The following is a 48,149-nucleotide window of genomic DNA, read 5'->3' as shown; positions in this document are numbered from 1 at the left end:
AGGGGGAGCATCGTCTCGAAAGATCCTCCCCCCTTGGGGGAGGTCCGACGGCGCAGCGCGCCGGCGGGGAGGGGGTGGCCGGCAGGGCCCCTGCCGCAACACGCCGCCTCGCGACCTAAAACCCGTTTCACTTCCCCAGCGGCGCCGGGGTATCGTCCTTCGCAGAACATGTGATGCGGGAGGACGGCCATGCGGGATCTGATCATCCGTAACGGGACCATCGTGGACGGGACCGGCGCGCCGGCCTTCCAGGGGGACATCGCCATCCAGGGCGACCGCATCGTCGAGGTCGGCAAGGTCGAGGGCGCCGCGAAGCGCGAGATCGACGCCACGGGCCTGACCGTCACCCCCGGCTGGGTCGACATCCACACCCACTACGACGGCCAGGCCACCTGGGACCCGGTGATGGCGCCGTCGTCCTGGCACGGCGTGACCACCGCCATCATGGGCAACTGCGGCGTGGGCTTCGCGCCCGTCCGGCCCGGCCAGGAGAACTTCCTGATCGAGCTGATGGAAGGCGTCGAGGACATCCCCGGCTCGGCCCTGGCCGAGGGGATCGACTGGAAGTGGGAGAGCTTCCCCGAATACCTCGACGCGCTTGAGGCCAAGCCGCGCGCGATCGACGTGGGCACGCACGTGCCCCACGCGTCCGTCCGGGCCTACGTCCTGGGCGAGCGCTGCAACACCGACTACCAGCCGAACGCCGACGAGATCGCCCAGATGGCGGCCATCGTGCGCGAGGGGGTCGAGGCCGGCGCGCTGGGCTTCTCCACCAGCCGGACCCTGCTGCACAAGGACCTCAAGGGCGTGCACATGCCCGGCACCTTCGCCGGCTCGGACGAGATGCTGGCGCTCGGCATGTCCATGAAGGGCCTGCGCCACGGCGTCTTCGAGATGGTCTCGGACCACCTGGGTGACGACGATGAGTGGATGTGGGTCAAGGGCTTCGCGGCCGAGACCAAGCTGCCCGTCACCCTCGTGGCCACCTCGGCCGGCGCCTACGAAGGCGACAAGATGTACAACATCGCCGAGGAGAGCCGGAAGCACGGCATGGACATTCGGCCGCAGATCGCCGGCCGCCCCACGGGCATCCTGCACGGCCTGACCTCCAGCTTCCACGTGTTCATGGCTTCGCCGACCTGGAAGGCGAAGCTGGCCGACGCCTCGCTCGAAGAGCGCCTGGCGCTGATGCGGACGCCCGAGATCCGCGCCGCGCTGCTCTCCGAGGACAGCCCGCTGATCCGCGCCGCCATCGGCGACGGCCAGGCCGGCGACCTCGCGGTGGCCTTCGGCGGCAGCCTCCTGTGGCGGATCTTCCCGCTGGGCGAGCGGCCCAACTACGAACCCGACCGCGAGCAGTCGGTGGCGGGCCTGGCCCAGGCCGCCGGCGTGCCCCCGCTCCACATGATGTACGACCTGCTGCTCCGCGACGGCGGGCGCGAGCTCTTCTACCAGCCGCTCGGCGGCTACGTGACCTACAACTTCGACTTCTTCCGCAAGAACATGCAGCACCCGAACGTGCTGTTCGGGCTCTCCGACGGCGGCGCACACTGCGGCGTCATCGCCGACGCCGGCATGCCCACCTTCATCCTCAGCTACTGGGCCCGCGACCGGGTGAAGGGCGACCGCTTCCCGCTGGAGTTCCTCGTGCGGAAACTCACCAGCGACACGGCGCGCGCCTACGGCCTCAACGACCGCGGGCAGCTCAAGCCCGGCCTGCTGGCGGACCTGAACATTATCGACTTCGAGGCGCTCAACCTCGACCGGCCGGTCGCCGTCCACGACCTGCCGGCGGGCGGCCGCCGCCTGGTCCAGAAGGCCGAAGGCTACCGCTATACGATCAAGTCGGGCCAGGTGACCTTCCAGGACGGCGAGCACACCGGCGCGCTGCCCGGCGGCCTCGTCCGCGGCGGGCGCGAGGCGGTGATCCTGCCCATGGCGGCGGAATAGCGGCTCTGCGTTTTCGCAGGCTCCCAGGCCGCATCCTGACGTTGCGTCCTGCGTACCTATAGGCGAGGGTCGCCTCCGAGGCCCTCGAGGAGCCCGCCCGCATGAAGCTGATCGTCATCATCCTGGCCGCAGCCGCAGCCATGGCCGTCGCCGCCGCGACGGACGCCGACGCCGAGACCCTGTCCCCGCAGGCCGGCGCCCTGATCGCCGCGACCCGCGCCGCGCCCCCCGGCCAGCTCCAGTCCCAACCGGCCTTCGCGCCGCGCTATGCCGGCGAGCGGCCCGTCCGCATCCCCGGCGTGGCGCAGACAGCCGTCGACGCGAAGCTCTCGGCCGACGACGACGTGATGGGGTCCCTGGGTTTCCTCTGCGGCCTGAAGCCCGGCGCCGAGAAGTACGGCATCGCCGGCGCCCGCGGCTACGACGACACCGGCCGCTTCCTCGGCGCCAAGCTCCGCGTGGCGTTCCGGTAGCCGCGCGGACCCCTGCCCTCGCCTACTTCTCGGTCAGGTTCCAGACCCCGTCCCAGTCCTTCGGCGGCGGCGCCGTCGCCAGCAGGCGGCAGCGGTCCAGATAGACCCGCGCCGGGCCATCGTCCGGATAGACCTTGAGCGCCGCCTTGAACGCCGCCTCGGCCGCACGCCAGTCCCGCGTCCGGTAGGCCTTCAGGCCCACCGCATGCAACTCGAGAAGCTCGCCCAGCTTGGGCTCGCCTGACCGGTAGCCCAGGGACTCGTAGACCGCTACGGGCCGGTCCTTGCCCTTCACCCGGATCAGGTCCAGCTCGCGCAGCGTCGCCGGCTTCTGCAGGTCGCGGACGGTGAACTCGGACAGCAGGATCCCGGCGCCGTACTGCTTGGTCGTCCCTTCCAGGCGCGAGGCCAGGTTCACCGTGTCGCCGATCACCGTGTAGTCCAGGCGCCGCGAAGAGCCGATGTTGCCCACCACCGTGGGGCCGCTGGAGAAGCCGATCCCGATGGCCAGGGCCTCCTGCCCCGCCGCCGCCCGCCGCCGGTTCAGCTCGGCCAGCCGCGCCATCATGTCGTCGGCGGCGGCCACGGCGTTGTCGGCGTCGTTGGGCCCGACGATCGGGGCGCCGAACAGGGCCATGATCCCGTCGCCCATGTATTTGTCGAGGATGCCGCCGTGCTGGAAGATCACGTCGACCATCTCGGTGAAGTACTCGTTCAGCAGGCTCACCGTGTCCCGCGGGCCGAGCGCCTCGGCGATCGAGGTGAAGCGGCGGATGTCCGAGAACATCACCGTCACCTTCTGCTCGGTGCCGCCCAATTCCAGCTCGCCGGCCGACAGCAGCTGGTCGGCCACCTCCTTCGACATGTAGCGGCTCATGGTCGAGCGGACGCGCTTCTCCTCGGTGATGTCCTCCAGCACGATCATCGAGCCGATCTGGTCCTGGCTGGAATCCAGCAGCGGCAGGGTGGTCAGGTTCACCGAGGCCTTGCCGCCGCCGGCGCCCCGCGTCAGCTCGGCGTCCACCGCCAGGTGCGTCTCGCCTGTCGCCAGGGTCTTGGCCAGGTTCTCCGAGATCCAGTGGTTGTCGCCGGTGAACAGTTCCCAGGACGGCCGCTCCAGCACGGCCTCCCGCGCCAGGCCCAGGAGGGCCAGGGCCGCCTCGTTGGCGGTGACCACCTTGGCCTCCGAATCGACCGTCACGATCCCGTTCGACGTGCTCTGCAGGATGCTTTCGTTGTAGTTCTTGATCGACAGGACGTCGTCGAAGAGCTTGGCGTTCTCCAGGCTCACCGCGATCTGCGCCGCGAACGCCTTCATCCGCGACTCGTCCTTGCTGGTGAACGTCCCGCCCTTCTTGTTCAGCGCCTGGGCCACGCCGATGCGGGCGCCGGCCTTGTTGGTGATCGGGACGCACAGGATCGAGCGCGTGCGGAAGCCCGTCCGCCGGTCCACGTCCTGGTTGAACCGGGGGTCGGCGTACGGGTCGGTGATGTTCTCGGTCTTGCCGGTCGTGAACACCGCGCCCGCGATCCCGGCGCTGGTGGGCACCCGGATCTGCACCTTCTCGAGCCCGTCCGCGTACAGGCTGAACAGCTCGTCGCTCTTCTCGTCGTAGACGAACAGCGAGGCCCGCTCGGCGTTCAGCAGTTCGGTCGTCGCCGTCATGATCCGGCCGATCAGCGCCTCCAGCAGGAGCTCGCCGGCCAGGTCCTGGGTCACCTCCAGCAGCCGCTGCTCTTCCCGCAGGCTGTCCAGCATCAGGCCGAAGCCGCGGTTGATGTCGGCGTACTCGTCCGTGGTCAGCACCTCGAGCTCGGCCTCGTCCAGCCGGCCGCTCTCCACCTGGCGCATCGCCTCCACGAGCCGCGCCGCCGAGTTCGACACCTCACGCGCCGTCAGGATCGCCATCGAGATGGCGCCGGTGATGGAGACCAGCACGACGCCGAACGCCCAGATGTAGCTGGCCAGCACCTCGTCCGCCGGCACGACGAAGCCGTGGGCCTGCAGGACCCGGTCGAACTTGAACTGGAACGACACCGCGCTGAACACGAGGGGCAGCGACGACACGAAGATCGCCAGGAACAGCACCTTGTTGCGCAGCGGCACCGAGATGAGGTCCTTCGCCTGCTCGGGCGGGATCGGGCCGTCGAGGAGCCGGGACAGCCGGATGGCGATCGGCTCGATCGCCTTGGAAACGGCGAAGAACTCGAAGATCGCATGCGCCGGCGAGGCGAAGACGAAGATCATGGTGGCGAGCGCGATCAGCTGCCAGATGTCGATGCCGGCGTCGAAGAAGGTGTTGAGGGTGAAGATCACCCCGATCAGCGACAGCGTCGCGGCCGGTCCGTGCAGCGTGATCACCCGCACCGCCGAGAGCTGCGGCATGTTGAGCGCCCGCACCAGCGCGCCCGCGATCTGCTGCTCCGACGGCTTCTCGCCGCGGTCCAGCGCGCTCAGGACCGGCGACAGAGGCCGCACCTGGCGGCCGATCACCCAGAAGTCCAGCGACGTGAAGAAGACGACTCCGAACGGCACCGCCATCCAGAAGATCAGCCACTGGCGGAGGGTGAACTCCAGGCCGAGCAGGCCCAGGAGCAGCGTCACCGACACCGCGATCAGGGTGGCGACCGAATAGATCCAGATCAGCCGCCAGAACAGCGCGCGGCCGGTGTCGACCGCCGGCTTGGCCGAGATCGCGGGCCGAATGGACTTGAGCGGCGGCGACGCGTTCACCGCGTCGTCACCCATGCGATGGCTGCGATCCAGCCCATCTCCGCCCCTCTTTCCCCCGACATACCGAGCTTACGGCGCCATTCCGCGCGCCGCCAGCCGACGCAGCGTCAAGACGGCGTCCCTTCGAGCGCCGCCAGCAGGTTGCCCACCGTGTTCCAGTTGCGCATCGTGCCGCGCACCTTCAGCCGCCGCTCGATGACGGCGTTGGCGAGCTTCGAGGTCCCCGCCCCCGCCGGGAAGAAGATGTAGAGGCAGCCGGGCCCTGGCCGCACCGATTCGCCGGCCACGCAGGCCGACTCCAGCGTCTCCAGGCCGGCCTGCGGCTCGCCCGAGAGGAACATGGCCATCAGGCGGTTGGGCTCCGTCTTCGCCTCGGCCGGGAACGGATTCGCGGCCGCCACCGCCTCCAGGTCGGCGAGGTCGCGCACCAGGACGTCGGAGAACAGCTTGAAGGCCCCCTCGATCTCGGCCTCCAGGCGCTTCTCCGCGGCGGCCTTGGGGAGGTCCGTCCCGAAGATGAGGTTGCCGGAGGCGAGCAGCGTCTGGGGCCTCTCGAAGCCCGCTGCTTCCGCCACGCGCCGCAGCTCGGCCATGGCGACCTTGCGGCCGCCCACGTTCACCGCGCGCAGCAGCGCCGCATAGCGTTTCATCGCGCGCGCTGCGCGTCGGCCAGCGCGTCGCGCTCCCACTCCAGGAACTCCGGGGTCTGCAGCAGCCGCGCCACGTACTGGCCGCAGCGCCCGTCGTCGCCGTAGTCCGACAACCGGATCCCGTAGGTGCGCACCCGCGTCGCCACGGGCGTGTAGAAGGCGTCCGCGATCGACCAGTCCCCCGCCAGGAAGGGCCCGCCGAACCGTCCGAGCATGTCGCCCCACATCGCGACCAGCCGGCGCAGGTTGTCGCCGGTCGCGGGCGAGAGGGCGACCTCGCGCACGGGCTCGTCCAGAGCCATGGGGCACTCGCCGCGCAGCGAGGCGAACCCCGAGTGCATCTCGGCCGCCGCCGCCCGCGCCAGCGCGCGCGCCGCCGGGTCCCGCGGCCACAGGTCGGGGGCCTTCTCGGCCGCATACTCGCAGATCGCCAGGGAATCCCAGATCACGAGGTCGCCGTCCTTGAGGACCGGCACGAGGCCAGATGGCGAGTGCGCCCGGATGCGGTCGGCCGAGACGTTATTCTCCTGCCGCAGCTCCACCAGGGTCTCGCGGAACGGCAGCCCGGCCCGCCTGAGCGCCAACCACGGCCGCATCGACCACGTCGACCACCGCTTCGTTCCGATCACCAGCTCCATGCGCGCTCCATACTGCTGTTCTGAAACACTCTAACTGTTGCGGCCCGCGGCCGGGCGCCATCTAACTCGCCGCAACGCATAAGAGTCCGAGGAAAGCGCCTTCAGATGACCGAAGCCGTCAACACCGACGCGCCGGCCCCCACCACCACCCCTGCCGCGCCCGCGACGTTCTCCGCGGGCTACACGCGCTACGTCATGTGGCTGCTGCTCGGCATCTACATCGTCAACTTCCTCGATCGGCAGGTGATCAACATCCTGGCCGAGCCCATCAAGAACGAACTGCACCTCGCCGACTGGCAGCTCGGCCTGATGAGCGGCCTGGCGTTCGCGGTCTTCTACACCGTGCTGGGCATCCCCATCGCGCGGCTCGCCGAGCGAAAGAACCGTGCCTACATCATCGGCAGCGCCGTCGCGGTCTGGAGCGGGTTCACCGCGCTCTGCGCCACGGCCACCAACTTCGCGCAGCTCATCTTCTACCGGATCGGCGTGGGCGTCGGCGAAGCCGGCTGCACGCCGCCCGCCCACTCGCTCATCGTCGACTACGTGGCCAAGGAGAAGCGCGCCTCGGCCCTCGCCTTCTACTCCATGGGGACGCCGATCGGCGGCCTCATCGGCCTCGTCATGGGCGGCCTCGTCGCCGACGCCTACGGCTGGCGCGCCGCCTTCCTGATCGCCGGCGCCCCGGGCCTGATCTTCGCCGCCCTCGCCTTCTTCACGCTGAAGGAGCCGCGCCGGCTCATGGCGCAGCACGCCGCCCAGGTCTCGGCGGCGTCGGCCACCTTCGGCCAGACCATGGCCTACCTGGGCAAGCGGCCGACCTTCTGGTTCATCGCCTTCGCCGCCGCGATCAAGGCCTTCATCGGCTACGGCCACGCGCCCTTCACCGCGTCGTTCTTCCTGCGCAACCACACCGCCGAGGTGGCCGCCCTGGCCGACGGCTTCGGGCTCAAGTCCGTGGGCTTCCTCGGCCTCGCGCTCGGCCTCATCAGCGGGATTTCCGGCGCCATCGGCAGCTATGTGGGCGGCATGATCGCCGACAAGTTCGGCAAAAACGACCTGCGCGCCTACATGGTCGCGCCCGCCATCGCCAGCCTGATCACCATCCCGGTCTACATCTTCGCGGTGACCGTGGACTCCGCGGTGATCGGCCTGCTCACCCTCGCCATCAACGGCTTCCTCGGCACCCTCTGGTACGGCCCGGTCTACGGCACCGGCCAGTCCGTCGTGCCGCCGCACATGCGCGCCACCGCGGCCGCCATCCTGCTCTTCACGATCAACCTGATCGGCCTGGGCCTGGGCCCGCTGGGCGTGGGCCTCCTCTCCGACTACTTCAACAAGGGCCTGGGCATGGGCCCGGCCGAGGGCGTCCGCTGGGCGCTGATCGCCTCGGCCACCATCGGCGTCATCGCCTTCGTCTGCTTCTGGATGGCCCGCCGCACGATCCGCGAGGACACCGTCAGCTAGGGGAGAACCTCGCGGATGATGCTCCCCCTCTGGGGGAGCTCGCGAAGCGAGAGGGCGCGACCGGGCCTCAGAACCAGGCGTAGAGCGAGGCGAAGCCTCGCCAGTCCTTGTCGCCCTCTTCGAAGGGCGTGCGCGTCAGCGGCCGCGCCGCCTCGACCCGCACGGTGAAGCGCCCGCGCAGCGTCACGCGCATGCCCGCGCCTGCGGAGGAGAACGCCGCGGACCGGCCGCCGAAGGGCGTCCGGTGATTCCACACCTTGGCCCCGTCCACGAAGGCGTAGGTCTGGAAGAAGCTGACCGCGGATTTCTCCGGGGCGAAGCCGTAGCGCAGCTCCGCCAGCCCCGCGAGGCCGCTGTCGCCCGAGATCTCGGCGTAGTTGTAGGCCCGTCCGTAAGGCAGGCCGCCCGGCGCGAACTCCTCCGAGAGCAGCAGCCGGTCGGGGCTCCACTGCCCGTCGGCGGCGAGGTAGAGGCCCGCGCGCCGGCCGATGTCGCGGTAATGGCTCGCGCCCACGTTCAGCTTCCAGAACGACCCATCGGCGTCGAACCTGGAGTTGTCGCGGCTTGGCCTGACGGTGGCGCCGAGGATCTCCAGTCCGTGGGACGTCTGCGCGAAGACGCTGGTCGAGCTCGCGCCCGTGCCGCGATCGCCCTGCAGCGAGGCGCGGACCACCCGCAGGTCGTCCGAGTAGCGGCCGCCGTTGCGGTAGGCCTGCTCCACGTGCCGGCCGTCGAGGGTGACGGCGGCCCAGAGCGATTCGCGTCGGCCGCGCACCAGGGGATGGGCGAGCCGCAGGCTCGCCGCCTGGCTCTCGGTGCCGACGTTGTTGTTCAGCGGCGTCGAGCCCTGCCGCGACCGCGAGGCCGAGAACGCCCCGCGCAGGCGGGAGCCGGCCGGCAGGGCCACGCCGTAGGACAGCTCGCCCTGCACGAACTCGCCGGGGTCGTCCGGCACGGTGAGCACCGACAGCGCCAGCTGGTCGCCCGGGCGCGCCAGGCTGTTGCGGGCGAGCCGGCCGGTGGCCTGCACGGGTCCGACGGAATCCGTGCCGCGATTGTCGAGATAGACGCTGCCGCTCCACTTCCGCAGGCCCGCCGCGACCACCAGCCTGTGGCGCGCCGGATCGTCGATGACGGGCTCGATCCGGGAACGCGGCTGCACGCCCGGCAGGTCCGACGCCAGCGTGAGGCGCCGCTCGAGGTCGGTCAGGCGCAGCGGCCGCCGCTCGGTCAGGCCGGACAGCAGCGCCTCGAGAGCCGGCGCGGCGTCGCCGCTCACCTCCACGTCGCCGATGTAGCCTTCGTAGACACGAAGCCGCGCGTGGCCGCCGGGGCCCTGCGGCGGCACCACGGCGCGGGTGAGGAAGTAGCCGTCGGCGCGATACTTGTCGGTGATCGCCTGGGCGATCTTCACCAGGTCCTCGGTGGTGACCTCGCGGGCCAGGTAATCATCGTAGAGCGGCGCGAGGTCCTTCAGCGGGTAGGCGGTGACGCCATCGACGGTGAGGCCCGTGAGCACGAAGCGGCCGCCGGCGGGGGCGGCGCCCGGCCCCGTCGTGGCGGGCTCAGGCCCTGCAGCGCCCAGCGAGACCGCCAAGAGCGCCAGAGCGACCGTCCGTAGAGGGGGGGAAAGACGATGTCGCACTTTGGGGGGGATGACTTCTGAGAATGAATGCAGCGTAATTACACTAGGCAGGTATGAATAAACCGCGCCTTAACGAAGAATAGAAACCAACGATATTAGCGGTCGATTCAGTTCAATCGTTTAGTCAGCGGCAATCTACACCGGGCCCTTCGGCCAGGGGGAACATGCCATGACCTTCACACGCACTGCTCTCGCGGCTTCGTTTACGGCGTTCGTGACGTTCGGCTTCAATGCGGCGCAGGCCGCGGACTGGAAGCTCGTGGAGGTGACTGGCGTCGTTCGCGTGGCGGCGCCCGGCAAGGCGCCCATCCAGGCCGCCGCCAACCAGGTGCTGCCGGTGGGCAGCATCGTCACCACCGCTGCAGGCGGACGCGCGGCGCTCTTCAACGGCGCCCAGCGGATCACGCTGGCCCCGAACAGCCGCATGACCGTCGCGCCCGAGTCCAACGCGGGCATGACGCGGGTCATGCAGGACCTGGGTTCCATCCTGTTCCAGGTGGACAAGAAGCCCTCGCAGCACTTCCGCGTGGAAACGCCGCTGCTGGCCGCCGTGGTGAAGGGCACCACCTTCACCGTCAACGTGGAGATCGGCGTCCACTCGGTGCACGTGGCCGAGGGGCTCGTCGAGGTGCGCGCGAACCAGGGCGGCGCGTCCCGCGACGTGGGCGCAGGCGCCACCGGCAGCATCGCGCGGGAGACGCCGGCGGACCTGAAGGTCGAGACGCCCCGCGCCTCGCTCGACGATGCGCCGCCGGTCCAGGTGGCCGCGCTGGATTACAGCGTCGTTTCGGGCGGCCTCGTGGAGGGCCCGGGCGCCCCCGCGGGCGTGACGCCGGCGTTCACCGGCGCGACCTCGCCGCCCGCCCAGGCCGGCGCGTCCAGGGAATCCGCGGCCTCGGCCTCCGTCCGTACGGAATCCGCTGCGAGCAGCGACGCGAGGTCTTTCCAGGTCGCCGACAGCGGCGGAGCGCCGGGCGGCGGAGCGGCGCAGGTCGACGGTCCGAGCGCGGGTACCGGCGGCGGAAGCGCCGGGGCCGAGAACGGGTCAGCCGGCGGCGGCGCGAACCCGGGTCCGGGCAACGGCGGGCCTGCGAACGGCGGCGGCAGTGACACTGGCAACGCCGGCGGCAACGGAAACGGAAACTCCGGCGGCAGCAACGCCGGTGGCAATGGCAATGGCGGCGGCGGGGACAACGGCAACGCCGGCGGCAACGGAAACGGCAATTCCGGCGGCAGCAACGCCGGTGGCAACGGCAACGGCGGCGGCGGTGACAACGGCAACGCCGGAGGCAACGGAAACGGCAATTCCGGCGGCAGCAACGCCGGCGGCAATAGCAACGGCGGCGGCGGTGACAACGGCAACGCCGGCGGCAACGGAAACGGAAACTCCGGCGGCAGCAACGCCGGTGGCAACGGCAACGGCGCCTCAGGCGGCAGCAACGCCGGTGGCAACGGCAATGGCGCCGGCGGTGACACTGGCAACGCCGGCGGCAACGGAAACGGCAACGACGGCGGCAATGGCAATGGCGGCGGCAATGCTGGCGGCGGTGACAACGGCAACGCCGGCGCTGGTAACGGCAACGGCAACGGCAACGCCGGAGGCGGTGACAGCGGCAATGCGGGTGGCAACGCCGGCGCCGGCGCCGGCAATGCGGGAGGCGGCGACAGCGGCGGCAACGGCAACGCTGGCGCTGGCAACGGCAACGGCAACGCCGGCAACGGCAACGCAGGCGCTGGCGACGGCAACGCCGGGGGCAACGGCAACGCCGGCGGCAACGGCAATGGCAACGGCAACGGCAACGGCGGGAACGGCAAGTCTTGACGGCGACGTCCGCCCAGCCTGAGCGGCCTACGCTCGCCGCACGTCTCCGGACCGCGGCGGGCGTTCTGCTCATCACCATCGCCGTCGGCCTGCTGTACGGCCTGGGCGCGCTGCGGCCCCTGGACGACGGCCTCGCCCAGCTGCGGTTTCGACTTCTTCAGCGTCCGGCCAGCGACACGCTCACGGTGGTGGAGATCGACGTCGACAGCCTGCGGGCCGCCGGCGCCTGGCCCTGGAGCCGCGAGCGCTTCGCCCGCGCCATCGACAACCTCACGGGCGCCGGCGCTCAGGTGGTGGGTCTCGACGTCGACTTCAGCGCCCGCTCGACGCCCGAGGCGGACGCCGCTTTCGCGGCGGCGATCGCGCGACGGCCGGGTCAGGTGGTCCTGCCCACCTTCGTCCAGACGACGGGCCGCGGCGACGCGCGGCGCGAGGCCCAGGCGGAACCCATCCGGGATCTGGCCGAGCAGGCCGTGCTGGCCAGCGTCAATGTCCCGGTGGACAGCGACGGGCGCGTGCGCCGGTATCGCAACGCCTTCGGCGCGGGCGGCGAGGAACGGGCCGCCATGGCGTCCACCCTCGCCGGGCGCCCCCCGGGCGGCGGCGCGTTCCTGATCGACTACGGCATCCGCGTTGGCGAGATCGATCATCTGTCCTTCGAGGCGGTCTATTCCGGCCGCTTCGATCCGGCCCTGGTGCGCGGGCGGAACGTGCTGATCGGCGCCACGGCCCTCGAGCTCGGCGACGAGTTCGCCACCCCCATGCGGGGCGTCCTGCAGGGCGTCTACATCCACGCTCTGGCCTACGAGAGCCTGCATGCGGGACGGGCGCTGCGCGAACTGTCCCTGCCCCTGGTGGTGGCCCTCGCCGGGCTCGCCGCCTATGTGCTGCGGCCACGGGGACGGCGTGACTACGCGCGCACGCTCCGCCGTCAGGCGCTGGTGTCCGCCGCCGCGATCGGGGGTCCGATGGCGCTGCAGGCCTGGGCGCCCATCAGCGTCGAGACCGCCCCGGTCCTCGTCGCGCAGGCCTGTTGCCTGATCTGGGTGGTGCGCGAGGAGCTCCAGCGGCGCGCCCGCGCCGTGGTGGAACAGCGCGAGGCCCATCTGGTCCAGCTCGCCGATCACATGCGGGAGAGCCGCGACAGCATCCGGGCCGCCCACGACGAGCTCAAGGTCGTCAACCAGGCGCTCGACCAGGCCCTCAAGGCCCGCACCGACTTCCTGGCCATGACCAGCCACGAGATCCGCACGCCGCTCAACGGCATCATGGGCATGACGCAGGTCATCCTGGCCGACCGCGGGCTGCCCGAGCCGGTCCGCGAGAAGGTGCGCCTGGTCCACACCAGCGGCGAAACCATGCTGGCGCTGGTCGACGACCTGCTGGACGTGGCCAAGATGGAGAGCGGCGCCCTCACCATCTCGCCCGTGCAGATGGACCTGCACCGGCTCTTCGACGAGACCGCCCGCCTCTGGACGGACCGGGCGGAGAGCAAGGGCCTGATGCTCGTCGCCCGTCGGGATGGCGTCCCCGACCTCGTCACCGAGGACACGGGCCGCCTGCGCCAGATCCTGTTCAACCTGCTGGCCAACGCCATCAAGTTCACGGACGCCGGCCACGTGGCGCTCACCGCCCGCGTGGAAGCCGGGTCCGACGGCGAGATCCTCGCGCTCGAGGTGTCGGACACCGGCATCGGCATTCCGCGCGACAAGCTCGAGGAGATCTTCGAGGCCTTCTCCCAGGTCGACGACAGCACGACGCGCAAGTACGGCGGCACGGGCCTGGGCCTCGCCATCTGCCGGCGGCTTTCCCGCGCCATGGGCGGCGACCTGACCGTGGAGAGCGAACTGGGCGCAGGCTCGCGGTTCACCGTCCGGCTGCCGCTCCGCCGCGTCCACGCCGAGACCGCCGCGCCCGTGGGCGAGAGCCTCGCGGCGGCGGCCCTCCTGCTCGTCGAGGGCAATCCGCTCGCCCAGGGCCTGATGCGCGCCGCGCTGGGCTCCGAGGTCGCGGCGCTCGAGATGGCCGCGACGCTGGACGAGGCCCGGGCCGCCCTGGCCGTGCGCCGCTTCGACATCGTGCTCGTGGAAGGCAAGGCCCTGGCTGCGACGGACTCCCCGGCCGCCGACGCCCTGCCCAGCCTCGTCGACGCGTCGGCCGGCGCCCGCGTCGCCGTGCTGTGGGCCGGCTCGCCCGACGACGCCGGATCGCTCGAAGCCGCCGGAGCCGATATCGTCGTGCAGAAGCCCGTCGGCGCCGCCGACCTGGCCGCCGCGCTCAAGGGCCTCTGCGGCGCGGCTTCGGCGCCGGCCGAGACGCCGGCCGTCGCCGTCAACGACGCTTAGACTTTTGTAACCGCTCCGGAACTAGTGTGGCATGCGCCCACCTCAAGGGCGGGAGGCTGCAACGTGCGGGTGCTCTTCGTCGACGACAACGCGATGAACCGTGAGGTCGTCAAGGGCATGCTCCTGGCGGCCGAAGTGCCCATGGTCGAAGCCGAGAACGCTCTCATGGGCCTGGACCTCATCGAGACCGACCAGTTCGACCTCGTGCTCATGGACCTCCGGATGCCCGGGATGGACGGCCTCGCCGCCATCCGCGCGATCCGGGCCCGGGGCGACGAGAAGGCGGACGTTCCGATCGTGGTGGTCACCGCCGACAACGGCCACGACATCCGCGCCCAGGCCCTCGCGGCGGGCGCCGACGACCTGCTTCACAAGCCGGTGCAGATGCAGGCGCTGTTCGACGCCATCGGCCGCGCCCTGACGCGGGACGGCAGCGCGAGCGCCATGCTCGCCTGATCGGCGGCGTTCTCTGGAAGCCGCCGTCCGGCGCCGCTAGTTTCAGGCGATGTTCGACGTCCATGTCGCGTACAAGGCGCGCCTGACCCCACGCGCGATCGCCGTGTCCCTGCCCAGCGGGGCGGTCAGCTACGCCGACCTCGACGCCGACGTGAACCGCTTCGCGGCGGCGATGGTGGACCTGGGGCTGGGTCGACGCGAGATGGTCGTCTCGCTGCGCTTCGACAGCGCCTACCTCAGGCTGCTGGCGCTGCTGGCGTTCGCGCGGCTCGGCGTGCCCACATCGCCGCCCGGCGATCCCCGGGCCATGGTCCGCCTCGTCGACGGTCCCGACGACCATCCCGGACCTGTCCGGCTGCGTCTCGATAAGGCGCAGGTGGAGGACATCCTCGCCGCCGAACCGCGTCCACCGCCGCCGCTCGACCTGCCGCTGGACGGCGTGGGGCGCATCCTGCTGTCTTCCGGCACCACCGGCGCGCCGCGCCGCATCGCCTTCTCGTGGCGTCGCATCGACCGGGTGCTGCGCTCGATGCTGACCACCTACGCGGCCGGCGGCTTCCGCGCCTTCGTGCCCTGGACCGGCGTGGATTCCGCCATGGGCCTCGCCAACGTCATCGCCGCCTGGGCCACCGGCGGCCAGGCCGCGCTGGGTTTCCCCACCGACGCCTTGCCCGGCTGGCTCGAGGAACTGCCCCCCACGCTCGTCGGGCTCACGCCCATCCAGCTTCGCCACCTGCTGGACGCGCTGCCGCCCGGCTTCCGGCCGCGGGCCGACCATCGGCTGATCGTCGCCGGCTCGCTCCTGCCCACGGCCCTGGCGCAGGAGGCGCGCCTGCGCCTCACGCCGGACATCCACATCATCTACGGCTCCACCGAGACCGGCCTCATCGCCCACGCCCACGCCGCCGACCTTCCCGCCCACCCCGGGCTCGTGGGGTTCATCCCCCCCGGCACGCGCGTGCGGCTCGTCGGCGACGACGGCGCGGACGCCCGGGCCGGGGCCGTGATGGTGTCCGGCGAGCGCGTGGCGGACGGTTACGTCGACGACCCCGCCGCCACCGCCGAGCGCTTCCAGGACGGCTGGTTCGACACGGGCGACCTGGGGCGTTTCACCGACGACGGGCGCCTGATCCTCGAAGGCCGCGCGGACGAGCGCCTCAACCTCGGCGGCCGCAAGTTCATGCCCGCGGTGCTGGAGAACGCGGCGCTGGCCTGCGAGGGGGTTCTCGACGCCGCCTGCTTCGCCGTGCCCGACGCCAGGGGCCTGGACCAGGCCTGGCTCGCCGTGGTGGCCGCGCCGGGCTTCGACCGCGAGCGCCTGGCGCCGCATCTGGCGGCCTATCCGGACATGCCGCCGCCCCGCTTCGCCTGGATCGACGAGATCCCCCGCAACGACATGGGCAAGACGGACCGCACGCGCCTGCGCGAAGCGGTCCTTTCGGCCCTGGCCGGCGCGCCGTAGGGTCCCGCGCATGTTCGACGCCTACGTCCGCGACTACGCCCGCTGGACCCCGCGCGCGCCCGCGGTGATCATCCCCGGCCGCGCCGTGACCTACGCCGAGTTCGACGCCGACATCGACCGCTGCGGCGCCGCCCTGGGCGAGCTCGACGTCACGCCGGAGGTCGGCGTCGTGTCGGTGCTGGTCGACCACCCCTACCTGCTGCTCGTGGTGCTCTGTGCGCTGTCACGGTTGGGCGTCGCCTCCTCGCCCCACAACGACGACGCCGCCGACCTTCGCCTGACCGACGCCGGAGGCGCCGCGCCGCAGCCGCCCGCGCGGTTCCTGACCCGCGCCTGGCAGGCGGCGATGTTCGCCCGCGAGCCTGTCCCGCTGCCCGAACTGGCGCGCGATCCCGACGGCCTCGGCCGCGTCATGCTCTCGTCGGGCACCACGCGCAGTCCCCGCCGGGTCGGCCTCTCCTGGCGCAACCTCGAACTGCGCAACCTCGCCACCCTTCGCGTCTACAGCCCGGGCCGCGCCGGGACATGGATCCCGCTCGTCGGCGTCGACGCCATGATGGGCCTTTCGCTGGCCATGGGCGCCTGGAGCCTGGGCGCCGCGCTCACCGGCGGCCTGCCGATCCGCGACCTCCCCGGCTGGCTCGAGGCCCTGCCGCCCGGCGTGATCGCGCTCACCCCGATGCAGCTGCGCCAGTTGCTGGCCGTCCTCCCGGACGGCTTCCAGCCGCAGGCCGGCTGGCGCGTGCTCTGCACCGGCTCGCTGCTGCCCGGCGCGCTCGCCCGCGAGGCCCGCACGCGCCTCTCGCCCGACCTTCGCGTGGTCTACGGCGCGACCGAAGCCGGCCTGTCGGCCATCACGCACGCCGCCGACCTCGACCGCCATCCCGGCGCCATCGGCTTTCCCGTGGCGGGAGGCCGCGTCTCCATCGTGGACGACGACGGCGTGCCGGTCCCGGACGGCCATTCGGGCCACATCCGCATCGCGGGCGATCGTATCGTGGACGGCTACCTCGGCGACCCGGCCGCCACCGCCGAACGCTTCCGTGACGGCGGCTTCCTCACCGGCGACATCGGTCACCGCCTTCCCGACGGTCGCCTCGTGCTCGAGGGCCGGGCCGACGACCGCATGAACCTGGGCGGGCGCAAGTTCATGCCGGCGCTGCTCGAGGAGGCCGCCCTGGAATGCCCCGGCGTCCTCGACGCCGCCTGCTTCGCCGTGCCCGACGACAAGGGCTTCGACAAGGCCTGGCTCGCCGTGGTCGCCGCGCCGGGCTTCGACCGCGACAGCCTGGCCGCCCACCTCGCGCGCCGGCCCGGCCTGCCCGCCCCCGGCTACGCCTGGACCGAGGAGATCCCGCGCAACGCCATGGGCAAGATCGATCGCGCCCAGCTCCGCGCCGCGGTCCAGGGGGTCCTGGCCCAGGGCCGGCCGCCCGCCTGACGGCCCGCTGCCCCGGGTCCCGCACCCCTCATCGCAGCCATCACGTTTTCTCATCCTGCGCGCCGTTGCCGACGGGCGGCCCGGCGCCAACGTCAAGCTCCGGCCCGGGCCCCTCTGGCGACCGGATCCGGTCGTGATGTCGGGCCGCTTCACGCGGGGCCTCGACGTGCGCCCCGTCAGGAAAACGGAGGACGCCATGACCACCAAGTTCAACCCCTGGAGCCTGACCAGCGCGTGGCTGCTGGCCGCGAGCCTCATCGCCGTCTGGGTGTGGCCCAAGTTCATCGGCCTGGAGATCCACCCCATCTTCGGCTGGGCCGAGGCCCGTTCGGGCGTCGGCTGGCTCGAGCCGAACGGCCGCTACGCCGTGGGCGTGCTGGCCGGCGCCCTGGCCGTGATGCTCTTGATCCGGCGCACGCGGCTCGTCGCCGGCTGGGCCGCGCTCGGCCTCTCGCTCGTCTTCACGCTGCTGCACCTGACGCCCTGGCTGGGGATCAACATCCCCGACTACGGCCCGCTCATGGAGTCGCTCGCCGCCGGCCGCTCGGTGGCCGAGATCGAGGCGCTGGGCCTGAAGGGCGACCGCGGCGCCCACTTCACCTTCGCCATCATCAACGCCGGCCTCGCCGCCATGGTGGTGGGCGCCGAGATGGTGAAGCCCGCCGCCGGCCGTCGCCAGCGCGAGTACACGCCCATGCAGCTCGGCGCCTCGTAGCGCCCCCGGCCCCCAGGCCGGCGCCGCCGCCCTCAGCGGTCCCCCCGCGCTCCGCGGCGCCGGCCCGTCCCCCTCCCACCCCCACGGGAGGGGGACACCCGGGCCTCCGAACGACCCCTGGCGCGGCGCCGGTCGCCCAGCTCCGCCCGAGGGCCGCCCCAGCGCCGCCAGGGCGCTTCCGGCGAACCGCCGCCGTCCCCTTCCCTCCCCACGTCGCCACAGCGTAGCCTCGCTGCAGACTGGGGACTCCGCACATGCCCATCCGCGCCACCCTCGCCGCCGTCCTCGCGCTCGCCCTCGCCGCACCCGCCGCCGCCGAGCCACGCGCCCGCGACCTCGGCGTGCCCTTCGACGGCGTCCCCGGCCCGCTGAACGCCATCACCGACGTCGCCGGCGTGGAGGTGGGGATGAAGACACTGATCGCCGGCGAGGGCGCGCTCGCCCGCGGCAAGGGCCCTGTACGCACCGGCGTCACGGCCATTCACCCGCGCGGCAAGGCCGACGGGCGGGCTGTGTTCGCGGGGTTCTTCGCGGGCAACGGCAACGGCGACATGACGGGCACGCATTGGGTCGACGAGAGCGGCGTGCTGGAGACGCCGATCCTGATCACGGGCACCGGCAGCGTGGGCGTTGTGCGCGACGCCGCCTTCCAATGGCTGGCCGACCACCGCGAGGGCCTCTTCTGGTACCCGGTTGTGGGAGAGACGGCCGACGTGCCCTTGCACGACATGGCCGGCCGCCATGTGACGGCGAAGGACGCAGTCGACGCCCTCGACGGCGCGCGCGCGGGCACCGTGCCCGAAGGCAACGTCGGCGGCGGCGTGGGCATGGTCTGCAACGGCTTCAAGGGCGGCACGGGCACGGCCTCGCGGCGCCTGCCGGCGGAGATGGGCGGCTACACCGTGGGCGTGCTCGTCCAGTGCAACTACGGCTCGGCGCGGGCCTTGCGGATCGCCGGCGTGCCGGTCGCCCGGGAAATGAAACTGCAGCCGCACTGCGTGGCGAAGCTGACCTCGCCGCCGCAGCAGATCTTCGGCCAGACCGCCGCCATCTGCGATCCCTCGCGCCTGGCGATCGCCGACCTGCCCGACCAGGAGCACCGCGGCTCGATCATCATCGTCATCGCCACCGACGCCCCGCTCACGCCCGAGCAGCTCAAGCGCGTGGCGCGCCGCGGCTCGGTGGGGCTGGGCCGGCTCGGGACCTACGAGGCCGACGGCTCGGGCGACATCTTCATCGCGTTCTCCACCGCCAATCCTGGCGCCGACGACGGCAACTGGGCCTCAGACGCCAGCAAGCCCGCCTCGGTCGCGCGCCTGCGGAGCGCCGCGCTCAACCCCGTGCTGGAGGCGACCGTGCAGGGCGTCGAGGAGGCCGTGGTCAACTCCATGGTGGCCGCCCGCACCATGACGGGCGCCGACTACTGGACCGTCTCGGCGCTCCCTCACGACCAGCTGCAGCAGGTGCTGCGCGCCCACGGTCTGCTTGTGACGCCGCAGAGGTAGCGTGCCCGCGCCGCGAGAAGCTCGCCGCAAGGAGCCGTTGCGGTATTCTGCCGGCCGGAGCGAACGTCGGAGCGCCCCATGCCCGCCCTGTGGATGAGCCTCGCGATGCTGGCGGCGCCGGCCGCCGCGCCACCGCCGCTGATGGGGCCTCGCGAGTTCCAGGCCCTGCCGTTCAAGCCCGCCGACGTTCGCATCGCTTACGGCGAAAGCCCGAGCCACTTCGGCGAGCTACGGGTCCCCGCCGGGCCCGGCCCGCATCCGGTGGTCGTGCTGATCCACGGCGGGTGCTTCCGGGCCGACTACGCCCGGTTGGCCGAGCTCGGTCCGATGGCCGATGCGCTGAAGGCCGACGGCGTCGCCACATGGAACATCGAGTACCGGCGGCTGGGCGAGCCTGGCGCCGGGTGGCCGGGCACGTACCAGGACGTCGGCCGCGGCGTCGATCATCTGCGCAGGATCGCCGCGGAACGCCGGCTCGACCTCTCACGCGTGGTGATCGTCGGGCACTCCGCCGGCGGGCACCTCGCCATTTGGGCGGCCTCGCGCGCCGGCCTGCCCGCCTCCAGCGAGATCGCCACGCCCGGCGCGCTGAAGCCACGGGGCGTTGTCGATCTGGCCGGACTGCCGGACCTGAGGGAGAATGTGGCCCCCTATGAGGCGCTCTGCGGGCGGCTGGTGATCCGTGAAATGCTGGGCGGCGACCCGACGGCCCGTCGGGACCAGGGACGGGACGCCGCCGCGGGCGAACGGCTTCCCCTGGGTGTCGCCCAGGTCATCGTGCTGGGCGAGCACGAGGACTTCGTGCCGCGGCCGGTCGCCGAGGCCTACATCGCGAAGGCGCGGGCGGCCGGCGATGACGCGAGCCTCGTCGTCGTCCCCGCCGCCGGCCATTTCGAGATCGCCGCCCCTACGCCCCAGGCCTGGCCCCAGGTTCGCGCGGCCATCCTCCGGCTCCCGGGGGCGCTGAACCTAGCCCTTGGCGGCGGGGCGGGCCGGCGCTGCGGCCTGAGCCTGGCGGGCCGGCGCGGCGGGCGCCTTGGCCTGGCCGGTGGGCGCGGGCCGCGTCTTGAAGCGGCCTTTCATCTTGGCCACCCAGCCGGCGAACACCTCGTTGTCGGCCGAGACGCGTCCGAAGTCGGCCACGGACAGGCGCCCGCTGGGCACGCCCGACAGGGCGATCCTCAGCGCCTCGGGGTTGTTCGCCTTCTCGTAGAAGCCCTGGTAGCGGCTCTCGAGCCGCGCAAGCGCGCCCTCGTCCCCGGCCAGGCTGTAGGCGACGCCCGCGCGCAGCAGCCGGCCTTCCTCCTCCGAGCTGAGCGGCGTGGCGGTCTTCCAGCGATCGCCGAGGCTCTTCTCGAACAGCGGCGCGGCGACGGCCCAGTTCTTCTGCTTCCAGGTGATCTCGGCGCGCAGGTCCTGCGCCTCGCGGCCGGAGTCGCGCTCGATGATCTCCAGGGCGCTGTCGAAGCGGCCGAGCGCCGTCCACGCCCGGGCCTCGACCAAGCGGCGCTCCGCGTTCAGCGCCGTCGGCAGCACCGTCGTCCGCGAGGCGTTGATCGCCTCCAGCGCCGCCTCGGGCTTGCGGTCCATGAGGTAGATGACCGCCAGGTCGGTGGAGACCTGGGCCTTGGCCACGCCGTCTAGGCGCTCGGTGGCCTGGTACTTCAGGAGATCGGCCGCCTGCGGCAGCAGGTCGACGTCGACGAGCCGGCGCACGATCTTGCGCACCATCAGGTCGCCGTCCGCGCCCAGCGGCGCCAGCTCCTTGAAGTCGAAGAACAGCGCCAGCGCCTGCGTGGGCTCCAGGCCGTCGGCCAGGCCGTCCAGGAAGAGGCTCCGGAAGGCCGTGTTGAGGTCCGCCTGCAGCTGCAGCGCCTCGGGCAGGTCCGGCATGCGCACGCCCGCCGACCGCAGCGCCTCCAGCGCCTCGCGATACCGCCCCTGGCCCAGATAGAGCTGCCCGAGCGCGCGGATGGTCTCCAGCTCGGTTCCGTCGCCGCGCCAGCGATAGCGCAGGCCGTCGAAGACGTTGGCCGCCTGGGCCGCGTTGATCTGGCCGAGCTCGAGCCGGATCTGCGTCGCCCGCAGCTCCGCGGGCGCCGAAATGGAGTCGATCGGCGCCGTGGCGATAGCGGCGAAGATCTTCAGCGCCCTGGCCTTGGAGCCCTGGAGCTCGATGACCCGCGCCTGGATGAGCCGGGCCCGCAGCTGCTCCTCGGGGTCGACCTTCTCCTCCAGCGCCATGCGCACGCGCAGATCGGCCGCCGCCAGGTCGCCCTGGGCCAGGGCCGCCTGCGCATCGGCGCGGGCGAAGCGCGCCTTCCAGAGCGGCGGAACCAGGCCGTAGGCCTCGACGCCCTTGGCGAAGAAGCCCCGCGCCTCGGCGTAGTGCGCGAGCTGGGTGTTGACGTAGCTGCGCCACAGGGCGGCCGAGGGGTCGTCGGCGAGGCTCGGCGCGGAGAAATCGGTGTCCGCCTCGGCGTAGCGCCGGGCCAGGGTGCGGGCGATGCCGCGCAGGCCGCGGAACTCCGGGTCGTCGAGCATCTCGGGATGCTCGCGGGCCAGGTTGTTGAGCAGGCCGATCGCCTCGTAGCTCAGCTCGGATCCGACCAGGAAGCGCGCCAGGGCCATGCGGGCGCCGACGGGCGCCGAACGGTCCTTGTTCGCCGACTCGGCCGTCGCCGCGGCGAACAGGGCGTCGTACCGGCGCAGGAAGCCGCCCTCGCCGGTCTTGGCCCAGTCGGGATTGACCAGCGCCGGCATGATCGCCGGCTGCGGCGCGCCCAGGCGCAGGTCCTCCTTGTCGCGCGACGCCCAGGCCGGCGACAGCGTCAGGCCCTCGCCCCGGCTGATCCGGACGATCTCGCCCTCGCGCGCCACGGTCAGGTCGTCCGCCAGCGACTCGATGGCGAGGCCCTGGATCGAGGGCAGCAGGGCCGCCTCGACGAAGTCGCGGCGGCTGGGAACACCCTTCGGCGGGCCGAGCGCCGTGACCACCTTGAGGGTGTCGCCCACCACCGGATCGGGCAGGTTGATCACGCGCGTGGCCCCGGCGACGGGCGCCTTGAGGGCCGCCGGGCCGCCCGCGGGGTCGCGCGCTATGCGCACGATGGACGGTTGCGCCTGCGAGCCCGGTCCCAGCGCGATCGTCCAGGTGGGACCGACGGACGAGACGAACACCGGGGCGTCGGCGTCGGCCTCGATCCGCAGCGCCGCGTGATCGGCGCCCTTGAACGCCTGCACGCCGCGCAGCGGCCGCACGCCCTGCGGCGCGGCCGAGACGTCGAGGGTGGCCGGGGCGTCGAAGACGACCCAGATCGCGTCGCCGCGGCGGAAGACGGCGGCGCCGGCGGGGTTGGCCCAGGTGAACGACAGCTGCGCCTGCCCGTTGGCCACGTTCGCCGCCATCCTGACGACGCCGCCCGGGGGGAGCGGATCGGGCCGGGGCGGCTCGGCCTCGGCGACGGCGACCGGTTCGGCCTCGGGGGCCTCGGCCGGCTCGGGCTCGGCCTTCTCGAACACGTTGACGTAGGTGGCGCCGTCGGCCTGGCCGACCTTGGCGTCGGCGTTGTCGGCGAGGGTCAGGACCAGCTGGACACCTCCGCCGGTCCGGGTGCGGGTCGCCGACTTGATCCACTTGGGCGGCGAGGTCAGCAGACGCGCCACGTCGGGATCGCCCGGCATCGACAGCGTGAGGGTCTGCCCTTCGCGCCGGGCAGCGACCCGGCCGCCGATCTCGAGCCGGGTGAAGGTCTCCGCCTGCGCCACGCGCACGACCGGGCCGCCACGCTGGGTGGCGGCCTTGACCGCGGGTGCGGCGACCCCGGCGGGCGCGGCGACGCTGGCGATGCAGGCCGCGGCGACCCCGGATCGGAGGGCCTTCTTCAGCGTCATCGCCTATCCGGTCTTGGCCGCGGGCTCGGCCGCGGGCGCGGTCGGCGGCGCCGCCGCCGGGGCCGACGCAGCGGGGGTCTTCGCGGCGGCCTGCTGGGCCGGCGGGGCGCGCGGCGCCCTCGGCGCCGGCTTGGCGGCGGCCTGGCGCTTCGGCGCGGCCTTGGGCTCGGGCGCGGTCGGGTCGACGCTGGCCTTCGCGGGCGCGGCCTGGGCCTGGGCTGCGGCGGCGCTCGCCCTCGCGGCCGCGGCCTGGGCGTCCGAGTAGCGGCGGGCCAGGGCCTCGGTGAGCTTCTTGGCCTCGGCGGCCGGCATCTGCGCCACGATCGCAGAGAGCGCGCGCTCCTTCATCTTGGCGGCGATCGGAATACGGACGCTGTCGTCCAGCGCCGCCAGCCGGGGCGCGGCGTCCTTCGCCTTCATGCCCTCGAACACCTTCACCAGGCGGTCGATCTCGGCCTGCTCCTTGGCGTTGGACTGGTTGAGAAGTCCGTTCACCTCGGACTTCAGGCCGTTGAGCGCCTTGATCTTCGCGTCCAGCTTGGCCTCGGCGGCCGCCATCAGGGCGAGCTGGGTGTTGAGGTCGTTCTCGCGCGCGTCGAGCGCGCCGCGGCGGGCGCCAAGGCTCTGCAGCACCTGCAGCTCGGCCGGCGACAGCCCGGCCTGCTTCGCCAGCTCGGCGGCGGTGGGCGCGCACACCGGCTTGGGCGTGATCGACGCCGCCGGCAGGCCCGCGGAGGCCGCGTCCTTGGCGGCCTCGGGCTTCTCGCCCGCCTTGTCCTTGGCGTCGGGCTTGGCGTCCTTGCCGGCCTTCTCACCACCCTTGGCGGCCTCCTCGGCCCAGGCCTGCGCGCCGGAGACGAGGCTCGGCAGGTCGCGCGCGCCGGCCAGGGCGTTCACGGCCAGGACGCCGCCGATGGCGACGCCCACGAGCGGAAGGATGCGCGGAACGGACTTCAACGGCGGACTCCGGCCAGGCGGTCGAGGGCGAGCGGCGCGTCCTCGAACAGGTCATCGTCGATGCTGGGCTGCACGCGGCGGCCCGGCAGGGGCGCACGGCCGACCAGGGGTTCGGCGTCCAGGTCCGGCCTCGTCTGGGCGGCTTCCTGCGCGGCCAGCCTCTGGCGGGCCATGGTCAGCAGCGACTGCAGCCGATCCTCGCTGGCGGCGGCGCGCGGCGGCGGCGCGACGGCGGGCATGGCGCGGACGCTCCGCTCCGGCGTCGCCGAGGCCCGCGGCAGCTCGGGCGCGGCCGAGACCAGCTTCTCGAGCTTCTGGGCGAGCGCCCGGCCCTTTTCGATGCGGTCGGACAGGATGTCGGTGGCCTCGTCGGTGGCCGCGCGCAGGTCCGCGAGTCCCTGCTCCGCGCGGACCGCCGCGAGGTTCAGTTCCCGGACCGCGGCCTCGAAGCCTTCGTGGCTGTCCCGCAGCGCCTTGAGCCTGCGGTTCAGCCGCAGGCCCACAGCCATGGCGGCGATCAGCAGGCCGGCGAGAAGCAGGTTCATGCCGATGGCGATCAGGCTCATTGCGACCTCGTGACGGCTTGCTTGGCGGCTGGGGAAAGCGGCGCTTCGACGCGCACGGCGATGTGGGCGTTGCGGCGGCCCATCCGGCCGCGGGTGAGCGGGATCTGGCCGGCCCGCAGCTCGATCAGGCTGTCGGGCGTGGCGTTCAGCATCAGGGTGTCGCCGACCTTCAGCTCCAGCACCTTCTTGAGGCTGATCTGCTGCTCGTCGAGGACGGCGCGCACGTCCATCTGGGTCGTCCAGAGCTCGGTGGCGAGGTGGCTTTCCCAGATGTTGTCGCGGCCGAACTTCTCGCCCATGAACTGCTGGAGCAGCATCTTCCGGATGGGCTCGAGCGTGGCGTACGGCAGGAGGAGCTCGATGCGCCCCCCGCGGTCCTCCATGTCGATCCGCAACTTCACCAGGATGGCGGCGTTGGCCGGCCGGGCGATGGCGGCGAAGCGCGGGTTGGTTTCCAGCCGGTCCAGGGTGAAGTGCACGGGCGTCAGGGGCTCGAACGCCTCCTTGGCGTCGGCCAGCACCACCTCGACCATCCGCTGGACGAGCACGCGCTCGATGGTGGTGTACGGCCGCCCCTCGATCCGCATCGCCGCCGTGCCCCGGCGGCCGCCGAGCAGCACGTCGACGATGGAGTAGATCAGGTTCGAGTCGACCGTCAGCAGGCCGTAGTTGTTCAGCTCCTCGGCGCGGAACACCGACAGGATGGCCGGCAGCGGGATCGAGTTCAGGTAGTCGCCGAACCGGATCGAGGAGATGTTGTCGAGGCTGACCTCGACGTTGTCGGACGTGAAGTTGCGCAGGCTGGTGGTCATCAACCGCACGAGGCGGTCGAAGACGATCTCCAGCATCGGCAGGCGCTCGTAGCTGACCAGCGCCGAGTTGATGATGGCGCGGATGCCCGTCCGCTCGGCGATCTCGTCCTCGGAGAGGTCGAAGCCCAGCAGGCTGTCGATCTCGTCCTGGTTGAGGATGCGCTCGGCCGCCTGGCCCTCGTCGGTCTGGGCCGCGGACCAGTCCGGCTCGGCGCTCGCCGGGGCGCCCTCTTCGGTCGGTGTCTCGTTCTCTTCCGCCATGGCTCTCGGACGCAACAGGCGCGGGACGCGCGCTAGTTGATCAGCATCTCCTCGATGAGCACCGCATTGGCCCGCGACGGGGCGATGGCCAGGTTCACGCGGCGCAGGATCTCCATGCGCAGCTGGTAGCTGCCCTGGGATCCCGAGAGATCCTCCGGACGCAGCTCGCGCAGGAAGGTCTGGAACATGTCCTGGAGCCGGGGCATCGCCGGATCCAGCTCCTCGACGGCGCCCTCGTCGGGCAGCTCGAGCGTGAGCTTCAGCTTCAGGAAGGTGGGCTTGCCGTCGGCGGTCTGCATGTTCACGACCACGTCCGGCAGGGTGTAGAAGACGACGCCGTCAGGGCCTTCGCGGACCACGGCCGCGCCCTTCTCGCCTTCCTTGCCCTTCTCGTCCTTCTTCTTGTCCTTCTTTTCCTTCTTCTCCTTGCCCTTCTCGGCGTGGGCCTCGTCCGGCTTGGGCTTCAGGAAGATGAAGGCGGCCGTCCCGCCGCCCCCGAGGACGACGAGCGCCGCCGCGCCCGCGATGATGAGCATCTTGAGCGGGAGTTTCTTCTTGGCGGGGGCCTCGCCCTCCGCGCCTTCGGCGGCCTCCGGGGCTTCGCCCTCGGCCTCCTTCGGCTTCTTCTCCTTCTTCGCCACGCGTGCGCCCCCGTTGTCGGCGCGACCAGCAATGGCCCCGTTTAGTTAAGAAGCAGTTTTTAACAGGTCTTAACGGGCGCGAATCCTGCCCGGCAGAATCCGCCGCTCGGCCGCCGTTAACTTTCTTAGCTGTTGTTTTTTCGCGGCTTTTCAGTTGGCCCGAAGCTTGCACGCCAAACCGGCGAAACGTCGCACGCTTTCGGGGTCCTGATGGACAACGCCATCTACATCGGTCTCTCGCGCCAGATGCTCCTGCGTCGGGAGATGGACATCATCGCCAACAACATCGCCAACGTGGACACCACGGGGTTCAAGGTCGAGTCGCTGCTGCACAAGACCACCCCCGCCCCGCCGGCGATGACCCAGGGCGGCCCGCGGCCCATCAAGTTCGTCTCCGCCGACGGCGTGGCGCGCAACTTCGGCCAGGGCGCGCTGACCAAGACCGGCGGCGAGCTCGACATGGCCATCGAGGGCCAGGGCTTCTTCCAGGTGCAGACGCCGAACGGCCCGCGCTTCACCCGCGACGGCCGCTTCACGACCGACACCAACGGCCGGCTGGTCACCCAGGCGGGCTATCCCGTGGCGGACGAGAGCGGCGGCGAGATCGTGATCGATCCCGAGAAGGGGCAGGTCTCCATCGGCGCCGACGGATCGATGAGCCAGGGCGCCGAGCGCGTCGGCAAGGTGGGCATGTTCAAGTTCGCCAACGCCGGGGCGCTCGAGAAGGCCGGCGACAACCTCTACCGCAACGCCTCCAACCTCCAGCCCGAGCCGGCCGCCGACGTGGCGAAGCTGCGGCAGGGCCACCTGGAAGGCTCCAACGTCAAACCGGTCCTGGAGATCACCCGCATGGTCGAGGTGAGCCGGGCCTACGAAAGCACAGCCCGGATGATGGACTCTCAGGGCGACCTCACCCGTCGCGCGGTCGATCGCCTCGGCAAGCTGCAGTGAAGGACTGAAGACTGATGCAAGCGCTCCGCACCGCGGCCACCGGCATGGCCGCCCAGCAGATGAACGTCGAGGTCATCTCGAACAACATCGCCAACATGAACACGGTGGCGTTCAAGCGTCAGCGCGCCGAGTTCCAGGACCTGCTCTACCAGACCTTCGAGGCGGCCGGGACGCAGTCCTCCGACCAGGGCACGATCGTGCCGACCGGGGTCCAGGTGGGCGCGGGCGTGAAGGCGGGCGCGGTCTACCGCGTGGGCACCCAGGGCTCGCTGACCCGCACGGACAACCAGTACGACCTCGCGATCGACGGCCGCGGCTACTTCCAGGTGCTGCTGCCCTCCGGCGAGACCGCGTACACGCGGGCCGGCAACTTCTCGGTCAACGACCAGGGCCAGCTCGTCACCCAGGACGGCTACCAGGTGCAGCCGGCCATCGCGATCCCGAGCGACGCGGTGTCGGTGACCATCTCGGCGACCGGCCAGGTGCAGGTGCAGCAGGCGGGCCAGACCACGCCCAGCATCGTCGGCGTCATGGAGCTCGCCACCTTCGTCAACGACGGCGGGCTGCAGGCGCTGGGCGGCAACCTCTACAAGGAGACGGCGGCCTCGGGCGCGCCGACCACCGGCACGGCCGGTTCCACGGGCATCGGGACCCTGGTGCAGGGCTATACGGAAGCCTCCAACGTCGACGCGGTGGCCGAGATCACCGCCCTGATCGTCGCCCAGCGCGCCTACGAGATGAACTCGAAGGTCATCTCGACGGCCGACAACATGCTGGCCACGGCCAACCAGGTGAAGGCGTAAGCCATGAAGGCGATCGCGCTCGCAGCCGCCTTCTTCGTCGCCGCCGCGCCCGCCGTCGCGGCCGTTCCGGTCACGCTGAAGGCCCAGGCGCTGGACGACGACGGCGTCGTCACCCTGGGAGAAATCTTCGAGGGCGCCGGGGCCGCGGGCCGCACCCCCGTCGCCACGCGCACCGGCGCGTCCGTCATGCTCAACGCCCGCGCGGTGCGGGCGGCCGCCGCGCGCGCCGGCCTCGACTGGGCCAACGCCCAGGGCCTCGCCTCGATCGTCGTGGTGGGCGCCGCCCCCGGCGCGGTCGCGGCGCGCGGCAACGTCGAGGTGCTGACCTGGGCCCGTTCGATCGCCACGGGCGAGATCGTCCAGCCGCAGGACCTGATCTGGGCCAAGGTGGCCGCCGCCCCGGCCGACACGCCCTCGGACGCCGAGGCGCTGATCGGTCTCGCCGCCCGTCGGCCGCTGCGGGCGGGCGCGGTCGCCATGGGCCGCGACGTCTCGGCGCCGCAGGTGATCAAGGCGAACGACACGGTAACCCTCACCTACGACAATCAGGGCGTCTCGCTGTCCCTGCAGGCCAAGGCGCTGAGCGCCGGCGCCGTCGGCGAGACCATCAACGTGCAGAACGTCACGTCGAAGAAGACCGTCCAGGCCGTGGTCAGCGGACCCGGCCAGGCCGCGGTCGGACCGCAGGCGGAAGAGCTGAAGCTCGCCCGCTCCACCCGTTACGCCGCACGCTGAAGGACACCCACATGCGCCTGCGCCTCCTCGCCATCGCCGCCATGGCCCCCCTCGCCGCCTGCTCGACCATCAAGGAGGCCGTGAAGGGCCCGGAACTGGCGCCGGTGGGCTACCCCGCCGCGCTGGTCCCGCAGACCCAGCAGTTCGTCTCGGTGCGCGAGCCGTCGCCCCAGCCGGCCAGCGCCAATTCGCTGTGGCGCGTCGGCGCCCGCGCGTTCTTCAACGACCAGCGCGCCAGCCGCGTGGGCGACATCCTGACGGTGCAGATCGACATCGACGACAGCGCCAAGGTCACGAACTCGACGTCCAGCTCACGCACCTCGGGCGTGCAGGCCGGCGTGCCGCACCTGCTGGGCCTGGAATCCACCCTCGGGAAAATCCTGCCGGGCGGCTTCGACCCCGCGAACGCCATCGAGACCAATTCCGCGACGAACAACGCCGGGACCGGCGCGGTGAACCGGTCGGAGAAGATCAGCCTGACGATCGCGGCCGTGGTCACCGGCGTGCTGCCCAACGGCAACATGATGATCCAGGGCACCCAGGAGGTGCGCACCAACACCGACCTGCGCCAGCTCACCGTGGCCGGCGTCGTGCGGCCCGAGGACATCTCCTCGGCCAACACCATCCGCCACACCCAGATCGCCGAGGCCCGCATCAGCTACGGCGGCCGGGGCGACATCCATCGCGTGCAGAAGACGCCGGCGGGCCAGAGCCTGCTGGAGCGGTTCAGCCCGTTCTGACGGGCGGCCGCCTAGGCTTCAGGCGAAGATCGCCACCAACTGGCGCGCCGCGGCCACGCGGCGGCCGGCGGTGTCGAACACCTCCATCGCCTGCAGCGAATAGCCGTCGGCCGCCTGCTCGCTGGTCGACCGCAGCAGGCGCCAGTCCCCGGCCGAGCCGCCGATGGGCTGGAAGATGTCCAGGCTCCAGGTCGCCGTGCTGATCGGCGCCGGCTGGGCGAAGGCGATCATCGCGGCGGGCGGCGGAACGTCGGCCAGGGCCAGCAGCGCCAGCTCCACCTCGTCGCCGGCGTCGGCCGCGTGACGCACCCAGATCGCGACGTCGGGGTCCGCGCCGGGGGTCAACGGCCGGGCGCCGGAGGCCAGCCGGGCCTCGAAGTTGCCGGAGAAGCCCGGGGCGAAGCCGCCCTTGGGGAAGTAGTCCGGGCAGTCCTCGGGCGGGGGAACCGCCGGCGCCCGTGGCGCGTCGTGCCGCACGGCGCTCTCGCGCGCCGCTCCGTAGGTGAAGAGCGCCCGCGCAGCCATGCCGGCCTCGCCCGTGGCGTCGACGCTGACCACCGTGGCGGATCGCCCCTGCCGCAGGAGCGTGGGTTCGAACCGGATCCGGCCGCCGGCCGGACCCACAAGCGCCACCTGCGCCGAGCGCAGCGGCGGCAGCCCCGGATGAGCCCCCGCCGAGGCCGCCGCGCACAGGGCGGCGGTGATCCCGCCGTAGAGCGTGCGGCCCTGGCGCCAGCCCTCGGGCGCCTCGATCTCGTAGGCCGCGCCCGTGGGGGTCAGCGCAGCGATGACCTCTCGGAAGCTGGGCATCCGCTTTCGGGGCTCAGGCCCGCCGCCCGGCGACGCTGGCGTTGTCGGCGCCCAGCGCGGACAGGGCGCCGCGCACGATGCCCTCGGCGTCGAGGCCGGCCTGGGCGTACATCGCCTCGGGCTTGTCGTGGTCCTGGAAGATGTCGGGCAGCGTGAGCGTGCGGATCTTCAGGCCGCGATCCAGCGCGCCGTGCTCGGCGAGCGCATGCAGGACGAACGCCCCGAAGCCGCCCATCGAGCCTTCCTCGACGGTGATCAGCGCCTCGTGCTCGCGCGCCAGGCGCAGCAGCAGGTCCAGGTCCAGGGGCTTGGCGAAGCGGGCGTCGGCGACCGTGGCGGACAGCCCGCGGGCGGCCAGCATGTCGGCGGCCTTCAGGCTCTCGCCCAGGCGCGTGCCGAACGACAGGATGGCGACCGCCGTCCCCTCGCGCACGATGCGGCCCCGGCCGATCTCCAGCGGTTTGGCGAACTCGGGGATCGCGACGCCCAGGCCCTCGCCGCGGGGATAGCGGAAGGCGGACGGACGGTCGTCGATGGCGACCGCGGTGGCGATCGCCGCGGCGAGCTCGGCCTCGTCGGACGGCCCCATCACCACCATGCCCGGGAGCTGGCCCAGGAAGCCGATGTCGAAGGAGCCCGCGTGGGTGGCGCCGTCGGCGCCCACCAGACCTGCGCGGTCGAGGGCGAAGCGGACGGGAAGCCCCTGGATCGCCACGTCGTGGACGACCTGGTCGTAGCCGCGCTGCAGGAAGGTCGAATAGATCGCGCAGAACGGCTTCATGCCGTCGGCCGCGAGGCCGGCCGCGAACGTCACCGCGTGCTGCTCGGCGATGCCCACGTCGAAGGTGCGCTCCGGGAACTTCTGCCCGAACAGGTCCAGGCCGGTCCCCGACGGCATGGCGGCGGTGATGGCCATGATCTTGGGATCGCGCTCGGCGTGCTTGATCAGCTCCTGCGCGAACACCTTGGTGTACTGCGGCGCGCCGGGTTGCCCCTTGGCCTGCTGGCCGGTGACCACGTCGAACTTGACCACGCCGTGGTACTTGTCGGCCGCGTTCTCAGCCGGCGCATAGCCCTTGCCCTTGTGGGTGACCACGTGGACGAGGACCGGCTTGTCGTCGATCTTGCGGGCGTTCTGGAGCACGTGGACCAGGGCGTCCATGTCGTGCCCGTCGATCGGCCCGACGTAGTAGAAGCCCAGCTCCTCGAAGAGCGTGCCGCCGGTCACCATGCCGCGGGCGAACTCCTCGGCCTTGCGGGCCGCCTCGCGCATCGGCCGTGGGAAGGCCTTGGCCACCGACTTGCCGAGGTTGCGGATCGACTGGTAGCCGCCCCCGGAGACCAGCCGGGCGAAGTAGGCGCTCATCCCGCCCACCGGCGGGGCGATCGACATGTCGTTGTCGTTGAGGATGACGGTGAGCTGCTTGGTGGTCTCGCAGGCGTTGTTCATGGCCTCGTAGGCCATGCCGGCGCTCATCGAACCGTCGCCGATGACGGCCACCACCTTGTTCTCCCGGCCGTCGGCGTCGCGCGCGGCGGCGAAGCCCAGGGCAGCCGAGATCGACGTGGCGGCGTGGGCCGCGCCGAAGGGGTCGTACTCGCTCTCGCTGCGCTTGGTGAACCCGGAGAGGCCGCCGCCCTGCCGCAGGGTGCGGATGCGGCTTCGCCGCCCGGTGAGGATCTTGTGCGGATAGGCCTGGTGGCCCACGTCCCAGATCAGGATGTCCTGCGGCGTCTCGTAGACGTGGTGCAGGGCCACCGTCAGCTCGACCACCCCGAGGCCCGCGCCCAGGTGCCCGCCGGTCTGCGACACCGCATCGATGGTCTCGGCCCGCAGTTCGTCCGCCAGCTGCCGCAGCTGGGCGATCGAGAACTTTCGGGTGTCGGCCGGCGAGGAAACGGTGTCGAGCAGGGGTGTTTCAGGCAACGCTACGTCCTCGGGCTCAGGTGCGGCGCTCTAGCACGAAATCGACGCTCGCCCGCAGGAAATCAGCCCGCGGCCCGAACGCATCCAGGTGACTTTTCGTCTGGGACTTGAGCAGCCCGAGGCGCTCGCGCGCCGCCTCGACGCCCAGCAGCGTCACGAAGTTGGCCTTCCCCTTCGAGGCGTCCTTGCCGACGGCCTTGCCGACGGATTCCTCGCTGCCCTCCGCATCCAGCAGGTCGTCGACGATCTGGTAGCCCAGTCCCAGGTCGTGGGCGAAGTTCAGCAGGGCGTGCCGCTCGGCCTCCTGCGCGTGCGCCAGCACCAACGGCAGCTCGAAGGCGCAGGTGATCAGGGCGCCCGTCTTCAGCCGCTGCATCCGGGCCACGCCGCCCAGGTCGTCGCGAACGCCCAGCATGTCGATCATCTGGCCGCCCACCATGCCCCGCGCGCCCGCCGCGAGCGCCAGCTTGGCCACCAGCTCGGCCCGGACGCCGCCGTCGGGATGGGTGTCGGGGTGGGCCAGGATCTCGAAGGCGGCCGCCTGCAGGGCGTCGCCCGCCAGCACGGCCGTCATCTCGTCGTAGGCGCGGTGCACCGTCGGCCGGCCGCGGCGCAGGTCGTCGTCGTCCATGCAGGGCAGATCGTCATGGACCAGGCTGTAGGCGTGGATGCACTCGAGCGCGCAGGCCGCGCGCAGCACCGAGGTCTCGTCCAGGTCGAACATCCGCCCGGTCTCGAGGGCGAAGAAGGTGCGCAGCCGCTTGCCTTCGCTCAGCGCCGCATAGCGCATAGCCTCGGTGAGCCGCGCCTCGGGCCCGTCGGCGCGCGGCAGCAGTTCGTCCAGCGCCACGGTGACCAGGTCGGCAGCCTCGGCCACCCGGCGGGAGAGATCCATCAGCCGAACTCGGCGGGTTCGACGCCGGGCGTCCCGCCGGCGCCCATGACGATCTTCTCGACCCGCAGGCTCGCCTCCTTGAGCTTCTGTTCGCAGTGCGCCTTCAGGGCGGCCCCGCGCTCGTAGAGCCGGATCGAGTCCTCCAGCGGCGCCTGGCCGGACTCCAGGCGGCCGACGATCTGCTCCAGTTCGGAGAGCGCGGTCTCGAAGCTCATGGCGGCGATGTCGGCGGGCTCGGACATGGCTGCTCCTTTAGGCGCGGGACGCCGGCGAATCCATCCCCTCAGCCGCGCTCGAACCGGCGCATGGACCAGTACTTGTAGCCCTCGCTCTTCACGAGCCGCCACCCGAGCCGGCGCAGGGAGCGGCCGATCATGTAGTTGAAGAAGCCGTGGGCCAGGACCACGACGTTCTCGCCTCCGGCGGCGAGGCCGATGAGCATGGCGGCGGCGCGGTCGGCGCGGATCTCGGCCTCGCTGCGCCGCTCCTGGCCCTCGTGGTGGTCGAAGAACCACCACCAGACGCGAGCGAGGAAGCCCCAGATCCGGGGCGACAGCCTCAGCCAGCGGGGCAGGTTCGGGGGCGGCAGCGGCGCCTCGATCAGCAGTTCGTGGCGCTCGAACACGCGCTCGCCGGCCAGGGTCTGGGCGCTTTCGACGGCGCGCAGGCGGGTCGACGACACCAGCGTCCCGCACTCGTCGACGAAGCGGCGCAGCGCCTCGGGCGGCGTCTGGCCGGGCAGCAGCCCGAGCAGTTCGTAGTTGGCCCAGAACGTGCGGTACTCGGACGCCGAGAGCCGCACCTTGCGCGACACGTGCGGCTCCCCGTGGCGCGCCAGGATGATCGCGCCATGCCGCAGCGGCGGGGCCGTCTTGTCTTCGGTCAGGACGCTGGCCATGGATCCGGAATGTGCACGGCCGGTGTTCGCCCCTACCCCTCGCCGAGGGCTCTGACGTGCGCGAGCGCCGAACGGCCCAGAGCCTGGAGGTCGTAGCCGCCCTCGAGGGAGGACACAACCCGCCCCTTCGCGCGCCGGTTGGCCACGTCGGCGATGGCCCGCGTCGCCCAGGCGAAGTCGGTCTCCTCCAGGCTCTGGCCGCCGCCGCCGACGGGGTCGCGGGCGTGGGCGTCGAAGCCGGCCGACACGAGAATCAGGTCGGGCGCGAAGGCGTCCACCCGCTCCATCAGCTGCTCGAACGCCTTGCGCCAGACCGCGGCCGGCGCGCCTTCGGGCGAGACCGTGTTCACGATGTTGTCCGGAACCGGCTCCGAGGGGTGCCCGGTCCCGGGCCACATGGGCCAGGACTGGATGGAGGCGAAGAACAGACCCGGGCGGCCGCCGAGCGCGGCCTGGGTCCCGTTGCCGTGGTGGATGTCGAAGTCGACGACGGCGACCTTCTGGAAACCCGACGCCTGGGCGACGCGCGCGGCCACCGCGACGTTCGAGAAGATGCAGAATCCCATCGGCAGCCCGGGTTCGGCGTGATGGCCCGGCGGTCGGACGGCGCAAAACGCACGGTCCGCCTTGCCGGCCGCCACGTCGCGCACAGCCTGGACCACGGCGCCCGCGGCGCGGCGCGCAGCGGTGAGGCTGCCCGAGGACATCGCGGTGTCGGGATCCAGCACGAGCCGGCCGCTGGTCGGCGCGCGCGCGGCGATGTCGTCCAGGTAGGCCTTGTCGTGCACCCGCAGGAGATCGGCCTCGTCGACGAGCGGGGCGTCGTTCGGCGCGAGGTCCAGGTCGGAGTCCGACAGGGCGTCGGCCACAGCCTTGAGCCGTTCGGGCCGCTCGGGGTGACGTTCGCCGGGCCGGTGGTCGAACATGTCGAGGTGGGTGTAGAGGGCGACGGTCATGCTGCATCCTAACCCAACTTCCGCCGCGGCGGGTCCTGTGATCCGGCGGGCGCGACCCGAGGACGCCGAAATCCTCGCCGAACTCGGCGCGCGCACGTTCAGCGACACCTTCGCCCACCTGTACGACCCGGCCGACCTCGCCGACTACCTGGTCGAGGCCTACAGCCTGGAGCGGACCCGCGCCGACCTGGCCGATCCGGCCAAGGCGCTGTGGCTGGTGGAGGATGGCGACCGCCCCATCGGATACGCGCTGGCCGGCCCATGCGCCCTGCCCCACGACGACGTCACGCCGGCCTGCGGCGAACTCAAGCGCATCTACTTCGTGAAGGATCGTCAGGGCGCCGGCGTGGGCGGACGCCTGTTCGCCGAGGTCATGGCCTGGCTCCAGGCCGGCGGACCGCGGGACGTGTGGATCGGCGTCTGGTCGGAGAACTACGGCGCGCAACGGTTCTACGAGCGCCACGGCTTCGCGAAGGTCGGCGAATACGGATTCAAGGTCGGCCGTACAGTGGACCGCGAGTTCATCCTTCGTCGAAGCGGCAATAGTTTTTCTGGCTAGCCGCCACAGTTCACGCATTTGCGACACATTCTTGCCGCAATCTGCACGAGCTCTAAGCTTTCATTGCTGCGATTTAACCTTTGTGCATCTTGGCGATACGGCCACCGTTTGGGACGTTGACCGGTATTCGGCGGGTCACGATATCGGCGGTGGGGATGCTGAGGATCGGTTACGTTCGGCTGCGGGACGCGAGCGCACACGACGACACCACGGCCCTCAAGGCCGCGGGCTGCCAGGTGGTGCGCGCCGAAGAGCCCGGCGGCGACGGTCAGACGCTGACCTCGATCCTGGAGTTCATCGGCGCGGGCGATGAGCTGGTGGTCACGCGCCTCGAGTGCCTCGCGCCCGGCGCGCGCGGCCTGCTCGACGCCCTGGATCGTCTCGAGCGCCGGAACGCCGCCCTGGTCGTCCTGCACCCGGCACTCACCAGCCGGGGCGAGAGCGGGCGTACGCTGCGCGCGGTCCTCGAGGCCGTCGCCGCCATCGAGCCCGCCGGCGGCGCACGTCGGCGCCGGCCTGCCGCCGCCGCCGACGAGATCCACGCCCTTCAGCGCGCCGGCGTCGGCCCGGTCGAGATCGCCCGCCGGCTGGGCGTCTCGCGCATGACGGTGTGGCGCAAGCTGAAGGCGGTCGAGGCGGCCGAGGCCTAGCCTCTCCGCTCGGCGCGGACGTAGTCGACGAACGCGCGCAGCGCCGAGGGCAGGGTGCGGCGGCTGGGGTAGTAGAGGAACGGGCCCGGGAAGGGTTCGGACCAGTCGGCGAGCACCTCCACCAGCCGCCCGCTCGCCAGGTGCGGGACCACGTAGCCGTCGAACAGCGCCACGAAGCCCAGCCCGTCCAGGGCCGCGCGGATCAAGGCGCCCGGGCCGCTGGCCACCAGCGGGCCCGTCGGCGAGACCCGCACCGTCTCCCCGGCCTTCTCGAATTCCCAGGGGGGCATGGCCCCGCTCGGGAAGCGATTGCGCAGGCACGGCCGCTCCAGGAGGTCGCGCGGATGTCGTGGCGCGCCGACCCGCGCGACCAGGTCCGGCGCGGCGGCGACCACGTATCGCTGGGGAGGCCCCAGGGACACCGCCACCATGTCCTGCGCCAGGCTCTCGCCCCAACGCACGCCCGCGTCGTAGCCCTCGGCCACGATGTCGATGAACCCGGTCTCGCTCACGAGTTCCAGGCGGACCGCCGGGTAGGCGGCCAGGAAGCCGGCGATCATCGGCGCCAGCACCAGCTCGACGGCCGGCTCCGGCGCATTGATGCGCAGCGGACCCGAGGGCTCGGACTGCGCCGAACGCACCTCGCTGACGGCGTCGGCGATCTCGGCCAGGGCAGGTCCCAGCCGCTCGAGGAGGGCCCTCCCGGCCGCCGTCGGCGCCACAGAGCGCGTCGTCCGGTTCAGCAGGCGCACGTTCAGGCGGGCCTCCAGGTCGCGCACCGCCTGGCTGAGGGTCGAGGCGGAAACGCCCAGCTCTACCGCCGCGCGGCGGAAGTTCCGGTGGCGAGCCACCGCGGCAAAACTGTCGAGCGCCGTAAGGTCCGAGCGTTGCATTGTTCGATGATCCGCACAGTTTGTGCGCGATTATGCCGGTTATCCGACTGAACGACGACCGCTATCTCGTCGCCCCAGGACGAAGATGGAGTCGAAGATGCACACGCGAACGCTGGGCCGGACGGGGCCCGAGGTGTCCGCCCTCGGCCTGGGCGCCATGGGGATGAGCGACTTCTACGGCGACGCGGACCGCGCCGAGAGCCTCGCGACGATCGCCGCGGCGGTGGAGGCCGGGATCACCCTCATCGACACCGGCGACTTCTACGGCATGGGCCACAACGAGATGCTGATCGGCGAGGCGCTGAGGACCCTGCCCCGCGACAGACTCGTGCTCTCCGTGAAGTTCGGCGGCCAGCGCGCGCCCGACCGCTCGTTCCTCGGGTTCGACGCGCGCCCGGCGGCCGTGAAGACCTCGCTCGCCTACACCCTTCAGCGGCTGGGCGTGGACCACATCGACATCTACCGGCCCTCGCGCCTGGATCCGAACGTGCCCATCGAGGACACGGTGGGCGCCATCGCCGAGTGCGTGCAGGCGGGCTGGGTGCGCCACATCGGCCTCTCGGAGGTGGGCTCGGAGACGATCCGGCGCGCCGCCGCCGTCCATCCCATCGTCGACCTGCAGATCGAGTACAGCCTGCTGGCGCGCGGCATCGAGGACAGCCTGCTGAAGACCACCCGCGAGCTGGGGATAGGGATCACGGCCTACGGCGTCCTGGTGCGCGGGCTGATCGGCGGGCACGGGCTGGGCCACCTGGACCCGGCGAAGGGCGACTTCCGCGCCCTCACCCCCCGCTTCCAGGGCGAGAACCTGACGAAGAACCTCGCCATCACCGAGCGGCTGCGGGCGGCGGCGCAGAGCGTGGGCCTGACGCCTGCGCAGGCGGCGATCGCGTGGGTGGCGGCCCAGGGCGACGACATCGTGCCCCTCGTCGGGGCCCGGACCCGAGCCCGGCTGGCCGAAGCGCTGGGCGGCATCGCGGCCAAGCTCATGCCCGAGCAGCTGGCGACGATCGAGGCGGCGGTCCCGAAAGGCTCGGGATCGGGCGACCGCTATCCCACGATGATGATGCCGTCCCTGGACAGCGAGCGCGGCTAGGGCGCTCTAGGCGAACCGGGCCAGCGCATAGGGGGACGGGTCGCACGCGGGCGTCCGGCCGAGCGCCAGGTCGGCCAGCATCTCGCCGATGGCTGGCGCGAACTTGAAGCCGTGGCCGGAGCAGGCCGAAGCGAACCACACGTTGTCGCGGTCCGGATCCCGGTCGATGACGAACTCCTCGTCCGGCGTGATGGTGTAGCCGCAGGTTCCGATCCGGTGCGCCGGCGCCAGCGGCCCCAGGAAGCGCTGCAGATGCCGCCGGACCCGCTCGGCCTCGGTGACGGGATCGACAGGATCGTCGTCGAAGCGGTGGAAGCCGGCCTTGACGCCCGCGCCCGCGAAATCCGGAAAGCCGTAGAGGAAGCCCTCCGGATCGTCGAAGGCGAAGGCGGGGAGCCGTTCCGGCCCCACCAGCTGCGGCCGCTCCGACCGGTACCAGCCGAGCACCTGCGGGCGGACGCGGAGGTGCGGCCCGAGCGCCGGGACCAGCTCGGCGATCTCCTGTCCCGCCGTGATCACGGCGGCCGCGGCCTGGATCTGCTCGCCGTCGTCCAGCACCACCGTGACGCCCGCGGCGGTGTCGCTCACCTGGCGGACGCCCACCCCACACAGCATCTCGGCGCCCCGGGCCGTCGCCGCGGCCAGCAGGCGACGGACGCCCAGGTCGGCCCGCAGCAGGCCCGCGCCGGGCTGGAGCGTGGCGGTCCAGCCGGCCGGCAAAGCAACCGCGGGAAAGCGCTCCCCGGCCTCGGCCGGCGTCAGCGGTTCTCCGGCAAAGCCCCCGGCCGCGGCGGCCGCGCGCGTGCCGGCCATCAGCGCGCCGTCGGGCGGCCCCGCCTCGAGCACGCCCACCCGCAGGAACACGGGCTCGCCGCCCTGCTCCAGGTCGTCCCACAGCTCCACAGACCGCCGGACGAGCGGCGCGTAGCCGGGGTTCTCGAAGTTCGACAGGCGGATCATCCGGCTCTCGCCCCACGACGAGCCGCCGATGTGGCCGGGCTCGGCCCGCTCGATCCCGATCACGGCGGCGCGCCGCGACAGGCTGGCCATCGCCGCCGCGCCCATCACGCCGAGCCCCACGACCACGACGTCGCAGGTCCGCGTCATGCGCCGCCCCGCCCGCCGGCGCCTCCCGCGCGCACTGGACATCGGGCGCCCGACGCCCCATCCTTCGCGTTCAAACGAACGTTCGACCCCAAGGGGCCCTCCCCCATGTTCATGCGCTTCTTCACCGAGCTCCGCGAAGCCAAGGTGCCGGTGACGCTCAAGGAATACCTCATCCTCATGGAGGCGATGGACAAGCAGGTCATCGACCGCACGGTCGACGACTTCTACTACCTGTCCCGCTCGGCCCTGGTGAAGGACGAGAAGAACCTCGACAAGTTCGACAAGGTTTTCGGCCACGTCTTCAAGGGCATGGAGAACCTGTCGGACGACGTGATCGCCGACATCCCCGCCGAGTGGCTGAAGCGGCTCGCCGACAAGTTCCTCACCGACGAGGAGAAGGCGCAGATCGAGGCCATGGGCGGCTTCGAGAAGCTGATGGAGGCGCTGGCCGAGCAGGCGCGCCGCCGCAAGGAAGGCCAGGACGGCGAGGACGGCGAAGGCCAGCGCGGCGGCCGGCCCGACGGGTCGAACCCCTTCGGCGCCAACGGCTACCATCCCGAGGGCATCCGCGTCGGCCAGGAGAAGGGCCGCCACGGGCGCGCCATCAAGGTCTGGGACAAGCGCGAGTACAAGAACCTCGACGACCAGGTCGAGCTGGGCACCCGCAACATCAAGGTCGCGCTGCGCCGCCTGCGCAAATGGGTCCGGGACGGCTCCGTCGAGGAGCTGGACATGGACAAGACCATCAAGGGCACGGCCGAGAAGGGCTACCTCGACATCAACATGCGGCCCGAACGCCGGAACAAGATCAGCGTGCTGCTGTTCCTGGATGTCGGCGGCTCGATGGACAGCCACATCAAGATCTGCGAGGAGCTGTTCAGCGCCGCGCGCTCGGAATTCAAGAACATGGAGTTCTTCTACTTCCACAACTGCCTGTACGAGGGCGTGTGGAAGGACAACCGGCGCCGGCATACCGAGAAGCTCAACACCTACGACATCCTCCACAAGTATCCGCACGACTACAAGGTTATCTTCGTGGGCGACGCGACCATGAGCCCTTACGAGATCACCTATCCGGGCGGCTCGGTGGAGCACTGGAACGAGGAGGCCGGCGCGGTCTGGATGGATCGGGTCAGCCAGATCTACGACTCGGTCGTCTGGCTGAACCCCACCGCCGAGCGGCACTGGGACTACACGCCCTCCATCGGCCTGATGAAGCAGCTCGTCGGCGACCGGATGTATCCGCTCACCATCGACGGGCTCGAGAAGGCGATGAAGGAGCTGTCGCGCTGAGCGCCAGCTTCGGCCTAAGCTGGCGGATGCACGAGGGATTCGCATGACCGATCCCCTTCTTCAGGACGCCGCCGAGACCGAGGAGGCCCAGGCCGCGACCAAGCAGGCGGTGTTCAACGCCGCCGAGCGCCTCTTCGCGCTGCACGGCTTCCAGAACGTCTCGGTGCGCGACATCACCGCCGAGGCGGGCGTCAACCTGGCCAGCGTGAACTACCACTTCGGGTCCAAGGACGCGCTGCTGTTCGAGATCTTCCGGCGGCGCACCAGCGAGCTCAACCGCGAGCGGGCCCGGATGCTGCACGAGGCCACCAGCCGCCACGGCGGCAAGCCGCCCGTCCGCGACATCCTGGAGTGCTACTTCGCCCCGCCCATGCGCTGGGCGGCGCCCGACAACGACCGCCGCATCTCGATGCAGTTCATCATCCGCGCCCGGTCCGAAGGCACGGCCGAGATGCGCGAGGTCCTGAAGACCGACGTCTCCCACCTCGAGCGGTTCGCCGGCGCGCTGATGGCGGCGCGGCCCGACCTGCCCAAGGAAGACGTCTACTGGCGGCTGCACTTCGTGCTGGGCATGGTCCACAACAACCGCTTCGCCGAGTTCGACCGGCTGCACCACCTGTCCGGCGGCCTGACTCGCGAGGGCGACGTCGAGGCGCTGCTGCGACGGATGCTGGACTTCGCCGAAGCCGGCTTCCTGGCCTAGGTGCGCCGGCTTCTCCTCGGCGCCTGCGCGCTGAGGTTCCTCGACGCCTTCGTCCTGATCTACCCGTTCTACACGGTGATGTTCGCCGAGCGCGGCCTGTCGGCGGCGCAGATCGGCCTGGTGCTCGCCGCATGGTCGCTGGTCTGCCTGGTGCTGGAGGTGCCCTTCGGCGTCCTGGCCGACCGCTTCTCCCGGCGCTGGCTGATGTCGATCGCCCAGGTGGTGCGCTGCGCAGGCTTCCTGGTCTGGCTGGCCTTCCCGAACTTCTGGGGATTCCTCGTGGGCCTCATGCTCTGGGGCATGAAGAGCGCCACCCTCTCCGGCGCCTTCGAGGCGGCGGTCTTCGACGACCTGAAGGCCCGCGGCCAGGAGGCCGAATACATCCGCGTCTTCGGGCGCACCCAGGCCGCGAGGTTCGCCGGCGTGGTGGCCGGGGCGCTCGGCGCGGGCGCGGCGGCGTCGCTGGGCTACGACGCCCTCATCTGGGCCAGCATCGCCACCGGGCTGGGCGCGGCCGCGGCGGCGCTGGCCCTGCCGCCCGCGCCGCGCCTCACCGCCGTCCGGCGGGGCGGCTACCTGGCGCACCTGCGGCGCGGCGCCGGCGAGGCGGCGAGGCTCCCCGGCGTCCTCGGCCTGCTCGTCTTCATCGCCGCCATGCAGTCCGTCGTCTCGGCGCTCGCCGACTACTGGCCGCTGTTCGGCCACGAGGTGGGCCTGCCCAAGCCGGCGATCGGCCTGTTCGTGGCGGCGATCTCGGCCGTCGGCGCCGTGGCCGCGGCCCTGGCGCACAGGCTGCGCGACCTGCCGCCACGGGTGCTGCATGGGCTGCTCATGCTGGCAGGCCTCGCGATCGTCGCCGCCGCCGCGAGCTACCGCGCATGGTCGGTCGGCTTCCTCATGGCCTTCGTCGGCCTCTACTGGATCGTGGACACCAACGCCGACGCGCGCTTCCAGCACGCCCTGCGCCCCGAGACGCGGGCGACCGTGGCGTCGGTGAAGGGCCTGACGATGCAGGCCTCCACCAGCGTGCTGATGCTGAGCTTCGGCCTGCTGGCGCAGCGGTCGACGTACCAATGGGCCTTCGCCGCCTATGGAGCCCTGCTGGCCCTGGTGGGCGCGGGCTTCGCGGCGTGGGGGCTGCTTCGCCTCCGGCGTCCCGGTCCGCTCTAGAGCGCGTTCCGAAAAGTGGGAACCGGTTTTCGGATCCGAACGCGCTCAAGTTATTGATCTAGAGCCTCATTTTCCCGTTCAGACGGTTCCGTCTGAACGGGTGAGGCTCTAGGCCGCCAGCGCCCAGGCGAACTTCAGGTCCTCCACGAACGCGTCGAACGCCTCCTGCTTGGCCTTCGCGTCCGGCACGCGCAGCAGGAAGGACGGGTGGTAGGTGACCACCCCCTGCGCCTGGTCGGGCAGCTGCAGCGCCTGCTGGCGCGCCTTGCCGATGGGCATGGCCTTGCCGAACACCGAGAGCACGGCGGTGGCGCCCAGGCAGACCACGACCCGCGGGCGGACGATCCGCCGTTCGGCGTCCAGCCACCAGCGGCAGGCGGTCACCTCGCCGGGGTTGGGGGTCTTGTGCAGACGCCGCTTGCCGGTCAGCTCGTGCTTGAAGTGCTTCACGGCGTTGGTGACGTAGGTCTCGGTGCGCGGGACGCCGGCGGCGGCGAGCGCGCGGTCGAACATCTGGCCCGCAGGCCCCACGAACGGATGGCCGGCGAGATCCTCCTGGTCGCCGGGCTGCTCGCCCACGAACAGCAGCCTGGCCCGTCCGGGCCCCTCCCCCGGCACGCCCTGGGTCGCGTCCTTCCACAGGTCGCAGCGGCGGCAGTGGTCCACCCCGGCGGCGATCTCGTCCAGCGTGACGGGCGCCTGACCGTCGTACGGGGCGTCGCGGCTGGCGCGGACCGCAGCCTTCACCACGCGGCGACTGGGTTCGGTGGGCGCGGAACGGACCATGTCGCTCGTGCGGGACTCGGCCTGGGCGATGAGTTCGGGAATGAGGGCGGCCTCGGGCAGGTTCCGCCAGTAGCGCTTGGGCATCTCCTTCTGCATCGCGGCCACCTTCAGGCGCGCCGGATTGAAGATCGAGGCGTAGTAGGTCTTCCAGTAGTCCTCGAGCGCGTCCTCGCGCGGCGCATCGGCGGGGTCCGCGCCGGGCGTGGCGGCCAGCTGCTTCAGGTCCCAGTGCACGCACACGTCCGGAGTCAGGATCGAAAAGCGCATGTTGGCGAAGCGCTTCACGAAGAACGGCGCGGTCGATTCCGTCACCCGGTGGGCCGGCTCGAACCAGGCGACATAGGCTTCCCCCTCCTCGTCGTGCACCAGCCGGAAGCGGACGAAGGCCTTCATCTTGTGCGCCGCGCGGCTCACTTCCCGCGCGTATCCGTTGGCCCGCGCCACCTCGGGGTCCGACAGGATGTGCAGGAGGTCGGGCTCGTCCTTCAACCGCCAGAGCAGGCGGTAGAGCAGGTCGAACCGCTCGTCCGACCGGTGCTGGATCACCTGCCGCGCCAGGTCGACGAAGGGCTTGGGGACAGTGAAGGCCGGCGGCGCCGCAGCCGGGGTCGCCGATGCGCTTCCCTCGCAGACGGCGACGCCGCCGGCGGACGTCGGGGACGCGAACAGATCCGCCGCCCCGTCGACGGTCCAGATCGCCTGGGACGGCGGGACGCCCTGGGCGCGCAGGTCGCGGGCCGCCGCGCGCCAGCCGTCGAAATCGGTCTCGTGGGCCAGCCGCACCACCGGCATCAGAACAGCTCGAGCTGCTTGGGCTCGACACGGGCGCGCAGGTCCGCGCGGTCGGTCAGGGCGCCGGGCGACCAGTCGGCGGCGACCAGGAAGGGCTTCAGCTTGGCGAGGCTGCGCGAGAGTCGGCCGATATCGGCAAGCTCCAGCCTCTTGTAGCGGCGCACCTCGAGGATGCGCCCCACCGCCTTCACGCCCAGCCCCGGCACGCGCAGCAGGCGTTGGCGGTCGGCGGTGTTCACATCCACGGGGAAGTCGCCGCGGTGCTTGAGCGCCCACGCCAGCTTGGGGTCGATCGCCAAGTCCAGGTCTTCGTCCTCGCCCGCGATCTCCGACCGGGAGAAGCCGTAGAAGCGCATCAGCCAGTCGGCCTGGTAGAGCCGGTGCTCGCGGATCAGCGGCGGCCGCTGCAGGGGCAGCCGCGAGGTGGCGTCCGGAATGGGCGAGAAGGCGGAATAGTAGACGCGGCGCAGGCCATAGGCGCCGTACAGCCCCTCGGCCCGTTTCAGGATCGCCCCATCCGCGGCCGCGTCGGCGCCCACGATCATCTGGGTGGACTGTCCGGCCGGGGCGAACCTGGGCGCGCGCGTCCGCCGCCCCTTCTCCTTCGACGCGCTCTCCGAAACCCGCACAGCGCCCATGGCCTTCTTGATGCCGACCACGTCCTTCTCGGGCGCGAGGCTCGCCAGGCTCTCGTCCTTGGGCAGCTCGATGTTGATGGAGACGCGATCGGCGTAGAGGCCCGCCTCGTTCACGAGCGCCGGCGACGCCTCGGGGATCACCTTGAGGTGGATGTAGCCGCGGAAGTCATGGACCTCGCGCAGCGTGCGCGCCACGCGGACGATCTCCTCCATGGTGTAGTCGGCGTTGCGGATGATGCCCGACGAGAGGAACAGGCCCTCGATGTAGTTGCGCTTGTAGAAGCCCAGCGTGAGGTCGACGACCTCGTCCACCGAGAACCGCGCGCGCGGCGTGTTCGAGCTGACCCGGTTCACGCAGTAGGCGCAGTCGTAGACGCAGAAGTTGGTCAGCAGGATCTTCAGCAGGCTGATGCAGCGCCCGTCCGGCGCATAGGCGTGGCAGATCCCCATCCCGCCATCGGTGGAGCCCACGCCCTTCCCGCCCATGGAGTCCCGCTTGCGGCTTCCCGACGAGGCGCAGGAGGCGTCGTACTTCGCGGCGTCGGACAGGATGGCAAGCTTGCGCTTGAGCGTCAGGGCGACCATGCCCGGAGCGTAATGTTCCAGTTTTGTTCACGCAAGCGCGGCCGTGGCGTTTCTTTCGCCGGGCGCTGCGTCGTCAAGGCAAGGCGCGGCCCTCGTCCGGGTCGAGGTCTCGGGCGACGCGCAGGCCCACGTCGGCGCGCACCTTGTCGTCCGGCACGGGGAAGCGGTTCGCGAGGCGCAGTTCGGCCGGGGCGCTTTCGAAGGAGCCGCCGCGCAGCACGCGCGCCTTGCAGCGGGCCGCCGTCTCGGGCGCGACACAGGCCGAGGTCCACTCCCACACGTTGCCCTCCATCTGGGCCAGGCCGAAGCCGTTCGCCGGATAGCCGGTCACCGCCTCCGGGTAGCCGCGGTAGGGCAGCACGGGAGAGCCGCGATAGCGGGCGGAGTGATCGTAGTTGGCCTGGCTGGGCGTGATGTCGTCGCCGAAGGTGAAGGCCGACGAGGCGCCGGCGCGGGCGGCGTATTCCCACTCCTCCTCCGTCGGCAGCCGGTACGCGCGGCCCGACCGGGCCGATAGCCAGGCGACGTAGGCCTGGGCGTCCTCGTACGAGATGTGGGTCGCCGGGATCAGCGGATTGGGATTGTCCTTCGACCAGTTCGGCCGCTTGCGGCACGCGCCGTCCAGCTCGCAGGCCGCCCACTCGCTCAGGGTCAACTCGAAGACCGCCAGCGCGAACGGCTTCGCGACCCGCACGGAACGGACCAGGGGCTCGTCGCGGCCCCGGGCCTCCTCGCTGGCCGGCGAGCCCAGGAGACCGTCGCCCGCCGGCACCACGCGCATCCAGGGACAGTTGGCGCAGTCGTAGAAGCGCTGGCCATCGGCCTGCGGGCTGCAGCTGACGAAGCACGGCGGATCGCCCTGCAGACCGTAGTCGAACGTCGGCTTCTGCCAGGCCTTCGCCCCCGACCCGAGCGCCACGCGGTCCGAGACCCGCTTGAAGACGTCGGCGACGTTCTGCGACGGGCGGCGGATCTCCTCGGCCAGGATGCGGCTGAACACGCCGGAGTCGAAGGCGAGCTGATCCGGGCTGGTGGAATAGGCCACGAGGTAGCCCTGATCCGGCCGCCGCTGCGCGGGGGCGTAGCGCGTCAGGCCCTTGGAGCCCGTCGGCGCGGCCGCCGTGGCGACGTCGATGCGCAGGCCCTTGGACGCCTCGGCCTCGGCGGGCGGCGCGGCGAGCGGGCTGCGGCACATGTCCAGGATCACCACCACCGTGCGCGCGCCCGCGCCGAGGAGCTGGTCGGTGATGGCGGTGCGGGTGACGAGGCCGGGCTGGACCTCGGCCCCCTGGTCGATGGGGAGCAGCGCGCCGTTCCCGCCGCTGCCGAGGGTCACGCCGTGGCCGGAGAAGTAGACCACCCCGAAGGCCTCGTCGCCCGCGCGCGCCAGCGCCGCCGCGAAGTCGGCGAGCTCCTGGCGAAGCTGGGCGTCCGTCAGGTCGCGGCGCGGCCGCACCGCGCCGGCCCCGGAGGCGTCGACGAACTTGGCCGTCGTGAGCGCGGCGGCGATGGCGTCGCCGTCCCTGGCCGCGTTGGGCAGGGCCGGCAGGGTCCTGTAGCCGCTGTTGGCCACGACAAGGGCCAGCCGGGGCGGCGCTGCGGCCTGGGCGGCGCCCGCAGCGCCGCACCCCACGGCAAGCACCATCACGAGCGACGCCAGGGCGCGCCACACCGCTTCGCAGAACATCGATCCCCCAAGTTCCCGCAGCCCCCGATCGGCCGCTCTACTTCACGTGACAAGCAACAAACAACCCTGTCGCAACGTCAACCCTTTCTGACCGCAATCATCGTTAACTTCTGATTCACGAATACAATCATAACTCCGATATGTGAACTTCACGAAGGTCGCTCTTTTGCAGAAGACCCTACAAACGGCTATTTCAATAGCGCTTCTGTCAGTATAGCGCGTCGCCCCTCTTGCTTTGGGGGCACTCTCATGGATCTCAGTAAGCGGGCGCTTGGCGCCTGCGTCGCCGCATGCGGCCTCACCGCAGGCGGAGCGGCTCATGCGCAGTTCTTCGACCTGGACGTGAAGACCCAGCACAGCGCGTACGCGCCGGGGATGCCGCAGGTCTACTCCAGCACCGCCACCACACAGTCCAACGGCCAGCCGACGGTGTTCGGCGGCGCGGCGGTGACGCAATGGTCGCTGGAAGGCTTCTTCCTCAACGGCGCGCGGGCCAACGGCGTGACCCTCGGGCCAAACGACCCCACGATCCAGCAGGTGCTGGCGTCCGAGCCGAACGCCCGGCTGATTCCCGGCTCGCCCGGCCGCAGCCACAGCCTGGCGATCCGCGCGGAATCCGTGAGCGCCCTGACCGACGCGACCTTCGACGTCGAGAACTTCGACCTGGTCAGCCGGTGCCGCGTGAATCCCGCGTTCAACGACCGTCTCGGCCTGCCGGCGGGGGCCGTGGTCAGTCCCTGTGACTCCGTCGACGCCACGCTCAAGCTGAACGGGCTCACCTTCCGCCTCACCTCCCCGGAAAACTCCATCGCCCTCAGCTTCGCCATTCCGGAGGTGGGCTATGCGTTCACGGCCAGCCCGAACGTGGCCACCGGCCTCGACCCCTTCGTGGATCGCGCGGATTCGCGGCGCGAGCTGGACCGCAACTTCTTCGCCAGCGGCAAGGCCCCGATCGTCGTCGCGCGCCTGCTGGGCCAGCCCGACGGCTTCGTCCTGCGGGCGGGCGAGCTGCCGAACCTCGGCGACGCGCTGACCGGCTCGCTA

41 protein-coding genes and 1 pseudogene are annotated in these 48,149 nt (G+C 71.6%); 22 read left to right on the top strand and 20 right to left on the bottom strand.

Translation table 11 applies throughout. The annotated features are described in order from the left end of the window. Window positions 1–189: 189 nt before the first annotated feature. Both JNK30_RS04820 and JNK30_RS04815 read left to right on the top strand, forming a co-directional pair. On the top strand, window positions 190–1,950 hold the full coding sequence (locus JNK30_RS04820) for an amidohydrolase family protein (RefSeq protein ID WP_293480706.1): 1,761 nt from the start codon (window positions 190–192) through the stop codon (window positions 1,948–1,950). A gap of 101 nt (window positions 1,951–2,051) precedes the next feature. Then, window positions 2,052–2,423: a hypothetical protein gene (locus JNK30_RS04815; RefSeq protein ID WP_293480704.1), complete on the top strand. Its 372-nt coding sequence runs from the start codon at window positions 2,052–2,054 to the stop codon at window positions 2,421–2,423. A gap of 22 nt (window positions 2,424–2,445) precedes the next feature. Here the strand turns inward: JNK30_RS04815 and JNK30_RS04810 are convergent, their stop codons facing one another. From JNK30_RS04810 to JNK30_RS04800, 3 genes are all read right to left on the bottom strand, one after another. Then, window positions 2,446–5,172, bottom strand: coding sequence for an adenylate/guanylate cyclase domain-containing protein (locus JNK30_RS04810; protein ID WP_293480702.1), 2,727 nt, complete (start codon window positions 5,170–5,172; stop codon window positions 2,446–2,448). Window positions 5,173–5,264: 92 nt separating this feature from the next. Beyond that, the gene (locus tag JNK30_RS04805) at window positions 5,265–5,807 is read right to left on the bottom strand and encodes a DUF1697 domain-containing protein (RefSeq protein WP_293480700.1); all 543 of its coding nucleotides are present in this window, start codon (window positions 5,805–5,807) and stop codon (window positions 5,265–5,267) included. Further along, the gene (locus JNK30_RS04800; protein WP_293480698.1) at window positions 5,804–6,445 is read right to left on the bottom strand and encodes a glutathione S-transferase family protein; all 642 of its coding nucleotides are present in this window, start codon (window positions 6,443–6,445) and stop codon (window positions 5,804–5,806) included. The genes JNK30_RS04805 and JNK30_RS04800 overlap by 4 nt, the downstream gene beginning before the upstream one ends. Before the next feature lie 105 nt (window positions 6,446–6,550). Here JNK30_RS04800 and JNK30_RS04795 point away from each other — a divergent pair, with 105 nt between their 5' ends. Continuing rightward, window positions 6,551–7,909 carry an MFS transporter gene (locus tag JNK30_RS04795; RefSeq protein WP_293480696.1) on the top strand — a complete coding sequence of 453 codons (1,359 nt, stop codon included), beginning with the start codon at window positions 6,551–6,553 and terminating at the stop codon, window positions 7,907–7,909. Window positions 7,910–7,976: 67 nt separating this feature from the next. Here JNK30_RS04795 and JNK30_RS04790 read toward each other — a convergent pair whose 3' ends face one another. After that, on the bottom strand, window positions 7,977–9,506 hold the full coding sequence (locus tag JNK30_RS04790) for a ShlB/FhaC/HecB family hemolysin secretion/activation protein (RefSeq protein ID WP_293480694.1): 1,530 nt from the start codon (window positions 9,504–9,506) through the stop codon (window positions 7,977–7,979). 217 nt (window positions 9,507–9,723) lie between these two features. Here JNK30_RS04790 and JNK30_RS04785 point away from each other — a divergent pair, with 217 nt between their 5' ends. From JNK30_RS04785 to JNK30_RS22970, 8 genes and pseudogenes are all read left to right on the top strand, one after another. Continuing rightward, window positions 9,724–11,376 (top strand): FecR family protein, encoded by a 1,653-nt coding sequence (locus JNK30_RS04785; protein WP_293480692.1) that lies wholly within the window; start codon window positions 9,724–9,726, stop codon window positions 11,374–11,376. Beyond that, a complete protein-coding gene (locus tag JNK30_RS04780) occupies window positions 11,373–13,721 on the top strand; it encodes a CHASE2 domain-containing protein (RefSeq protein WP_293480690.1) in 2,349 nt (782 codons plus the stop codon). The genes JNK30_RS04785 and JNK30_RS04780 overlap by 4 nt, the downstream gene beginning before the upstream one ends. A gap of 63 nt (window positions 13,722–13,784) precedes the next feature. After that, the gene (locus JNK30_RS04775) at window positions 13,785–14,177 is read left to right on the top strand and encodes a response regulator (RefSeq protein ID WP_293480688.1); all 393 of its coding nucleotides are present in this window, start codon (window positions 13,785–13,787) and stop codon (window positions 14,175–14,177) included. 49 nt (window positions 14,178–14,226) lie between these two features. Beyond that, window positions 14,227–15,639, top strand: coding sequence for a class I adenylate-forming enzyme family protein (locus JNK30_RS04770; RefSeq protein ID WP_293480686.1), 1,413 nt, complete (start codon window positions 14,227–14,229; stop codon window positions 15,637–15,639). Window positions 15,640–15,649: 10 nt separating this feature from the next. Continuing rightward, a complete protein-coding gene (locus JNK30_RS04765) occupies window positions 15,650–17,080 on the top strand; it encodes a class I adenylate-forming enzyme family protein (RefSeq protein WP_293480684.1) in 1,431 nt (476 codons plus the stop codon). 196 nt (window positions 17,081–17,276) lie between these two features. Next, window positions 17,277–17,795, top strand: a complete 519-nt coding sequence (locus JNK30_RS04760) for a hypothetical protein (protein ID WP_293480682.1) — start codon at window positions 17,277–17,279, stop codon at window positions 17,793–17,795. 254 nt (window positions 17,796–18,049) lie between these two features. After that, window positions 18,050–19,300, top strand: a complete 1,251-nt coding sequence (locus JNK30_RS04755; protein WP_293480680.1) for a P1 family peptidase — start codon at window positions 18,050–18,052, stop codon at window positions 19,298–19,300. A gap of 78 nt (window positions 19,301–19,378) precedes the next feature. Then, window positions 19,379–20,134: pseudogene (locus JNK30_RS22970) on the top strand (alpha/beta hydrolase); the annotation flags it as partial. A gap of 135 nt (window positions 20,135–20,269) precedes the next feature. On the opposite strand, the gene JNK30_RS04740 reads toward JNK30_RS22970, so the two are convergent. Genes JNK30_RS04740 through JNK30_RS04720 form a run of 5 tightly spaced genes read right to left on the bottom strand, consistent with a single transcriptional unit; the run spans window position 20,270 to window position 26,431 of the window. Beyond that, complete coding sequence (locus tag JNK30_RS04740; protein ID WP_293480674.1) at window positions 20,270–23,194, bottom strand: endoglucanase; 2,925 nt, start codon at window positions 23,192–23,194, stop codon at window positions 20,270–20,272. Window positions 23,195–23,197: 3 nt separating this feature from the next. Continuing rightward, entirely contained in the window at window positions 23,198–24,151 is a 954-nt protein-coding gene (locus JNK30_RS04735) for a hypothetical protein (RefSeq protein WP_293480672.1), read from the bottom strand. After that, on the bottom strand, window positions 24,148–24,717 hold the full coding sequence (locus tag JNK30_RS04730; RefSeq protein WP_293480670.1) for a DUF6468 domain-containing protein: 570 nt from the start codon (window positions 24,715–24,717) through the stop codon (window positions 24,148–24,150). The genes JNK30_RS04735 and JNK30_RS04730 overlap by 4 nt, the downstream gene beginning before the upstream one ends. After that, window positions 24,714–25,790 carry a flagellar motor switch protein FliM gene (gene fliM, locus JNK30_RS04725; RefSeq protein ID WP_293480668.1) on the bottom strand — a complete coding sequence of 359 codons (1,077 nt, stop codon included), beginning with the start codon at window positions 25,788–25,790 and terminating at the stop codon, window positions 24,714–24,716. The genes JNK30_RS04730 and fliM overlap by 4 nt, the downstream gene beginning before the upstream one ends. 32 nt (window positions 25,791–25,822) lie before the next feature. After that, window positions 25,823–26,431 (bottom strand): flagellar basal body-associated FliL family protein, encoded by a 609-nt coding sequence (locus tag JNK30_RS04720; RefSeq protein ID WP_293480666.1) that lies wholly within the window; start codon window positions 26,429–26,431, stop codon window positions 25,823–25,825. 210 nt (window positions 26,432–26,641) lie between these two features. Here JNK30_RS04720 and flgF point away from each other — a divergent pair, with 210 nt between their 5' ends. The 4 genes from flgF to flgH are packed head-to-tail and all read left to right on the top strand — an operon-like array spanning window position 26,642 to window position 29,660. Then, the gene (flgF, locus tag JNK30_RS04715; protein ID WP_293480664.1) at window positions 26,642–27,382 is read left to right on the top strand and encodes a flagellar basal-body rod protein FlgF; all 741 of its coding nucleotides are present in this window, start codon (window positions 26,642–26,644) and stop codon (window positions 27,380–27,382) included. A 14-nt stretch (window positions 27,383–27,396) separates the two neighbouring features. Beyond that, window positions 27,397–28,185 (top strand): flagellar basal-body rod protein FlgG, encoded by a 789-nt coding sequence (flgG, locus tag JNK30_RS04710; protein ID WP_293480662.1) that lies wholly within the window; start codon window positions 27,397–27,399, stop codon window positions 28,183–28,185. Between the two features lie 3 nt (window positions 28,186–28,188). Next, entirely contained in the window at window positions 28,189–28,920 is a 732-nt protein-coding gene (flgA, locus tag JNK30_RS04705) for a flagellar basal body P-ring formation chaperone FlgA (protein ID WP_293480660.1), read from the top strand. Window positions 28,921–28,931: 11 nt separating this feature from the next. Further along, window positions 28,932–29,660 (top strand): flagellar basal body L-ring protein FlgH, encoded by a 729-nt coding sequence (gene flgH, locus JNK30_RS04700; protein ID WP_293480658.1) that lies wholly within the window; start codon window positions 28,932–28,934, stop codon window positions 29,658–29,660. Window positions 29,661–29,678: 18 nt separating this feature from the next. Here the strand turns inward: flgH and JNK30_RS04695 are convergent, their stop codons facing one another. The 6 genes from JNK30_RS04695 to JNK30_RS04670 are packed head-to-tail and all read right to left on the bottom strand — an operon-like array spanning window position 29,679 to window position 35,146. Continuing rightward, complete coding sequence (locus tag JNK30_RS04695; RefSeq protein WP_293480656.1) at window positions 29,679–30,470, bottom strand: thioesterase family protein; 792 nt, start codon at window positions 30,468–30,470, stop codon at window positions 29,679–29,681. A 13-nt stretch (window positions 30,471–30,483) separates the two neighbouring features. Continuing rightward, window positions 30,484–32,397 carry a 1-deoxy-D-xylulose-5-phosphate synthase gene (dxs, locus tag JNK30_RS04690; RefSeq protein ID WP_293480654.1) on the bottom strand — a complete coding sequence of 638 codons (1,914 nt, stop codon included), beginning with the start codon at window positions 32,395–32,397 and terminating at the stop codon, window positions 30,484–30,486. A gap of 16 nt (window positions 32,398–32,413) precedes the next feature. Continuing rightward, a complete protein-coding gene (locus tag JNK30_RS04685; protein WP_293480707.1) occupies window positions 32,414–33,295 on the bottom strand; it encodes a polyprenyl synthetase family protein in 882 nt (293 codons plus the stop codon). After that, window positions 33,292–33,534: an exodeoxyribonuclease VII small subunit gene (locus tag JNK30_RS04680; protein WP_293480652.1), complete on the bottom strand. Its 243-nt coding sequence runs from the start codon at window positions 33,532–33,534 to the stop codon at window positions 33,292–33,294. The genes JNK30_RS04685 and JNK30_RS04680 overlap by 4 nt, the downstream gene beginning before the upstream one ends. A 41-nt stretch (window positions 33,535–33,575) precedes the next feature. Next, a complete protein-coding gene (locus tag JNK30_RS04675) occupies window positions 33,576–34,190 on the bottom strand; it encodes a histidine phosphatase family protein (RefSeq protein WP_293480650.1) in 615 nt (204 codons plus the stop codon). 32 nt (window positions 34,191–34,222) lie between these two features. Further along, window positions 34,223–35,146 (bottom strand): histone deacetylase family protein, encoded by a 924-nt coding sequence (locus JNK30_RS04670; RefSeq protein ID WP_293480648.1) that lies wholly within the window; start codon window positions 35,144–35,146, stop codon window positions 34,223–34,225. On the opposite strand from JNK30_RS04670, the gene JNK30_RS04665 reads away from it, so the two are divergent. Then, window positions 35,145–35,705, top strand: a complete 561-nt coding sequence (locus tag JNK30_RS04665) for a GNAT family N-acetyltransferase (RefSeq protein WP_293480646.1) — start codon at window positions 35,145–35,147, stop codon at window positions 35,703–35,705. The genes JNK30_RS04670 and JNK30_RS04665 overlap by 2 nt on opposite strands. A gap of 155 nt (window positions 35,706–35,860) precedes the next feature. Then, window positions 35,861–36,355 carry a recombinase family protein gene (locus JNK30_RS04660; RefSeq protein ID WP_293480644.1) on the top strand — a complete coding sequence of 165 codons (495 nt, stop codon included), beginning with the start codon at window positions 35,861–35,863 and terminating at the stop codon, window positions 36,353–36,355. On the opposite strand, the gene JNK30_RS04655 is transcribed toward JNK30_RS04660, so the two are convergent. After that, window positions 36,352–37,248, bottom strand: a complete 897-nt coding sequence (locus JNK30_RS04655) for a LysR family transcriptional regulator (RefSeq protein ID WP_293480642.1) — start codon at window positions 37,246–37,248, stop codon at window positions 36,352–36,354. The genes JNK30_RS04660 and JNK30_RS04655 overlap by 4 nt on opposite strands. Before the next feature lie 97 nt (window positions 37,249–37,345). Between JNK30_RS04655 and JNK30_RS04650 the strand changes: the two genes are divergently transcribed. Further along, on the top strand, window positions 37,346–38,344 hold the full coding sequence (locus tag JNK30_RS04650) for an aldo/keto reductase (protein ID WP_293480641.1): 999 nt from the start codon (window positions 37,346–37,348) through the stop codon (window positions 38,342–38,344). Window positions 38,345–38,350: 6 nt separating this feature from the next. Here the strand turns inward: JNK30_RS04650 and solA are convergent, their stop codons facing one another. Next, entirely contained in the window at window positions 38,351–39,451 is a 1,101-nt protein-coding gene (gene solA / locus JNK30_RS04645; RefSeq protein ID WP_293480639.1) for an N-methyl-L-tryptophan oxidase, read from the bottom strand. A 105-nt stretch (window positions 39,452–39,556) separates the two neighbouring features. On the opposite strand from solA, the gene JNK30_RS04640 reads away from it, so the two are divergent. From JNK30_RS04640 to JNK30_RS04630, 3 genes are read left to right on the top strand one after another with little or no spacing between them, the layout of a single operon-like run. Then, window positions 39,557–40,744, top strand: coding sequence for a VWA domain-containing protein (locus JNK30_RS04640; RefSeq protein WP_293480637.1), 1,188 nt, complete (start codon window positions 39,557–39,559; stop codon window positions 40,742–40,744). Between the two features lie 43 nt (window positions 40,745–40,787). Then, complete coding sequence (locus JNK30_RS04635; protein WP_293480635.1) at window positions 40,788–41,447, top strand: TetR/AcrR family transcriptional regulator; 660 nt, start codon at window positions 40,788–40,790, stop codon at window positions 41,445–41,447. Next, on the top strand, window positions 41,448–42,617 hold the full coding sequence (locus tag JNK30_RS04630; protein ID WP_293480633.1) for an MFS transporter: 1,170 nt from the start codon (window positions 41,448–41,450) through the stop codon (window positions 42,615–42,617). A 108-nt stretch (window positions 42,618–42,725) separates the two neighbouring features. Here the strand turns inward: JNK30_RS04630 and JNK30_RS04625 are convergent, their stop codons facing one another. From JNK30_RS04625 to JNK30_RS04615, 3 genes are all read right to left on the bottom strand, one after another. Beyond that, window positions 42,726–44,195, bottom strand: a complete 1,470-nt coding sequence (locus JNK30_RS04625) for a UdgX family uracil-DNA binding protein (protein WP_293480631.1) — start codon at window positions 44,193–44,195, stop codon at window positions 42,726–42,728. Further along, a complete protein-coding gene (locus JNK30_RS04620; protein WP_293480629.1) occupies window positions 44,195–45,418 on the bottom strand; it encodes a putative DNA modification/repair radical SAM protein in 1,224 nt (407 codons plus the stop codon). The genes JNK30_RS04625 and JNK30_RS04620 overlap by 1 nt, the downstream gene beginning before the upstream one ends. Before the next feature lie 73 nt (window positions 45,419–45,491). Next, the gene (locus JNK30_RS04615; RefSeq protein ID WP_293480627.1) at window positions 45,492–47,105 is read right to left on the bottom strand and encodes an SUMF1/EgtB/PvdO family nonheme iron enzyme; all 1,614 of its coding nucleotides are present in this window, start codon (window positions 47,103–47,105) and stop codon (window positions 45,492–45,494) included. Between the two features lie 249 nt (window positions 47,106–47,354). Between JNK30_RS04615 and JNK30_RS04610 the strand changes: the two genes are divergently transcribed. After that, on the top strand, window positions 47,355–48,149 hold a 795-nt coding region (locus JNK30_RS04610; protein WP_293480626.1), incomplete at its 3' end, for a hypothetical protein.

The organism is Phenylobacterium sp., assembly GCF_016793225.1.
Taxonomy (GTDB): Bacteria; Pseudomonadota; Alphaproteobacteria; order Caulobacterales; family Caulobacteraceae; genus Phenylobacterium.
This window is presented reverse-complemented; position numbering and strand designations above follow the sequence as displayed.

Bases quoted from the DNA above. Each gene is read 5' to 3' on its own strand.
- JNK30_RS04820 (WP_293480706.1), top strand. From the start codon at position 190: ATGCGGGATCTGATCATCCGTAACGGGACCATCGTGGACGGGACCGGC.
- JNK30_RS04815 (WP_293480704.1), top strand. From the start codon at position 2,052: ATGAAGCTGATCGTCATCATCCTGGCCGCAGCCGCAGCCATGGCCGTC.
- JNK30_RS04810 (WP_293480702.1), bottom strand. From the start codon at position 5,172: ATGGGTGACGACGCGGTGAACGCGTCGCCGCCGCTCAAGTCCATTCGG.
- JNK30_RS04805 (WP_293480700.1), bottom strand. From the start codon at position 5,807: ATGAAACGCTATGCGGCGCTGCTGCGCGCGGTGAACGTGGGCGGCCGC.
- JNK30_RS04800 (WP_293480698.1), bottom strand. From the start codon at position 6,445: ATGGAGCTGGTGATCGGAACGAAGCGGTGGTCGACGTGGTCGATGCGG.
- JNK30_RS04795 (WP_293480696.1), top strand. From the start codon at position 6,551: ATGACCGAAGCCGTCAACACCGACGCGCCGGCCCCCACCACCACCCCT.
- JNK30_RS04785 (WP_293480692.1), top strand. From the start codon at position 9,724: ATGACCTTCACACGCACTGCTCTCGCGGCTTCGTTTACGGCGTTCGTG.
- JNK30_RS04770 (WP_293480686.1), top strand. From the start codon at position 14,227: ATGTTCGACGTCCATGTCGCGTACAAGGCGCGCCTGACCCCACGCGCG.
- JNK30_RS04765 (WP_293480684.1), top strand. From the start codon at position 15,650: ATGTTCGACGCCTACGTCCGCGACTACGCCCGCTGGACCCCGCGCGCG.
- JNK30_RS04760 (WP_293480682.1), top strand. From the start codon at position 17,277: ATGACCACCAAGTTCAACCCCTGGAGCCTGACCAGCGCGTGGCTGCTG.
- JNK30_RS04755 (WP_293480680.1), top strand. From the start codon at position 18,050: ATGCCCATCCGCGCCACCCTCGCCGCCGTCCTCGCGCTCGCCCTCGCC.
- JNK30_RS04740 (WP_293480674.1), bottom strand. From the start codon at position 23,194: ATGACGCTGAAGAAGGCCCTCCGATCCGGGGTCGCCGCGGCCTGCATC.
- JNK30_RS04730 (WP_293480670.1), bottom strand. From the start codon at position 24,717: ATGAGCCTGATCGCCATCGGCATGAACCTGCTTCTCGCCGGCCTGCTG.
- fliM (WP_293480668.1), bottom strand. From the start codon at position 25,790: ATGGCGGAAGAGAACGAGACACCGACCGAAGAGGGCGCCCCGGCGAGC.
- flgF (WP_293480664.1), top strand. From the start codon at position 26,642: ATGGACAACGCCATCTACATCGGTCTCTCGCGCCAGATGCTCCTGCGT.
- flgG (WP_293480662.1), top strand. From the start codon at position 27,397: ATGCAAGCGCTCCGCACCGCGGCCACCGGCATGGCCGCCCAGCAGATG.
- flgA (WP_293480660.1), top strand. From the start codon at position 28,189: ATGAAGGCGATCGCGCTCGCAGCCGCCTTCTTCGTCGCCGCCGCGCCC.
- flgH (WP_293480658.1), top strand. From the start codon at position 28,932: ATGCGCCTGCGCCTCCTCGCCATCGCCGCCATGGCCCCCCTCGCCGCC.
- JNK30_RS04695 (WP_293480656.1), bottom strand. From the start codon at position 30,470: ATGCCCAGCTTCCGAGAGGTCATCGCTGCGCTGACCCCCACGGGCGCG.
- JNK30_RS04680 (WP_293480652.1), bottom strand. From the start codon at position 33,534: ATGTCCGAGCCCGCCGACATCGCCGCCATGAGCTTCGAGACCGCGCTC.
- JNK30_RS04675 (WP_293480650.1), bottom strand. From the start codon at position 34,190: ATGGCCAGCGTCCTGACCGAAGACAAGACGGCCCCGCCGCTGCGGCAT.
- JNK30_RS04665 (WP_293480646.1), top strand. From the start codon at position 35,145: ATGCTGCATCCTAACCCAACTTCCGCCGCGGCGGGTCCTGTGATCCGG.
- JNK30_RS04670 (WP_293480648.1), bottom strand. From the start codon at position 35,146: ATGACCGTCGCCCTCTACACCCACCTCGACATGTTCGACCACCGGCCC.
- JNK30_RS04660 (WP_293480644.1), top strand. From the start codon at position 35,861: ATGCTGAGGATCGGTTACGTTCGGCTGCGGGACGCGAGCGCACACGAC.
- JNK30_RS04655 (WP_293480642.1), bottom strand. From the start codon at position 37,248: ATGCAACGCTCGGACCTTACGGCGCTCGACAGTTTTGCCGCGGTGGCT.
- JNK30_RS04650 (WP_293480641.1), top strand. From the start codon at position 37,346: ATGCACACGCGAACGCTGGGCCGGACGGGGCCCGAGGTGTCCGCCCTC.
- solA (WP_293480639.1), bottom strand. From the start codon at position 39,451: ATGACGCGGACCTGCGACGTCGTGGTCGTGGGGCTCGGCGTGATGGGC.
- JNK30_RS04640 (WP_293480637.1), top strand. From the start codon at position 39,557: ATGTTCATGCGCTTCTTCACCGAGCTCCGCGAAGCCAAGGTGCCGGTG.
- JNK30_RS04635 (WP_293480635.1), top strand. From the start codon at position 40,788: ATGACCGATCCCCTTCTTCAGGACGCCGCCGAGACCGAGGAGGCCCAG.
- JNK30_RS04625 (WP_293480631.1), bottom strand. From the start codon at position 44,195: ATGCCGGTGGTGCGGCTGGCCCACGAGACCGATTTCGACGGCTGGCGC.
- JNK30_RS04620 (WP_293480629.1), bottom strand. From the start codon at position 45,418: ATGGTCGCCCTGACGCTCAAGCGCAAGCTTGCCATCCTGTCCGACGCC.
- JNK30_RS04615 (WP_293480627.1), bottom strand. From the start codon at position 47,105: ATGTTCTGCGAAGCGGTGTGGCGCGCCCTGGCGTCGCTCGTGATGGTG.